General features: G+C 58.5%; 53 protein-coding genes and 1 pseudogene (1 of these 54 cut by a window edge). 21 read left to right on the top strand and 33 right to left on the bottom strand.

Annotated elements, in window-relative coordinates:
• From ACM6IR_RS15690 to ACM6IR_RS15680, 3 genes are all read right to left on the bottom strand, one after another.
• A protein-coding gene (locus tag ACM6IR_RS15690) for a diguanylate cyclase (RefSeq protein WP_414908577.1) crosses the window boundary here: on the bottom strand, window positions 1-184 show its beginning. Its footprint begins 1391 nt before the window's first position; 184 of the gene's 1575 nt are visible here — the first part of the coding sequence; the start codon lies at window positions 182-184; its stop codon lies off the left edge, out of view.
• Window positions 185-342: 158 nt separating this feature from the next.
• Window positions 343-1002 (bottom strand): ribonuclease T2 family protein, encoded by a 660-nt coding sequence (locus ACM6IR_RS15685; protein ID WP_414908576.1) that lies wholly within the window; start codon window positions 1000-1002, stop codon window positions 343-345.
• Between the two features lie 112 nt (window positions 1003-1114).
• On the bottom strand, window positions 1115-2866 hold the full coding sequence (locus tag ACM6IR_RS15680; RefSeq protein WP_414908575.1) for a L,D-transpeptidase family protein: 1752 nt from the start codon (window positions 2864-2866) through the stop codon (window positions 1115-1117).
• 77 nt (window positions 2867-2943) lie between these two features.
• Between ACM6IR_RS15680 and ACM6IR_RS15675 the strand changes: the two genes are divergently transcribed.
• From ACM6IR_RS15675 to codA, 4 genes are all read left to right on the top strand, one after another.
• Window positions 2944-3648 carry a murein L,D-transpeptidase catalytic domain family protein gene (locus tag ACM6IR_RS15675; RefSeq protein WP_414908574.1) on the top strand — a complete coding sequence of 235 codons (705 nt, stop codon included), beginning with the start codon at window positions 2944-2946 and terminating at the stop codon, window positions 3646-3648.
• Between the two features lie 245 nt (window positions 3649-3893).
• The gene (locus tag ACM6IR_RS15670) at window positions 3894-4031 is read left to right on the top strand and encodes a hypothetical protein (protein WP_414908582.1); all 138 of its coding nucleotides are present in this window, start codon (window positions 3894-3896) and stop codon (window positions 4029-4031) included.
• A gap of 94 nt (window positions 4032-4125) precedes the next feature.
• Window positions 4126-4482: a 6-carboxytetrahydropterin synthase QueD gene (gene queD / locus ACM6IR_RS15665; RefSeq protein WP_414908573.1), complete on the top strand. Its 357-nt coding sequence runs from the start codon at window positions 4126-4128 to the stop codon at window positions 4480-4482.
• A 207-nt stretch (window positions 4483-4689) separates the two neighbouring features.
• Complete coding sequence (gene codA, locus ACM6IR_RS15660) at window positions 4690-5937, top strand: cytosine deaminase (protein ID WP_414908572.1); 1248 nt, start codon at window positions 4690-4692, stop codon at window positions 5935-5937.
• A 111-nt stretch (window positions 5938-6048) separates the two neighbouring features.
• Here the strand turns inward: codA and ACM6IR_RS15655 are convergent, their stop codons facing one another.
• Entirely contained in the window at window positions 6049-7041 is a 993-nt protein-coding gene (locus tag ACM6IR_RS15655; RefSeq protein WP_414908571.1) for a diaminopimelate epimerase, read from the bottom strand.
• A 167-nt stretch (window positions 7042-7208) separates the two neighbouring features.
• Here ACM6IR_RS15655 and ACM6IR_RS15650 point away from each other — a divergent pair, with 167 nt between their 5' ends.
• A complete protein-coding gene (locus tag ACM6IR_RS15650) occupies window positions 7209-8360 on the top strand; it encodes an MFS transporter (protein WP_414908570.1) in 1152 nt (383 codons plus the stop codon).
• Between the two features lie 127 nt (window positions 8361-8487).
• Here ACM6IR_RS15650 and ACM6IR_RS15645 read toward each other — a convergent pair whose 3' ends face one another.
• The 3 genes from ACM6IR_RS15645 to ACM6IR_RS15635 form a co-directional block, all read right to left on the bottom strand.
• Window positions 8488-9351, bottom strand: coding sequence for a LysR family transcriptional regulator (locus tag ACM6IR_RS15645; protein WP_414908569.1), 864 nt, complete (start codon window positions 9349-9351; stop codon window positions 8488-8490).
• 100 nt (window positions 9352-9451) lie between these two features.
• Window positions 9452-9760, bottom strand: a complete 309-nt coding sequence (locus tag ACM6IR_RS15640; RefSeq protein WP_414908568.1) for a cupredoxin family copper-binding protein — start codon at window positions 9758-9760, stop codon at window positions 9452-9454.
• Between the two features lie 14 nt (window positions 9761-9774).
• A complete protein-coding gene (locus ACM6IR_RS15635; protein ID WP_414908567.1) occupies window positions 9775-10743 on the bottom strand; it encodes a metallophosphoesterase family protein in 969 nt (322 codons plus the stop codon).
• A 300-nt stretch (window positions 10744-11043) separates the two neighbouring features.
• Between ACM6IR_RS15635 and ACM6IR_RS15630 the strand changes: the two genes are divergently transcribed.
• Together ACM6IR_RS15630 and ACM6IR_RS15625 are read left to right on the top strand one after the other, a co-directional pair.
• Window positions 11044-11556: a sigma-70 family RNA polymerase sigma factor gene (locus ACM6IR_RS15630; RefSeq protein WP_414908566.1), complete on the top strand. Its 513-nt coding sequence runs from the start codon at window positions 11044-11046 to the stop codon at window positions 11554-11556.
• Complete coding sequence (locus tag ACM6IR_RS15625; RefSeq protein ID WP_414908565.1) at window positions 11549-12292, top strand: anti-sigma factor family protein; 744 nt, start codon at window positions 11549-11551, stop codon at window positions 12290-12292. Before ACM6IR_RS15630 ends, ACM6IR_RS15625 begins: the two co-directional genes overlap by 8 nt.
• A gap of 128 nt (window positions 12293-12420) precedes the next feature.
• Here ACM6IR_RS15625 and ACM6IR_RS15620 read toward each other — a convergent pair whose 3' ends face one another.
• Genes ACM6IR_RS15620 through ACM6IR_RS15610 form a run of 3 tightly spaced genes read right to left on the bottom strand, consistent with a single transcriptional unit; the run spans window position 12421 to window position 15878 of the window.
• Entirely contained in the window at window positions 12421-13329 is a 909-nt protein-coding gene (locus tag ACM6IR_RS15620; protein ID WP_414908564.1) for a LuxR C-terminal-related transcriptional regulator, read from the bottom strand.
• Window positions 13326-14744: an aminotransferase gene (locus tag ACM6IR_RS15615; protein ID WP_414908563.1), complete on the bottom strand. Its 1419-nt coding sequence runs from the start codon at window positions 14742-14744 to the stop codon at window positions 13326-13328. The genes ACM6IR_RS15620 and ACM6IR_RS15615 overlap by 4 nt, the downstream gene beginning before the upstream one ends.
• A 30-nt stretch (window positions 14745-14774) precedes the next feature.
• A complete protein-coding gene (locus ACM6IR_RS15610; protein ID WP_414908562.1) occupies window positions 14775-15878 on the bottom strand; it encodes a polyamine ABC transporter substrate-binding protein in 1104 nt (367 codons plus the stop codon).
• 227 nt (window positions 15879-16105) lie between these two features.
• Here ACM6IR_RS15610 and ACM6IR_RS15605 point away from each other — a divergent pair, with 227 nt between their 5' ends.
• Window positions 16106-16888 (top strand): enoyl-CoA hydratase, encoded by a 783-nt coding sequence (locus tag ACM6IR_RS15605; protein ID WP_414908561.1) that lies wholly within the window; start codon window positions 16106-16108, stop codon window positions 16886-16888.
• Window positions 16885-18066, top strand: a complete 1182-nt coding sequence (locus ACM6IR_RS15600) for an acetyl-CoA C-acyltransferase family protein (RefSeq protein WP_414908560.1) — start codon at window positions 16885-16887, stop codon at window positions 18064-18066. Before ACM6IR_RS15605 ends, ACM6IR_RS15600 begins: the two co-directional genes overlap by 4 nt.
• Before the next feature lie 189 nt (window positions 18067-18255).
• Here ACM6IR_RS15600 and ACM6IR_RS15595 read toward each other — a convergent pair whose 3' ends face one another.
• Together ACM6IR_RS15595 and ACM6IR_RS15590 are read right to left on the bottom strand one after the other, a co-directional pair.
• Window positions 18256-18510 carry a hypothetical protein gene (locus tag ACM6IR_RS15595; protein ID WP_414908559.1) on the bottom strand — a complete coding sequence of 85 codons (255 nt, stop codon included), beginning with the start codon at window positions 18508-18510 and terminating at the stop codon, window positions 18256-18258.
• A gap of 37 nt (window positions 18511-18547) precedes the next feature.
• Complete coding sequence (locus ACM6IR_RS15590; RefSeq protein ID WP_414908558.1) at window positions 18548-18901, bottom strand: DUF6124 family protein; 354 nt, start codon at window positions 18899-18901, stop codon at window positions 18548-18550.
• 456 nt (window positions 18902-19357) lie between these two features.
• Here ACM6IR_RS15590 and ACM6IR_RS15585 point away from each other — a divergent pair, with 456 nt between their 5' ends.
• Entirely contained in the window at window positions 19358-19954 is a 597-nt protein-coding gene (locus tag ACM6IR_RS15585; protein ID WP_414908557.1) for a helix-turn-helix transcriptional regulator, read from the top strand.
• The gene (locus ACM6IR_RS15580) at window positions 19947-20825 is read left to right on the top strand and encodes a queuosine precursor transporter (RefSeq protein WP_414908556.1); all 879 of its coding nucleotides are present in this window, start codon (window positions 19947-19949) and stop codon (window positions 20823-20825) included. The genes ACM6IR_RS15585 and ACM6IR_RS15580 overlap by 8 nt, the downstream gene beginning before the upstream one ends.
• 53 nt (window positions 20826-20878) lie before the next feature.
• Here ACM6IR_RS15580 and queC read toward each other — a convergent pair whose 3' ends face one another.
• On the bottom strand, window positions 20879-21568 hold the full coding sequence (gene queC, locus ACM6IR_RS15575) for a 7-cyano-7-deazaguanine synthase QueC (protein WP_414908555.1): 690 nt from the start codon (window positions 21566-21568) through the stop codon (window positions 20879-20881).
• A gap of 599 nt (window positions 21569-22167) precedes the next feature.
• Here queC and ACM6IR_RS15570 point away from each other — a divergent pair.
• Both ACM6IR_RS15570 and ACM6IR_RS15565 read left to right on the top strand, forming a co-directional pair.
• Window positions 22168-23289 carry an HlyD family secretion protein gene (locus ACM6IR_RS15570; RefSeq protein WP_414908554.1) on the top strand — a complete coding sequence of 374 codons (1122 nt, stop codon included), beginning with the start codon at window positions 22168-22170 and terminating at the stop codon, window positions 23287-23289.
• Window positions 23286-24878 (top strand): DHA2 family efflux MFS transporter permease subunit, encoded by a 1593-nt coding sequence (locus ACM6IR_RS15565; protein ID WP_414908553.1) that lies wholly within the window; start codon window positions 23286-23288, stop codon window positions 24876-24878. The genes ACM6IR_RS15570 and ACM6IR_RS15565 overlap by 4 nt, the downstream gene beginning before the upstream one ends.
• Here ACM6IR_RS15565 and ACM6IR_RS15560 read toward each other — a convergent pair.
• From ACM6IR_RS15560 to ACM6IR_RS15545, 4 genes are all read right to left on the bottom strand, one after another.
• Entirely contained in the window at window positions 24872-25318 is a 447-nt protein-coding gene (locus tag ACM6IR_RS15560; protein WP_414908552.1) for a carboxymuconolactone decarboxylase family protein, read from the bottom strand. The two genes, ACM6IR_RS15565 and ACM6IR_RS15560, sit on opposite strands and share 7 nt — an antisense overlap.
• 119 nt (window positions 25319-25437) lie before the next feature.
• Window positions 25438-26880, bottom strand: coding sequence for a mechanosensitive ion channel domain-containing protein (locus ACM6IR_RS15555; protein WP_414908551.1), 1443 nt, complete (start codon window positions 26878-26880; stop codon window positions 25438-25440).
• Between the two features lie 123 nt (window positions 26881-27003).
• Window positions 27004-27630: an isochorismate family cysteine hydrolase YcaC gene (gene ycaC / locus ACM6IR_RS15550; RefSeq protein ID WP_414908550.1), complete on the bottom strand. Its 627-nt coding sequence runs from the start codon at window positions 27628-27630 to the stop codon at window positions 27004-27006.
• Window positions 27631-27757: 127 nt separating this feature from the next.
• On the bottom strand, window positions 27758-28624 hold the full coding sequence (locus tag ACM6IR_RS15545) for a pirin family protein (RefSeq protein ID WP_414908549.1): 867 nt from the start codon (window positions 28622-28624) through the stop codon (window positions 27758-27760).
• A gap of 105 nt (window positions 28625-28729) precedes the next feature.
• Between ACM6IR_RS15545 and ACM6IR_RS15540 the strand changes: the two genes are divergently transcribed.
• A complete protein-coding gene (locus ACM6IR_RS15540) occupies window positions 28730-29638 on the top strand; it encodes a LysR substrate-binding domain-containing protein (protein WP_414908548.1) in 909 nt (302 codons plus the stop codon).
• 267 nt (window positions 29639-29905) lie between these two features.
• A complete protein-coding gene (dkgB, locus tag ACM6IR_RS15535; protein ID WP_414908547.1) occupies window positions 29906-30709 on the top strand; it encodes a 2,5-didehydrogluconate reductase DkgB in 804 nt (267 codons plus the stop codon).
• Between the two features lie 3 nt (window positions 30710-30712).
• Here the strand turns inward: dkgB and ACM6IR_RS15530 are convergent, their stop codons facing one another.
• From ACM6IR_RS15530 to ACM6IR_RS15520, 3 genes are all read right to left on the bottom strand, one after another.
• Window positions 30713-33937, bottom strand: a complete 3225-nt coding sequence (locus tag ACM6IR_RS15530; RefSeq protein ID WP_414908546.1) for a transporter substrate-binding domain-containing protein — start codon at window positions 33935-33937, stop codon at window positions 30713-30715.
• 12 nt (window positions 33938-33949) lie between these two features.
• The gene (locus ACM6IR_RS15525; protein ID WP_414908545.1) at window positions 33950-34576 is read right to left on the bottom strand and encodes a response regulator; all 627 of its coding nucleotides are present in this window, start codon (window positions 34574-34576) and stop codon (window positions 33950-33952) included.
• A 110-nt stretch (window positions 34577-34686) separates the two neighbouring features.
• Window positions 34687-35100: a response regulator gene (locus ACM6IR_RS15520; RefSeq protein WP_414908544.1), complete on the bottom strand. Its 414-nt coding sequence runs from the start codon at window positions 35098-35100 to the stop codon at window positions 34687-34689.
• A 299-nt stretch (window positions 35101-35399) separates the two neighbouring features.
• Between ACM6IR_RS15520 and ACM6IR_RS15515 the strand changes: the two genes are divergently transcribed.
• A complete protein-coding gene (locus tag ACM6IR_RS15515; RefSeq protein WP_414908543.1) occupies window positions 35400-37226 on the top strand; it encodes a glycoside hydrolase family 15 protein in 1827 nt (608 codons plus the stop codon).
• Between the two features lie 32 nt (window positions 37227-37258).
• Here ACM6IR_RS15515 and ACM6IR_RS15510 read toward each other — a convergent pair whose 3' ends face one another.
• On the bottom strand, window positions 37259-38242 hold the full coding sequence (locus ACM6IR_RS15510) for a GlxA family transcriptional regulator (protein WP_414908542.1): 984 nt from the start codon (window positions 38240-38242) through the stop codon (window positions 37259-37261).
• A 90-nt stretch (window positions 38243-38332) separates the two neighbouring features.
• Here ACM6IR_RS15510 and inhA point away from each other — a divergent pair, with 90 nt between their 5' ends.
• Window positions 38333-39016, top strand: a complete 684-nt coding sequence (gene inhA / locus ACM6IR_RS15505) for an isonitrile hydratase (RefSeq protein WP_414908541.1) — start codon at window positions 38333-38335, stop codon at window positions 39014-39016.
• 372 nt (window positions 39017-39388) lie between these two features.
• Here inhA and ACM6IR_RS15500 read toward each other — a convergent pair whose 3' ends face one another.
• Window positions 39389-39877 (bottom strand): SRPBCC family protein, encoded by a 489-nt coding sequence (locus ACM6IR_RS15500; RefSeq protein ID WP_414908540.1) that lies wholly within the window; start codon window positions 39875-39877, stop codon window positions 39389-39391.
• A 195-nt stretch (window positions 39878-40072) separates the two neighbouring features.
• Here ACM6IR_RS15500 and ACM6IR_RS15495 point away from each other — a divergent pair, with 195 nt between their 5' ends.
• Entirely contained in the window at window positions 40073-40474 is a 402-nt protein-coding gene (locus tag ACM6IR_RS15495; protein WP_414908539.1) for a lysozyme inhibitor LprI family protein, read from the top strand.
• 113 nt (window positions 40475-40587) lie between these two features.
• Here the strand turns inward: ACM6IR_RS15495 and peaD are convergent, their stop codons facing one another.
• From peaD to ACM6IR_RS15470, 5 genes are all read right to left on the bottom strand, one after another.
• Window positions 40588-41706, bottom strand: a complete 1119-nt coding sequence (peaD, locus tag ACM6IR_RS15490; protein ID WP_414908538.1) for a quinohemoprotein amine dehydrogenase subunit beta — start codon at window positions 41704-41706, stop codon at window positions 40588-40590.
• 38 nt (window positions 41707-41744) lie between these two features.
• A complete protein-coding gene (gene qhpC / locus ACM6IR_RS15485) occupies window positions 41745-42068 on the bottom strand; it encodes a quinohemoprotein amine dehydrogenase subunit gamma (protein WP_081352493.1) in 324 nt (107 codons plus the stop codon).
• Window position 42069: 1 nt separating this feature from the next.
• Entirely contained in the window at window positions 42070-43500 is a 1431-nt protein-coding gene (gene peaB, locus ACM6IR_RS15480; protein WP_414908537.1) for a quinohemoprotein amine dehydrogenase maturation protein, read from the bottom strand.
• 81 nt (window positions 43501-43581) lie between these two features.
• The gene (gene peaA, locus ACM6IR_RS15475; RefSeq protein ID WP_414908536.1) at window positions 43582-45162 is read right to left on the bottom strand and encodes a quinohemoprotein amine dehydrogenase subunit alpha; all 1581 of its coding nucleotides are present in this window, start codon (window positions 45160-45162) and stop codon (window positions 43582-43584) included.
• A complete protein-coding gene (locus ACM6IR_RS15470; protein ID WP_414908535.1) occupies window positions 45162-45482 on the bottom strand; it encodes a hypothetical protein in 321 nt (106 codons plus the stop codon). Before ACM6IR_RS15470 ends, peaA begins: the two co-directional genes overlap by 1 nt.
• A gap of 24 nt (window positions 45483-45506) precedes the next feature.
• On the opposite strand from ACM6IR_RS15470, the gene ACM6IR_RS15465 reads away from it, so the two are divergent.
• Window positions 45507-45863 (top strand): hypothetical protein, encoded by a 357-nt coding sequence (locus ACM6IR_RS15465; protein ID WP_414908534.1) that lies wholly within the window; start codon window positions 45507-45509, stop codon window positions 45861-45863.
• 48 nt (window positions 45864-45911) lie between these two features.
• Here ACM6IR_RS15465 and ACM6IR_RS15460 read toward each other — a convergent pair whose 3' ends face one another.
• The gene (locus tag ACM6IR_RS15460; protein WP_414908533.1) at window positions 45912-46166 is read right to left on the bottom strand and encodes a DUF1652 domain-containing protein; all 255 of its coding nucleotides are present in this window, start codon (window positions 46164-46166) and stop codon (window positions 45912-45914) included.
• Window positions 46167-46440: 274 nt separating this feature from the next.
• On the opposite strand from ACM6IR_RS15460, the gene ACM6IR_RS15455 reads away from it, so the two are divergent.
• Window positions 46441-47931 carry an aldehyde dehydrogenase family protein gene (locus ACM6IR_RS15455; RefSeq protein WP_414908532.1) on the top strand — a complete coding sequence of 497 codons (1491 nt, stop codon included), beginning with the start codon at window positions 46441-46443 and terminating at the stop codon, window positions 47929-47931.
• Between the two features lie 123 nt (window positions 47932-48054).
• Here ACM6IR_RS15455 and ACM6IR_RS15450 read toward each other — a convergent pair whose 3' ends face one another.
• Genes ACM6IR_RS15450 through ACM6IR_RS15435 form a run of 4 tightly spaced genes read right to left on the bottom strand, consistent with a single transcriptional unit; the run spans window position 48055 to window position 53630 of the window.
• Entirely contained in the window at window positions 48055-49344 is a 1290-nt protein-coding gene (locus tag ACM6IR_RS15450) for an NAD(P)/FAD-dependent oxidoreductase (protein WP_414908531.1), read from the bottom strand.
• The gene (locus ACM6IR_RS15445; protein WP_414908530.1) at window positions 49341-50018 is read right to left on the bottom strand and encodes a S8 family serine peptidase; all 678 of its coding nucleotides are present in this window, start codon (window positions 50016-50018) and stop codon (window positions 49341-49343) included. Before ACM6IR_RS15445 ends, ACM6IR_RS15450 begins: the two co-directional genes overlap by 4 nt.
• Window positions 50008-51726, bottom strand: coding sequence for an ABC transporter ATP-binding protein (locus ACM6IR_RS15440; protein WP_414908529.1), 1719 nt, complete (start codon window positions 51724-51726; stop codon window positions 50008-50010). The genes ACM6IR_RS15445 and ACM6IR_RS15440 overlap by 11 nt, the downstream gene beginning before the upstream one ends.
• Window positions 51726-53630, bottom strand: coding sequence for a sigma-54-dependent Fis family transcriptional regulator (locus ACM6IR_RS15435; RefSeq protein WP_414908528.1), 1905 nt, complete (start codon window positions 53628-53630; stop codon window positions 51726-51728). The genes ACM6IR_RS15440 and ACM6IR_RS15435 overlap by 1 nt, the downstream gene beginning before the upstream one ends.
• A gap of 319 nt (window positions 53631-53949) precedes the next feature.
• Between ACM6IR_RS15435 and ACM6IR_RS15430 the strand changes: the two are divergent.
• A pseudogene (locus ACM6IR_RS15430) lies at window positions 53950-54087 on the top strand (LysR family transcriptional regulator); the annotation flags it as partial.
• Window positions 54088-54099: 12 nt separating this feature from the next.
• On the opposite strand, the gene mrdA reads toward ACM6IR_RS15430, so the two are convergent.
• Window positions 54100-55992 carry a penicillin-binding protein 2 gene (gene mrdA / locus ACM6IR_RS15425; RefSeq protein WP_414908527.1) on the bottom strand — a complete coding sequence of 631 codons (1893 nt, stop codon included), beginning with the start codon at window positions 55990-55992 and terminating at the stop codon, window positions 54100-54102.
• Window positions 55993-56209: the final 217 nt, after the last annotated feature.

Below are 56209 nucleotides of genomic sequence, written 5' to 3'. Positions count from 1 at the left end.
GGTTTGAGGACGCCACTTGCGCCGCCTCCAGGTCCTGGCGGCGCGACTGTTCCAGCTGCAGGTACAACAAACCACAGAGGCACAGGCATACCGTCGCGATAAACAGTACCGACGCCTTGAGCAGGGGTAGCCGTTTCAACGTGCCGCCGGAGGCAGGGTGCGGGTCGTAATGGGGAATAGACAAAAGCTCGTCCTGAAAGGGTAAGGCATGGGCAAAAACCCAAAACCCTTATTTTTTGTGAGCTTAGTCTACGGGGGTGATGAGGGGCAAATGTCCGTTAGCCCACCATCAGGAAATGAGTTTCAGGTGTGCATTGACCCTCCCGTTTTTTGTACCAGGCGCTATCGCGAAGGCGGAACCCGAATATCCCCCTCCCGACACTGGCTCTTCACCCCTTTCCCGCACGCTGCAAACTCCAGGTCCTTACTCATGCACACCCGAACTTCCGACAGCGTCGGCCCATTGCAAACCACCGCAATGCCATCCGCAGGAAGCCCGGGGTTACTTTGGCGGAACATCTGCACGATGTCTCTGGCTTCGAAGTAATACGAATCGCTGAAGGGCTGCAATTGTTGCGGAATCCTGACCGCGCCGACGGCCGTGTCGGCGGCCTCCAGATAGCCCATGGCATTCAGTCCGCTGCAGGTGCCGTGTTTGGCCCATTCGTGTTCAAGCAGCTTGCGGGTCGGAAACAACGTCAGCCCCTTCGCTCGCTCCGCAGCAGACAAATTCACCCTGGGCAGGCACGATTGCGGCCAGCCACCCTTGATGTATTGCGGCCAGAGACCATGGAGCACGAAGCCATAACCTTTGCCGGAGCATTGGGCGTCACCCTCGTGGGTCAGGCAGTACGTGGGCGACCAGGACAGCGTCAACAGGTAGTAATCGAACACGCCTGCCACGGATTCGGGCCTGGCGTTTCTTGAATCTCGAGCGGTGCTCGAGTTAATGCTGCCGAGCGTGATCAAGATGAGCACGATCACGGCATAAAATTTCTTCATCTTCCCACTCCTTGGGATCGATTATCGGGTGAAGTCCCTGGCCGGTACTTTGGCATCGCCATGATTACTCTCACACCACAAAAATGAATCGAAATGATTAAGGCTGAGAGGGCTACAACGTGTTTTTTCCCGTGGCTGCGGCGGAGGTTTGCCCTCGCCGCCAATCCAGAACGGGCGATTTCGCAGGCAGATTCAATCCCCGCAGTACCTCGGAATCGTACCCATAGACGTCGGGTTTGAAGGTCACTCGACCATCACTACTGAGGTCGACGGTCCAGTACGCCAGCAGCACCGGCACCTTGACCGGGAGCCTGATATTTTCTGTCTTGCCATTGGCTAGCTGTTTTTGAATCCCGGCGCTGTTCCAACGAATCGGGTCATTGAACAACAGCTCAACCAACTGCAGCGGATTTTCTACCCGAATGCAGCCTGAACTGGTGGCGCGTACCGATTTGGCAAACAATTCGCGATGCGGCGTGTCGTGGAGGTAAATCGAATACTGGTTGGGAAACCGGATAGCCACCTGACCCAACGAGCTGTCGATCCCGGCGTCCTGGCGCAGGGTGATGCCACGCGGGTTACTCCAGTCGATGGTCGATGGATCAACCACAGTGCCATCCTTGCCAATCGCCCGAAGTCGGTTAGCTTCAAGGTAACCCGGATTTTTCTGGATCTTGGGCAGCACATCCTCTTTTAGAATCGTTGGGGGCACGGTCCAGGTCGGGTTAAACGTGATGTACGTAATCTCCGACTGAAATATCGGTGTATTGCGAACCGGTTTGCCGACCTGCACCCGAGAGCGCCAGATCGGCTTGCCATCGCGATACATCGCGACCTTGTACCCGGCGATATCCACGATGACGAACGTACCCTGGAGTTTATAAAGCAGCCAACGCGCCCGTTCCATGTTCACCCGCACCTGATCGATGCGCGCATCAACGGACACATTCAGCGCCGCCAGCGTCGTGGCCCCCGCCATACCGTCCGCCCCAAGGTATTGCTCGGTTTGATACTTTTTCACTGCCGCCGTGACGGCCGCGTCGTAGTTCGTCCCGCGGGCCAATCGCGGGTCCAGAAAACCACCTGCCACCAACCGCGCCCGCAACTGCGCGACAGCGGGTTCGTCCATACCCGGCTTGAGTGAATGGTCTTCCCCAATCTTTGGCCAGCCACCCGAGGTCCGAATCTTGCGCAATTGCGCCAGGCCCTGACGCAAACCGAGGTAGACCGACTGTTGTGGCGGTGCCTGAGCAAAAGCGCGGGCGACATCATGGGCGTCGAGGGCGGCGAAGAAGTGATTGAAGTCGTCCCGGGGATCAGCCTCCGACGGATCGAAGTTCCAGTGGATATCCAGCCGCGAAGGGTCGACCTTGCCCCGCCGCAACTGCAGCAGAGCGGTGACAAAGGTGTGGGTCGCCGCGATATCAAACGCTGCCCGTTGCTCGGGCGTTGGCGCCGTGGCCTGCATTGATGGTCGAGACCTTGCCAGCTCATCACCATGGAAGTCAGCAGGGTTCAATCCGTCGGCCTGTGTCGCGTTCAGGCTGATCAACAATTGGCTGACATCACGGTCATTTGTCCAGGCCGCGCGATAGCCACGATGACTATAAAAATCCATGACCACGCGGCTGACATCCACTCGCTTATGCCGCGGTGACGTGAGCAGCGGTGGAAAAGCGGTGCGAAGCGGCGCGAGCGTGGCCTCAATCGCTTGAGCGACGTTGTCGTCTGGTGCCGCAGTGATCACGCTACTCGGCGCAAATACCGGCTCGATCGGCGAAGTTTCTGCGACCGCTGCACCGCTGATCAGAAAGCCCATAAAAATCACGCGGCTTATGACAAATAACCTTGTTAATTGCACCATGGATAATCCTTAATCTGCGCATCAACGCCTGGCAAACGTACTGCTAAACTCGAAACTATCATGATGAGACATCTAATATGGCGCGAGATCGCTTGGGCTTTCTTTTAATGGCCTTGCTGCTGACAATATCGTCAGTACCGGCAGCCTACGCCGATTCGCTTGCCACCGCGCTCGCCAAAACGGCTCCCGACGCCGATGCCAAGGTGATTGCCCTGGCCGTACGCGCGACACAATGTACCCAGGTCCAGGGGGCAATCCCTGTCCAGCGACTGGCAGTGATTGATTATTCCCTGCCGTCCACCGAGCCGCGACTGTGGGTTTTCGACCTGAAAAAGCGCAAGTTGCTGTTCCACGAACTGGTGGCCCACGGTCGTAACAGCGGCGAAAACATGGCCGTCAATTTCTCCAATCAAAACGAAAGCTTTGCCACCAGCCTCGGTTTGTACCGCACCCAGTCGAGCTATGTCGGCCAGAACGGCTATTCATTGCGCATGGAAGGTCTTGAACCGGGTTTCAACGACAATGCCTTTGACCGGGCGATCGTCATTCATGGTGCGCCTTATGTCAGTCCGGTCCTGGCACGGGTGAATGGCCGGATTGGCAGAAGCCTCGGCTGCCCCGCAGTAAGGCCGGCCATTGCCCATCGACTGATTGACTCGATGAAGAATGGGCAGCTGTTGTTTTCCTACTACCCGGATCAGCGTTGGTTGAAATCGTCTGCCTATATCAATTGCAGCGGGGCCACCATGGCGACGTCCGCCAAGCCCAATGCTCGCCGTTAAATATCGCGTGAACCTGTCAAAACTATAATCCCGGCCAGGGTCTTCTGAAAGGCACTTGCGTGATGTGGACCCCATTGTAGGAGCGAGCTTGCTCGCGATAGTCGTAAACGATAACGCGTATTTACTGGCTAAACGCAGCGTTCTTAAGTCCATCGTCGGAACGCCACCCGGAACAAGCTCGCCCCTGCAACTAACAAGCCCACACACGGTTATAATCCGCCCGCTCGCCAGACTTCGAGACCGGTATGACCGCTATCCACATCAAGTGTCAATCATTGACCGTCAAAGCCTGCCTGCCAGAGGATGAAAGCCGTCGCCTGGGTGACGAGTTCCTGGAACTGGCCGCCAACGGTCGCCTTGGCGAGCGTATGCTGACCCTCTAGTCAGTCTTTTCCCGCAAGCCCAAACGCAAACTGTTAAACTCGCCGTCTGCCCCCATCGCTGCGGCGATCGCCACCTGACAGAGCTGAAACCACTGTGGAAATTTTCAAAGAATTTACCTTCGAATCCGCCCACCGCCTGCCCCACGTACCGGACGGCCACAAGTGCGGCCGCCTGCACGGTCACTCGTTCAAAGTGGCGATCCACCTCAGTGGCGACCTCGATCCGCACACCGGCTGGATCCGCGACTTCTCTGAAATCAAGGCGATTTTCAAACCGCTTTACGAGCGTCTGGACCACAACTACCTGAACGACATTCCCGGCCTGGAAAACCCGACCAGTGAAGTGCTGGCCAAATTCATCTGGAATGAAATGAAGCCCCTGCTCCCGGAACTCAGTGCGATCCGTATCCACGAAACCTGCACCAGCGGCTGTATCTACCACGGCGAGTAATCAGATCTAAAAGACAATACCAATCCCTGTAGGAGCGAGCTTGCTCGCGAAGGTGGTGTCGCAGTCAACATATTCGTTGAATGCCAGGCAGCTTTCGTCGGAACGCCGCCCGGAGCAAGCTCGCTCCTACAATTGAACTGGCACAGATCGCCGCAGCCGCGCTAACGTAAGGTGTTAACGACACGACTCTTTCAAAGGACTCGCCTCATGCACATCATCAATGCCCGCCTGCGCAACCTGGAAGGCCTGCATGAGTTGCACCTGGAAAACGGCCTGATCAGCAATATCGCCCGACAGACCGAAGCGCCCACCCTGGGGCCCGACGATCTGGACGCTGGCGGCAATTTGGTGGTGCCGCCCTTCGTCGAACCGCACATCCACCTCGATGCCACCCTCACCGCCGGCGAGCCACGCTGGAACATGAGCGGCACGCTGTTCGAAGGCATCGAGTGCTGGGGCGAGCGCAAGGCGACCATCACGCTGGAGGACACCAAGACCCGCGCCAAGAAAACCATCCAGGCCCTCGCTGCCCACGGCATCCAGCATGTGCGTACCCACGTCGATGTCACCGACCCGACATTGACCGCACTCAAGGCGATGCTCGAAGTACGCGAGGAAAGCCGTCACCTGATCGACCTGCAAATCGTCGCGTTCCCACAAGAAGGCATCGAGTCGTACCGCAACGGTCGAGAGCTGATGGAAGAAGCCATTCGCATGGGCGCAGATGTGGTCGGCGGCATTCCGCATTTCGAGAACACCCGAGACCAGGGCGTCAGTTCGGTAAAGTTCCTGATGGACCTGGCCGAGCGCACCGGCTGCCTGGTGGACGTGCATTGCGATGAAACCGACGACCCGCACTCACGCTTCCTTGAAGTGCTGGCCGAAGAAGCGCGCAGCCGTGACATGGGCTCGCGCGTGACGGCCAGCCACACCACGGCGATGGGTTCTTATGACAACGCCTACTGCGCCAAACTGTTTCGCCTGCTCGGGCAGTCGGGGATCAGTTTTGTCTCCTGCCCCACCGAAAGCATTCACCTGCAGGGGCGCTTCGACAACTTCCCGAAACGCCGTGGCGTAACGCGGGTCAACGAGTTGCTCGAAGCGGGGATGAATGTGTGTTTCGGCCAGGACTCCATTGTCGACCCGTGGTATCCGCTGGGTAACGGCAACATCCTGAGGGTACTCGAAGCGGGTCTGCACATTTGCCACATGCTCGGTTACCGCAACCTGCAAAGCGCGTTGGACCTGGTGACCGACAACAGCGCCAAGGCCATGGCCCTGGGGGATCGATATGGACTGGAACGCGGGCGACCGGCGAATTTGCTGATTCTGTCGGCGGAAAGTGATTATGAGGTAATCCGCAGCCAGGGCTTGCCGCTGTATTCGGTTCGCGATGGCAAGGTATTGATGAAGCGGGAGATGCCGGTGGTGGAGCTTTTCGGCGATCTGGGCTGAATGTTTGGTTGGCTGGACTGACGCCATCGCGAGCAAGCTCGCTCCCACAGGTGATCTGTGTCGTACACAAACCCTGTGGGAGCGAGCTTGCTCGCGATGGCGATCTAACTATCACCCCATCAATCGAGCAGTACCAAACAGACTGACCCGACTCAACCCACCGTCCGATTCCTCCAACAAAATCGGCGCAGTCCCACCGGGCATAACGACTTTCACCTCCCCTGCCTTGACCCACCCCACGCGCCACGCCGCGCAAGCCACCGCACTGGCGCTGGTGCCCGACGACGCCGTCGGCCCTTCGCCACGCTCGAATACCCGCGCCACGACTCGCCCCTCGGACTCAAGCATTGCCCATTGCAAATTAACCCCGGCAGGACACGGTTTCCCTGCCCCGGTGGGCATGGCATAGGCGATACGCGTCAGCCCTTCGGACAATCCCGTTTGGCGCATCTGTTCATTGCTCGGCAACGCACCGGCGTCATCCACCAGTGTCACGCAATGCGGATTGCCAACCCGCGTGAACTGGCTTCGCGACCACGCGGCATTGAGTGACGACAACGGTTGCACATGACTGAGCTCACGGCCGTTGAACGCCACGCTCTCAACCCCGTCAGCGCTGACCGCTTGCGGCCCGAACGAAGGTTTGCCCAAGTCCAGCCAGAACCCCTGCACACCTTCGACCTGTGCCGGTTTCACCGATGCCTCCCCCGGTGAAAGCACATCGACCTTGTCGTGATGAACCCTGAGCAGGCAAGCCCCGCTCTTCGGCAAAAGCCCCTGGTCGCCGAGGGCCTGGGAAAAAATCGTCAACCCGTTGCCGCTGCGTTCGGCCAGGGTGCCGTCGGTGTTCACAATCAACAAATCAAAAGGGGGTGACGACTGGAACGGTCCGACCAGCAAACCATCGCTGCAATGGTCCTTGCTGCCGGGGGGTTGTGAGCCGGGCGCCCAGCCACAGCAATTCTCGATGGCTGCCGCCGCCCATGCCTCGTGGGTTTGAGCGGCGTGACTGGCCTGATCCGGTATATCGATACCGTTACGGCGCAATTCGTCAGGCGCCACAACCATGTAGATATTGCCTCGTGCATCGTACATCCGCGCCATGGCGCCCTCCCTTCTGCAATGATGGTCGGGCTCAACATATCGCGAAACACGATATCGGTGTGCAAGGATGTCAGCCTGCCGGAGCACGAGACCTTACGGACACGGATGAACCCACGCGGGTCGGTCACTGTCCCTTTGGGACGCGACGTTTTTTGCCAAGGATTGATATGAGCAACCTCAACACTCCAACCACCTTCGTTCCCGGGCGTCTGGAACAGATGTCCACGCGCATCGCCTTTTTCATCGCCGGTCTGGGCATCGCCGCGTGGGCGCCGCTGGTGCCTTACGCCAAGGCCCGGGCCGGGCTGGATGAAGGGACCCTCGGGTTGCTGCTGTTGTGCCTGGGGGTGGGTTCGATCCTGGCCATGCCGTTGGCCGGGATTCTATCGACGCGTTTCGGTTGTCGACGGGTGACAACTGGCGGGACGCTTTTGATCTGTGCGGCCCTGCCCCTGCTGGCGACGGTGTCGTCAGTGCCGGCGTTGATCGCCACCTTGTTCATGTTCGGCGCCGGGCTCGGCACGGTGGATTCGACGGTGAACCTGCAAGCGGTGATCGTCGAGCGGGCCAGTGGCAAGCACATGATGTCAGGGTTTCATGGACTGTTCAGCCTCGGCGGAATCGTCGGCGCAGCGGGGGTCAGCGTCCTGCTCGGCTTCGGCTTTTCACCGCTGGGGGCGATGGTGATGGTCATCGTGTGCCTGATGGCGGCGCTGCTCAAGGCTGCGCCACACCTGTTGCCTTTTGGCAGTGACAGCTCCGGTCCGGCATTTGCCGTGCCCCACGGGATCGTGCTGTTTATCGGCGGAATGTGTTTCATCGTGTTCCTGGCCGAAGGCGCGGCGCTCGACTGGAGCGCGGTGTTCCTGGTGCAGGAGCGCGGGATCGACACGGCGTATGCAGGGCTGGGTTATGCCGCATTTGCGCTGACCATGACGGTCGGGCGGTTGACCGGTGACAAGATTGTCCGACGCCTGGGGTCTACGCGGGTCATTGTGTTCGGCGGGCTGACGGCCGCGGCCGGCCTGGCGCTGGCGACATTCGCACCGAGCTGGGAGGCCGCGTTGATTGGCTATGCCTTTCTGGGCGCGGGTTGCTCGAACATTGTGCCGGTGCTGTACACGGCCGTGGGCAAACAGACGGTCATGCCCGAGCACATTGCCGTGCCGGCAATTACTACCTTGGGGTATGCGGGGATTCTTGCCGGGCCTGCGGTGATCGGGTTTATCGCCCACGGCAGCAGTTTGAGCTTTGCCTTCGGGATGATGGCGCTGTTACTGGTGGCCGTGGCCATCGGCGGGAAGGTGTTGAAGGTTTAAACGGGCACCACGAAGACCCCTTGTGGGAGCGAGCCTGCTCGCGAAAGCTGTGTGTCAGGCAACATAGAATCTCCCACATTTGATCGGTGTTGCACACACATGTTGTGTGCACACCACGGTGCCGCCATCAAATCATCGGGTCCCAGCGCTGGGACCAATCACTGTCATCGGTGACAACCTTTTTCAATAATTCGATCGCCAATTGTAATTCCACAGATGATCGATTACGGGAATACACCAGATAAGTCGGGTAGTTGAATTCCGGGGCCGAACTGACTCTCTCCAGAGTCCCGCTTTCAATATAGGATTGCACGACCCGAGTCCGAAAATACCCTGCGCCGCCGTTATCCAATATGTATTGCAGCGCCACCGGCCCCAGATTAAATGAGAGCGCCGCTCGAGCATTCTCGGGGAGCGCCGCGTCGTGGGCCTGTCGAAACGCCTCTCCCCAGTCGATATAAACATACGGTGTCGGTTTGCTGACCAGTCGCACAAGCACTAGTTTTTCTTCAAGAATCTGCTCGACTTGAAACCCTGGCCAATAGACCGGCTGATAAACCAGTACGGCATCCAACAGCCCTAGTTCCAGTTGATGCAGCAATGCCGCCCCATCTCTTATCTCCGTCTTGATCGCATGCGACGGTATGTTTTTTTGTATTTCGCTCACCCAGTTCAGCATCAGAGGGTTGCATAAGCTGACCTCCCCGCCGATGTGAAGCATCTTATGAAAACCTTCCGGCAAGGGTAGATCTCTGACGGCCGCCTCCCAGGTGTGCACCAGCTGATTGGCATAGACGACAAACGCTTCTCCATCCGCTGTCAGTCTTGCCCCCGTTCTATTTCGAACGAACAACTTGCTATTTAAACTATGTTCCAGTTTTTTAACGCGAGCGGTAATAGCTGTTTGTGTCACATGTAATCTGTCCGCCGCGGCGATAAGACTGCCACACCTGACTATCTCCAAAAATGTTTTAGCCAGTTCAATATCCATCTGCTTTGCTTACCGTAAAAAGAGGCAGTGTAATAAGACATCTTTATGAATGGCAGTGCTTTCCCCCTGTAGGAGCGAGCTTGCTCCTACAGGGGGTCATTCATTGGGTGACCACAATCTTCCCGATCATCTGCGGATGCAGCGCACAAAAATACTCATACTCTCCCGGCGTGTTGAACACCCAGGAAAAACTGTCATTGGTATCCAGCGCGCCCGAGCGAAACACCTTGTGGGTTTCCGCCACCGTGTGCGGGATCTGGTCGTCGTTCACCCAGGTCACTTTGGTGCCCACGGCCACGGTCAACTCCTTGGGCCCGAACATGAACTCCTTGATATCGATTTTCACCTCTTGAGCCCACACGGGCATCGACAGCATCAGGCAGGCCATGGCCAACAGTCGCTTTTTCATCCGAGCACCCTCCCCTAGACCAATGTCGAATCAATCAATGCCAGCGGATGATCACCCTGCGTCGCTCGCACTTCGGTGATCCCCAAATAATTGCGCAGTTGATCCGCCGCCACAGCCATTGGCCCCGGTGCTGGCGCCGTACCGGGTGCAGGTTGTGGATAAGCCGTGCCGCGGGCGGTGTGAAAGGTGATATTGCCTTCGACCTTCTGGATGACCTGATGGATATGCCCGTTCAACACCGTCACCGAACCGTACTTGCGCAGCATGGCAATCGCCTGGTCGCCATCTTCGGTGCCCCAGCCCCACGGCTGATAAATCGTCCACAACGGAATATGCGTGTACACCACGATTGGCGTGCTGCTCGACACGGCGCGCAGGTCATCGGCCAGCCATGCCAGTTGGTCGGCGCCAAGGGTTGCTTCATGGCCCGCCTGGAAGTTGAAGACATTGACCAGCGCAATGAAATGTACGCCGTGGTCATTGAAGCTGTACCAGCCATTGCCTTTGGTGCCCTTGCCGTAACGTTCCAGGTAGAGCTTGCCGCCGCCCTCGTCGAGGGTGTCGTGCTCGCCCGGCACATAGTGAACGGTGGACGGCAGACCTTTGAGCAGTTGGGCGGCAGTGTCGAACTCCTCGGGTTTGGACAGGTGGGTGATATCGCCGGTATGCAGGATCAGCGATGGCCGTTTTGGCAGCGCGATGACCTTGTCGATGGCCACTTGCAAGGTCTTCAGCGGTTCCGGATTGGCCTCTTTGTTGAAGCCGATGTGCGAGTCGCTGATCTGCACGAAGTGAAACGTACTGGCCAGCGCTTTGGGGTCGGAGACGTTGCCCGTCTCATCCAGAGCGAAGGCGCGGGGAATACCGCCGCTCAGGGCCCAGATCACTCCCGCCCCGGCCCACGCCGAGCATTTCAGGAGCGTTCGGCGATCCGGATCTAGCGGGCCGTCGGTGCGTCGTTGATTGGTTGATTGAATGTCCATCGTTATGCCCTCGCTGGCGAACTACAGTGATGTAGCTGACACGAGATACAACCAGCCAGGACGGAGTTTTATTCCACGGCGACATTGAATCCCCGTAGCAGCTGCCGAGGCACGAGGTTGCGTTGGGCTGCGCAGCGGCCCCTAGGCGGTCCTCGGAGGGCGGTCCTGCGGACACGCAACGCAGCCTCGTGCCTCGGCAGCTGCTACGGGGATTTGGGCCGTGCTTTGGAAAAAAGCTTTTCACCGGGAATAAAATGCGGCACACCACGGTTATAGGGGTGAGACAGTGCGGGAACCACTATGAAGCGATTTGAGGAACTGTTTGCGCCCCACCTGGACGCGGCCTACAACCTCGCGCGCTGGCTCACTGGCAACGACAGCGCCGCGCGCGATGTCGTGCAGGAAAGCGCCCTGCGAGCCTTCAGGTTTTCGCATCGCTTTGTCGACGGCAACGCCAAGGCCTGGTTTCTGACCATCGTGCGTAACGAAAGCTACACCTGGCTCAAGGCTTCGTCCGGACACCATTGGGTTGCTATCGGCGATGAATTTTGCGAAAACGACGCGGCGCTGAGCCACAGCCAGACCCCGGAACTGCTGGCCATTCACATGGAAAATGCAGCGCTGATCCAGCAAGCCCTGTGCGCCCTGCCGCCGGCGTTTCGCGAGGTGATTGTTCTGAAAGAACTCGAAGACATGCCCTACAAAGACATCGCCCTGGTGGTCGACATTCCCATCGGCACCGTCATGTCGCGACTGGCCCGGGCTCGCGCCATGCTCAAGCTTGAATTACTGAAGTTGTACGATCATGAATGAACTCGACTGCACGGTTTGCCAAACGCTGATGCACGGCTATCTGGACAAGGAACTTGATCCTCAGACGGCTGCGACGGTGGCCGGGCATTTGGCCGAGTGCGCCAAGTGCGCGCGGCAGCATGATCAGGCGAGGCTGCTGATACTCAGCGTGAAGCGCCAGGCGCCGTATTACCCGGCGCCGGCGTCGTTGACTGCCAGTGTGCTCGCTCTTGATGCCCCACCTTCACGCACTGTCGAGCGTTGGCGAAAATGGTTCGCACCGGCTTTTTCAGCGGCGGCGCTGGGCTTGGCGGTGGTGCTTTATGTGGCAACGCCCGCCAGCGAGCAACCGTTGATGGACGAGGCGGTCTCCAGCCACGTCCGCTCATTGATGGGCGAGCATTTGAACGACGTGGTTTCGTCCGACCGCCACACCGTAAAGCCTTGGTTCACCGGCAAACTCGACTTCTCGCCGCCGGTATTCGATTACTCGGCACAAGGGTTTCCGCTGTTGGGCGGGCGCTTGGATTATCTGCAGCATCAGGCCACGGCGGCCCTCAGTTATGGGCGGGCCAAGCACATTATCAACGTGTTTATCTTGCCTGCGCCGGAGGCCGATAAACCGCGACAGAGTCAGACGATTCGTGGCTTTAACGTGGTGTCCTGGCAAGCGAACCACATGCGATTTGTGCTGGTGTCCGATCTGGAGAAAAGTGAACTGGAGGCGTTCAGTCAGTTGCTCAGGAACGGCACCTAAAAGGAAGCTTCACAGTGCCCCCCCTTGTAGGAGCGAGCTTGCTCGCGATGGTGTGTCAGCTATATTAATCTCGACTGACACACCTTCGCGAGCAAGCTCGCTCCTACAGGGTTCGTGGTCACCTTGGCTCAGTGCCTGCGCAACCATTCGATGAACAGCGCAAACAGCTCCGACTGTGAGCCGATGTCCAGCTTCAGATAAAGATTCTTGCGGTGCATGCGCACCGTTTCCGGCGAAATACTCAACTGGCTGGCCGTGGACTTCACGGAGTGCCCCCTGAGCACCATGTGCGCCACTTCCCGCTCACGTTCTGTGAGCAAGTCGCAGCCGAAGTTTTCGAATGCCGACTGCACTCTTTGCTTCAGATCGTCTCCCCCGCCCGCGTCGTTACCACCCTGGATCAGCGCACTGCGCTGCAAGCCGCGCTGGCCAAATTCGCTTATGAATTCGCGCACCAGCGGCTCAACTGCCCGCAACAGATTCAACTGCTCAGCCCGCAAGCTTTCCCCGCCAAAGCCTTGAAACAGACTCACTGAGACCTTGGTGTCATTGCCGGTTTCGACAATATAAAAACTGTCCTCGGAACTGCCGGCCTTCAAGTAGTAAGTCTTGTAATACTCGCTGTCGAAGAAGTTGTCCGGGGCAATTTCCTCCAGGTGATAAAACCCTTCGGCCAACCCTTGCTCCACCGCCAGGCAAAACGGGTCGAGCAAGTAACCTCCGGAAAAATAGCGGTCGATGATCGACTCCCGGTATTTTTCCGGTATGCCGCGCTGATACAGCAACTGCGGTGGACGGTCCTTGTGCTCCAGGCTGATCATCACTGACTCGATGGACACCAGGTGCGCGAAGCCCGCCGCCAGGTATTGAAGCGCATCCGGCTCATCGCTACGGGCGAATGCCTGGCGCATTGCCCCGTGCCATTTGTGCAGTGCCCCGAAGGGCAATGCGATCAACGTATCGTCGTTTGGTTTGCTCATGCCTCGCAGTCTAGCGGGTGAGCCGGCACCGGGTAAAAGCCTGGCTGGCGAACTCATTGCCCGAAGTACTGACCGTTCGCCTGAAGCTCGGCCGCCACTTCAAGAATGCACACCCGCAGGGTCTCGACAATTTCATCGACTTGGGCACAAGAGAGAATCAGCGGCGGCGACATGACATTGAGGTGCATGATCGGCCGCACCAGCAATCCTCGGGCTTGCGCACGCAGGTGAATCTTCTCGCCGATGTTGATCTCATCGGCAAACAACGCCTTGGTGCGCTTGTCGGCGACAAACTCCACACAGGCCATGAACTTCTGGCAGCGCACATTGCCCACCAGCGGCAAATCGCTGAGTGTCGCCAATCGCTCTTCCAGGTAAGCGCCGACAACGTCGACATGTTCCAGCAGGTTTTCCCGTTCGATGATTTCGATGTTTTTCAGCGCTGCCGTGCAGCACACCGGATGCCCGCTGTAAGTAAAGCCGTGGGTAAAGCAGCGACCCTTGCCCGGTTCGGCGATGACGTTCCAGATACGGTCGGAAAAGATGCAGGCGCCCAGCGGCAAATAAGCAGACGTCAGCCCTTTGGCCGTGGTGATGATATCGGGTTGCACCTCGAACACATCGTAAGACGCGAAGAACTTGCCCAGCCGCCCGAATGACGTGACCACCTCGTCCGCGACAAACAGAATGTCGTAGCGCTGGCAGACTTCCCACATGCGTTTCAGGTAACCCTTGGGCGGAATAATCACCCCGCCCGACCCCATGATCGGCTCGGCAAAAAAACCTGCGACCTTGTCCGCGCCGATGGACAGAATCTTGTCTTCGAACTCGCGGATCAAAAACTCGAGGAACTGCGCCTCGTCCATGCCGTCCGGTGCACGGTAGGGATTGGGATTGGAGACGTGGTGAATCTTGTCGTTGGCGTAATCGAATTCCGGGACACGGTCGGCGGCCTTGTTACCGATCGACATCGTCAGCGTCGTGGAGCCGTGATAGGCGTTAAAACGGGCGATGACGTGCTTCTTTTTCGGTTTGCCACGGCAGTTCTGGTAGTACTGAATCAATCGGTAAGCAGTGTCCACGGCGGTAGAACCGCCAGTGGTGAGGAACACATGGTCGAGATCCCCCGGCGCCAGGCTGGCGAGCTTTTCGCACAGCTCGATGGCGACGTTGTTGGACATGTCGGAAAACGGATTCGAATACGCCAGACGCCGCACCTGATCGGCAATCGCCAGGGCCATTTCTTCGCGGCCCAACCCGATGTTCGTGCACCACATGCCCCCGACTGCATCGAGATAACGGTTGCCCTGGGTGTCGTAAATATAGGCGCCATCACCGGCCACAATGTTCAGGGAGCCCTGCTCGGCATGTTCGTCGAACATGTGATAGCCGTGCATGTAGTGAGCTTTATCGGCGTTGACCAGTCGGGACTCATCAGCGGCGGACAATACTTGCTTCGTTGGAGTAGCCATACAAAAACCTCAAACCGAATAGTTGAACGATCAGATCCCGCTCTTCACCGTGCTCCAGACACGCGTCATGGCGCGCATGTCTTTCGCGTCCTGGGTTTTTTGTGGGAACAGGCGCCGCCGGGTTTCTTCATCGGGATAGATCGCCGGGTTATTTCGCACATCGGCATTCAGCAACGGCGTGGCCGCCGCGTTGCTGTTGGCGTAGTGAATGTAATCACTCACGTCCGCCATCACCTGGGGCTGCATCAGGTACTCAAGAAACTTATGGGCATTGGCGACGTGCGGGGCGTCGGCCGGAATGTACATATTGTCAAACCAGATCAACGAACCTTCCTTGGGAATGAAGTAGGACAGTTTGATCTTCAGCTTGGCTTCTTCGGCGCGGGCCATGGCGGTCGCATAGTCGCCGGACCAGGTCATGGCCATGCACACATCGCCGTTGGGCAGACTGGTCAGGTAGTTCACCGAATCGAATTTCCTGATGTACGGCCGCACGGATAACAGCAAATCCTGCGCGGCTTTCAGATCGGCCGGCGCGGCACTTCTTGGGTCACGCCCCAGGTACTTCAGCGCCAGGGGAATCACTTCCGTGGGGGCATCGACCAGGGTCACGCCACAGTCGGCGAAGCGCGAGACGATTTTCGGGTCGAAGATCATCGCCAGCGAACCGATCGGCGCGTCCGGCATGCGCTCCTTGATCTTGTCGACGTTGTAAGTAATGCCGTTACTGCCCCAGGTATACGGCGCGGAGTACTTCGTGCCGGCATCAAATCCCTGCAAGTCCTGCAGGATTTTCGGGTCAAGGTTGGTCCAGCTGGGCAATAATTTTTTATCCAGCGGTTGAAAGACCCTGGCCTGGATCAGCGGTGGTGCGAGGGACGCATTCAACACCACCAGGTCATAACCGGAGTGGCCGGTGAGCAATTTCGCCTGGACCGTTTCATAGGCATCGAAGGTGTCATACACCACGTTGATGCCAGTGGCCTTCTGAAAGTCCGAAATGGTTTTTTCGCCAATGTAATCGGCCCAGTTATACAACCGCAGCGTATTGGCATCGTTGACGTCGGCGCCATGGACGCTGACTGACAGAGGGACAAGGAACACACTGAAAATCAACTTGAATGCTTTGCGCATAGCAAATTCACCTACCAGGCAGGTTCCGTTCTGGATGACCGGATGAGTCCACTATTGAGGGATTCGGCAGACGGCACCATACCCCGAATGGGTGTGTGCGGCGGTTGCCGGCCCTCGACGCTGTGCAACATGGCAAAAAGAAGCAGATGCGTTGACCCGTTTTGTCATAGATCCGGCACAGGCCGGGCGCTTAGAGTGGCCGACGCACCGAATATCCAGGGCACGCTATGAACGATCTGATCAAACAAGCACACAGCGCAGGCGTACTGACGCTCACGTTTGACCGCCCCGACAAGCTCAACGCGCTGAATAACAGCATGTACACGCAGTTGGCTGACCTGTTGCTGGCCGCCGACGAAGACGACGAAACCGGTGTGATCATCCTCACCGGTGGCGCCTCGTGCTTTACCAGCGGCAACGACCTGGCCGACTTTCTCCAGCATCCGCCGACCCACCTGGACAGCCCGGCGTTTCGCCTGATGCGTGTGATCACCCACCTGCAAAAGCCGTTGATCGCAGCGGTTTGCGGGGCAGCCATCGGTATCGGCACCACGCTGCTGTTGCATTGCGATCAGGTGCTGGTCACGCGTAACGCCAAGCTGCGCATGCCGTTCGTGAACCTGGGCCTGTGCCCGGAATTCGGCGCAAGCCTGTTGCTGCCGCGCCTGCTCGGCCATGCCCGCGCCGCACGGCTGCTGCTGTGGGGTGACAGCCTCGACGGGGCCGCCGCCGTCGCGTGTGGATTGGCCAACGAACTGTTCGACGACGGGCAACAGTGCCTGGCGGCCGCGCAGCACATGGCCCGGCGACTGCTGGCAATGCCTCAGGATTCCCTGCGCCAGACCCGGCAATTGCTCAAGCAACCGTTAATGGCGGAACTGCAAGCCACCATTCGCCAGGAAAACCTGTTGTTCATCGACCGTTTGAACAGCCCTGAAGCACAGACGGCGTTGAACGCCATACTTAATCGCAGTACAGAAAAGAACCCATCCAAAGGAAAGCCGTCATGAACACCCCAGAAGTTTTTGTAGTCAGCGCCGCACGTACCGCCATTGGCACCTTCGGTGGTTCGCTCAAAGACGTTCCCCTGACCGATCTGGCGACCACGGCCGTCAAGGCTGCCTTGCAACGCTCCGGCGTGGACCCGGCGCAAATCGGTCACCTGGTGATGGGCAACGTGATCCCGACCGACACCCGCGACGCCTACATTTCCCGGGTTGCCGCGATGAATGCCGGCCTGCCGAAAGAGACTCCCGCGTACAACGTCAACCGCCTCTGCGGCTCTGGACTGCAAGCCATTATCAGCGCGGCCCAGACCTTGATGCTGGGCGACGCCGACATCGCGATCGGCGCCGGTGCCGAGTCCATGAGCCGCGGCCCGTACCTGATGCCTTCGGCCCGTTGGGGCGCGCGCATGGGCAACGTCCAGGCCATCGACTACATGCTGGGCATCCTGCATGACCCCTTCCATGGCATCCACATGGGCATCACCGCCGAGAACATCGCCGAGCGCAATGGCATCACCCGCGACATGCAGGACGCCCTCGCCCTCGAAGATCAGAAGCGTGCAGCGTTCGCAATTGCCAACGGTTACTTCAGCGAGCAAATCGCCGCTGTCGAAATCCGTGACCGCAAGGAAACCAAGCTGTTCTGCGTCGATGAACATCCTCGCGCCACCTCCCTGGAACAGCTGGCGCAGATGAAGCCGGCGTTCAAGAAGGACGGCTCGGTCACGGCCGGCAATGCTTCGGGTCTGAACGATGGCGCTGCTGCGCTGGTGATGGCGACCGGCAGCGCGGTTCAGGTCAACAACCTGCGGCCTCTCGCCCGCCTGGTCAGCTATGCCCATGCCGGCGTCGAACCGGAACTGATGGGCCTGGGTCCGATTCCCGCCACACGCCTGGCGCTGAAGCGCGCCGGCCTGACGGTGGCTGACCTGGACGTGATCGAAGCCAACATCGCCTTCGCCGCCCAGGCCTGTGCGGTTAGCCAGGAACTGGATCTGGACCCGGCCAAGGTCAACCCGAACGGTTCGGGTATTTCCCTGGGCCACCCGGTGGGCGCGACGGGGGCGATGATTGCTACCAAAGCCATCCACGAACTGCACCGCATCAACGGCCGTTATGCGCTGGTGACCATGTGCATTGGTGGTGGCCAGGGGATTGCTGCGATTTTTGAGCGGGTTTGAAGGGTTGGTATGAGGAGCGGCGTAATGCCGACCCGTTAAGGAAATTGTAGGAGCGAGCTTGCTCGCGATGGTCTTTAACAATAACGCGTGTTTACTGAATAAACGCGGCGCCCTTGAGACCATCGCGAGCAAGCTCGCTCCTACAGTGGCCACATTCGCCTGGCTGATCAGCCGAAAGGCGCCTTTTTTCTACGCTGAAACCTGCCCCTGTAATCGTCGTCCCACGACATCCAGCAAATCACAGCCATCGCGCAGTGAAGTCACCAATACCCGCGCCAACTCACTGTGCACACCCTCGCCAAACGCAAAACTCTCCAGCAGTTGCGTTGCGGTACGAATGCGGTAGGCCGCAATTTCATGCAACACGTCCAGTGGCGCCTCAGTGTCGATCAGCAACGATGGGACGCTGCAGTCGATGCCGGTGACAGGCATGTATCGATCCATGACGAAAAACCTCCATAGGGAAAAGGAACACAACTGTTCAGCGTTGGCATTTGGATGGCACTTCAGACGAACCCCGGGGTGGCTCCAGGTTGTCCAGCGCTCGATTGACCAGTAACTCGCCCAGCGCAGACAGTTGCTGAATGGCCAAGATTACATGGCGGCGCGGGCCTTCCAGTTCGCGGGAAAGGTCGGTGGCCATGACGCTGAGGGAGGCAAGGGTTTCACTGGCGTGACAGAGCAGGGATTCCGTGTCGACATCCGCAACGACGGCGAAGAAGTGGCTGACAGGTTCGGGATGAGTGTGATTGCGTAGGGGCACGCTGACGAGTTGTTCGGTGACTTTGGAAGAATGGTTTGATGATTCCGCGGAATTGAGGACGGACTTTTTCATAACAGAGCTCCTTGCAAGTTTAAAAAATGCAAGTCCCACGCTGTTAACCGGGACTAGGTTGGATACTGTACGCCTGTTACCGAAAAGGGAAAAACAATAAAACAAAAACAAATTTTATTAATCAAACTATTTAACATCTGTGCAAAATTATGACTATAAGTGGTTAATATTTGTGCAATCTCGCTCAATACAACTCCTAAAAAAAACAAACTATATTATCCGCTGCGAAATGCTCAGCACTAAAAATCATAAAAACTTCCTTGTTTCTGTAAGAAAATTCGTTAATTTGCCTTCATACTGTACTGCGAAACATTATCTAACGTTTGAGTGCAGTGCTTGCGACATTATTTTGTACATAATTCAGGCAATGCAGGATGTAGAATTCCCAAAAACAACACTATAGCTACTAAGCTGCGCAGAGAGTTTTTTATCACAACAAAAAAACGGTATCTTTTAATGCACAAAAAAGAAAAAACAGAAAACCTGAAAAACAATATTAAATATTTAATAAAAAGTCGCGGCGAAACACAACTATCACTGTGCAACTCTATCGGACTAACCAGAACCACGATATACAACATATTGGAGGGAAAGGTTGTAAACGTTCAACAGTCTACAATTCGAAAGATTTCTGATTTTTTTGGAGTATCCTATAAAGAAATAGAGAGCGTCAATTTTGAAAAAAAAGAGATAATAGAAAGTAGTATTTCACTTCGCGGAAATATGAATCCAGCCGCAGTACCCATAATCAAAGAAAGTTTACTTATTCACAACCTGGACAAAAGAATCGGTGAGTTAGCGACACTTCACCCTTTAACATACTATTTCGGTGCGGCGTGCAATTTAATCGGGGTACTCCTTGAGAGCGAAATCAGCGGCGCCAATGAACCTGGAGACCTGTTGATAATAAACAAAGGCCTATTGAACAGCGATAAAGACAAATTGATGTACGACAAAACCACCAAAAAATTATTTATAGTTAATGGCCAAATTACTGCTTCTGACGTTTTTTGTGTAGTGGGGGAAATCGTAGAGGAAAGGTTTAATGGGTAACAATGACGAAACCGAGAACAGCAAATATAAATTATTAGGGTTCGAGAACAACAAAAACCTCGCAATAATCATGGTCATTTCCACTGGAAAAGTAATAAAAATAACGCTGAGCGAGCTATTAAAAAACGAAATATTAGATAATTTAAATAAAGCAGAAATAAAAAGCATTTATAGAAAATTCTATTCTCGCGGAACTGCACTGACCGCATACGAAGTAAATGACCGCCACGAAGGGGCGTGGGTTATTTTTGTCACACTTAACCTAATACTTTTCTCGCTATACGTTTTTTCGAATTTCGCTACACCAAAGCTTTTTTATTTAGAGCAGTTTAACGTTGTTGTCACCCCGGGCCTCTTCCTGTACCCGCTGACATTTTTAATAGTCGATCTATTGAACGAATTCTATGGATTTAGACTTGCAAGAAAAGCCATTTTGTTTTCATTTGCAAGTAATGCTCTGATTTTTATTCTGTTAAACGCCACTAGCCATCTTCCAGGACTGCCTGGCTGGAAGCTTGACACTCCCTATGGCGAGCTAACCAGCCATATTTCATCTGTACTAGTAGCATCTTCTGTCTCTTTCCTTTTTTCCGAGCACGTAAACTCTTATTTACTATGTAAAATAAAAGAGCTTACAAACTCCAGATTTCTCTTTCTGCGGGTGTTTTTTAGTACGTTCTTCGCAGTGATAATAGACAGCTTCCTGTTTTGTTTTATTGCATTTTATGGAACCATGAAAAACAGCGACATACTCCATATCGTCTATATTCAAATAGCCATAAAAATGTGCTTCGCGATTTTCAACATTCTGCCTGCCTATGGGGCAAGATCATTATTCAAAAGATATATAGCAGCGGATCAAACTGCATAAAACCAAGGAGAGTTAGCTGTTAATAGCTAACTCTCCCAGCAACAAACTTACTTCTATAGTGCTAATTTAATTTTCAGACTACTTCTGACTTCCGATCTATTTTCCAAAAACTCATTCAATCCTTTTGCTCGAAGACTACAGGCATCGCAATCCGCGCATCCACTTCCCTTTATACCGTTGTAACAAGTCAATGTATGGTAGCGAATCAAATCCAACTGCTTGTGGTAATCGGCCAAGGCCCAGGTCTCAGCTTTATTCAGCCACATAAGCGGCGTTTCAATACGCAACTTATAATCCATTCCTAACTCAACAGCCTTGTTCATCGCCCTTACAAACTCATCCCGACAATCCGGATAGCCAGAAAAATCTGTTTCACAAACACCTGCAATAACAGCCTCAGCGCCCACTTGATAGGCATAAATAGACGACAATGTTAAAAACAGGATATTCCTGCCAGGCACGAACGTATCTGGAACGCCGTTGCCCTTGCTCTTTTCAATTGTGATGTTGTTTTGCGTCAAGCTGCTAATAGCCAGTTCGTTTATCAATGAAGCGTCCAGTACTTTGTGCACCGTCACGCCAAGCTGTTTTGAAAGCTGTTGCGCCACTTCAATTTCTGCACGATGGCGTTGGCCGTAATCAAACGTAATGCAGTGAATTTCATCGTATATCGGCAATGCGTGGATCAAGCAGGTGGTCGAGTCTTGTCCGCCACTGAAAACGATAACAGCCTTTTTAGTCATGGTTCGTTCTTCCTTGGAGTGCCCCGGCGGGGTGCGGGTGCTTGACCCTACCGGGAAGCTCAAATTCTGGCTGTGGGAAGCTTCCGAAATGATCGTCTCCGATTTCCGTTTGTGTCATCTCTTTGCTGGACTAGAAGGTTTTCCACGGTGCTGCGGATCTGGCGCAGTGCCGGAGAACGATCAACCGGGCAGTGTAGAGAGAGACCTTGTGCGCACTTGACGGGAAACGACATTGACTGCCGTTATCAGGCGGCCTGACCGCGATAGGCCCCCTCGTGGCAAAACCCAAAATTCTGTGCGGAGCCGGCGCTCTGTAGCAGCTGGCGAAGCCTGCGTTCGGCGGCGAAGCCGTCGTAAAACCTGTGCAAGAGGTGTTTCTGATGCACCGCGTCGGCTGATTTCACGACGGCTTCGCCGCCGAACGCAGGCTTCGCCAGCTGCTACAGATTTGCGGCGATTGTGCCGGCCTCTTCGCGAGCAAGCTCGCCCACAGGGGGAACCGCCACCTGACGATCGGCAACAAAAATCATTTGCCAGAAAATATTATCTTGGTCATATTACAGACGTAATAAACAGCCGTTTCCCACAGGTATTCGTCCATGACCAGCATGCCCAGCCTTGAACCCGACCTCGCCGTCCCGGTGAGCACGCCCAAGCCTCCCCTGCTCAAACGGTTGATCCTGATGATTGCGCTCATCGCTGCCTTGGTGCTCGCCGGGCTGTACGCAACCCACTGGTGGACCGCCGGCCGCTTCATTGAAGAAACCGACGACGCTTACATCGGTGGCGACGTGACGGTGATCGGGCCGAAGGTGGCGGGTTATATCGAAGACGTGCTGGTCACTGATAACCAGCCAGTGAAGGCCGGCGATGTGCTGATTCGTCTCGACTCTCGCGACTACCGCGCCAATCTGGCCAAGGCTGAAGGCGCAGTGGCCGCTGAAGAGGCCCTGCTCGCCAACCTCGATGCCACCGAACAATTGCAACAGGCCGTCATCGGCCAGGCTCGCGCCGGCATCGATGCCGCCGGTGCCGAAACCGCGCGCTCCCGGGATGACGATGCTCGCTACAAAAAACTGGTGGGCAGCAACGCCGTCTCGGTGGAAAGCGCCCAACGGGCCAACGCCACCTTCAAGACCGCCCAGGCCCAAAGCGCCCGCGCTCAGGCTGAGCTGCTGGCGTCGCAGCGGCAACTGAATGTGATCGCCACCCAGAAACAGCAAGCCCGCGCAGCTTTAATACAGGCAAAGGCCGAACGTGACCTGGCGCAATTGAACGTGAGCTATACCGAACTGAAAGCCCCCGTGGACGGCGTGATCGGCAATCGCCGGGCGCGGGTCGGCGCTTATGCGCAGGCCGGTTCGCAGTTGCTGTCGGTGGTGCCGTCCAGCGGTTTGTGGGTCGATGCCAACTTCAAAGAAGATCAACTGGCGCGCATGACGCCGGGCCAACGGGTGATCATTCATGCCGACGTGCTCTCGGGACAGCCATTCCACGGTCATCTGGACAGCCTGGCCCCGGCCAGTGGTTCGCAGTTCAGCGTATTGCCACCAGAAAACGCTACCGGCAACTTCACCAAAATCGTGCAGCGGGTGCCGGTGCGCATCCAGCTGGATCCGGCCGATGGCGTGCTCGGGCATTTGCGTCCGGGCCTGTCAGTGACCGCGCAAGTGGATACGCGCAAGGAGCCTGAAACGCCAGCCGTGGCCAGCGCGCCATGAACCGCGCCCTCGCCGTCCCCGCCCAGCCATTCAATGCCGCCGACCTGGCAACGGCGACCAAGGTGTTCGCCTTCGCCTCGATGTGTATCGGTATGTTCATTGCGCTGCTGGATATCCAGATCGTTTCCGCCTCGTTGCGCGACATTGGCGGCGGGCTCTCGGCGGGTACCGATGAAACGGCGTGGGTGCAGACCAGCTACCTGATTGCTGAAATCATCGTGATCCCATTGTCCGGCTGGCTGTCCCGCGTGTTCTCGACGCGCTGGTTGTTCTGCGCGTCGGCGGTGGGTTTCACCTTGGCCAGCCTCCTCTGCGGCGCGGCCTGGAACATCCAGAGCATGATCGCCTTTCGCGCCCTGCAAGGTTTTCTTGGCGGTTCGATGATCCCGCTGGTGTTCACCACGGCATTCTTTTTCTTCACTGGCAAACAACGGGTGATCGCTGCCGCAACCATTGGTGCGGTGGCTTCGCTGGCACCGACCCTCGGGCCGGTGATCGGCGGCTGGATCACCGATGTTTCCTCTTGGCACTGGCTGTTCTACATCAACCTGGTACCGGGGATTTTCGTCGCGGTGGCGGTGCCACTGCTGGTGAAAATCGACCAGCCGGAACTCTCGCTGCTCAAAGGCGCCGATTACTTGAGCATGCTGTTCATGGCGCTGTTTCTCGGCTGCCTGGAATACACCCTCGAGGAAGGCCCGCGCTGGAACTGGTTCAGCGATCACACGATTCTGACCACGGCATGGATCAGCGGCCTCGCCGGTCTGGCCTTCATCGGCCGAACCCTGCACGTGGCCAATCCGGTGGTCGATTTGCGCGCCTTGAAAGATCGCAATTTCGCCCTCGGCTGCTTCTTTTCATTTGTCACCGGGATCGGCCTGTTCGCCACGATTTACCTGACGCCGCTGTTTCTCGGTCGGGTGCGTGGCTATGGCGCGCTGGACATTGGTCTGGCGGTTTTTTCCACCGGGGTGTTCCAGATCATGGCCATTCCGCTGTACGCCTTTCTGGCCAACCGCGTCGACCTGCGCTGGATCATGATGACCGGCCTGGGGCTGTTCGCCTTATCGATGTGGGATTTCAGCCCGATCACCCATGACTGGGGGGCGAAAGAACTGCTGCTGCCGCAAGCCTTGCGCGGGATTGCCCAGCAACTGGCGGTGCCGCCAGCAGTGACGCTGACGCTCGGCGGGCTGGCGCCAGCGCGGCTCAAACATGCTTCGGGGTTGTTCAACCTGATGCGCAACCTGGGCGGCGCCATCGGCATTGCCACATGTGCGACCATTCTTAATGACCGGACCAACCTGCACTTCACGCGGTTGGCGGAGAACCTCAACAGCACCAACGAAGCCCTTAACCAGTGGCTGTCCCAGGTCACAACCAACTTCGCCGCTCTGGGCCAGAGCGGCGACGTCGGGGTCACCGCCAGCCTGCATCAGCTTTGGCTGCTGACCTACCGCGAAGCCCAGACGCAAACCTATGGCGACGCGTTCCTGATGATCATGGTCTGTTTCATCGTCGCCACGGCGATGGTGCCCCTGATGCGCAAGGTGCAACCACCGGCCGCGCCGTCAGCGGATGCTCACTGATCAGCTTGAGGCATTTTGCGGAAACCTATCGCCAGGCGGTTCCAGGCGTTGATGGTGGTGATGGCCACGGTCAGGTCGATCATTTCCTTGGGGCTGAACTGAGCGGTGGCCATTTCGTAGTCTTCGTCCGGCGCATGAGTCTGGCTCACCAGCGTCATCGATTCGGTCCAGGCCAGTGCGGCGCGTTCACGGTCGGTAAAGAACGGGGCTTCACGCCACGCCGTCACAGCGAACAGGCGACGCGGGGTTTCCCCGCCCTTGATCGCGTCGGCGGTATGCATGTCAATGCAGAAGGCGCAGCCGTTGATCTGCGACGCACGCAGTTTGACCAGTTCGATGAGGTTCTTTTCCAGCGGCAGCTTCGAGACAGCGGTTTCCAGGGCAATCATGGCTTTGAGAGCGTCTGGGGAAGCGGTGTAGAAATCGATACGAGGTTTCATGGTGTGTTCCAGGGCAAGTGGGTGTGCCGATACGGTAGCCCCACGGCTGACTGACACAAATAGCCAATTTTTCAGAAGTCGAGGAGGCCAATGGGAGAGCGGCCATCCACCGAAAACCGCTAAGCCCTGTTACGCAACCACTGCAAAAATCCCTTCCTTTCGACCACCTTCGGCACTTCCTGCGTCAACGTCTGCGCCTTGTTCAAACGAAAATCGAGCAACGCCTTCATCGCTTCGCCGATGTCATGCCGCGCGTCCAGACAAGGTTTGAGGTAGTCTTTTTCGATTCGGTACAGGCTGCAAGGTGTCTTGGCGCTGAAGTCCGCCGGCACTGCCGTCTCCGACAATATCCCGCCCTCGCCGATCACCTCACCCGGCCCCATGCGCGCGGTTTCGAACTTGACGCCGCCACGGCTCAGCGTGACCGACACCACACCCGATTCGATGATGAATAATTGATTGCTGACCTCCCCCGCCGGCAAGATCATTTCACCTGCGCGAAACTGTTGCAGGGTCATGTGCTGGCTGAAGGTTTCTTTCTCTTCCTGACGCAACGTCGAGAAGATGGCCGAGCTTTCCAGCAACGCCCGCGGCCGTGAAAGGCCGGCAGACACGTTGGGTTCGACGCTCGACAACAGGCTCACACCGGACGCCTGCAAATGCCGGAACGCCAGGTCGAATAGTTGATTGCGGACCATGCGTTTCTGTTCCATCGAGACCACGAAACCGCTGATTTCGTACTCCACACCGGTAGCACTGGAGCCTTTCAGCGCTACGCACGGCGCCGGTTTGGCCAACAGGTATCGGCAACCGTCCATTGCCCGCTCCAGCGCATCGATCACCGTTTGCGGGCGCGCGTGCGGACTCAATTGCAGGCTGATCGACACACCGAAAATATCGCTTGGCCGGCTGAAGTTGACGATCTTGGCCTTGGCCGCCAACGAGTTGGGAATCACCGCCATGCTGCCCTGGGAGGTTTGCAGGCGTGTAGCGCGCCAGTCGATGTCGGTGACCCGGCCTTCGGTGCCGTCGATGGAGATCCAGTCATCCAGTAGATAGGGTTTGGTGGTATTGAGGACGATCCCCGAGAACACGTCGCTGAGGGTACTTTGCAGCGCCAGGCCGACGATGATCGCCAGGGCGCCGGAGGTTGCCAGCACGCCTCTGACCGGCAGATCGAGCACATACGCCAGGGCCGCGATGATCGCGATCAGGAAAATCACCGCACCGAGCAAATCCTGCAACAATCGCCCGGTGTGCCCGACCCGCTGCATCATCGCCGCGCCGATCAGCACCGTCAGTGTTCGCGCGCCGAACAGCCACCAGGCAATCTGCAAACCGGTGGCGGCCAGGTGCAACGGCACATTGTCGGCCCACGGTGCGGTCTCCAGCGGGTTCAGGCCTTCGTTGAACAGCAGCATGCTGTACAACGAAAAAATCAACAGCCGTACGACCAGCTTCCAGTTGCTGCCATTGGCACTGATCAAGCGCCATAAACCAAGATCGATCAGGATCAGGAGCAACGCGCAGATCAACGGATGATCGGTGAGCAACGACAGCATCGAGCAACTCCAGCAAGGTACGGAAACGGAAATGTAGGAGCGAGCTTGCTCGCGAGGGTGGGTCAGTCGACATCAATGTAGCTGATCCACCCTCGCGAGCAAGCTCGCTCCTACAGGGGTTCCTTACTTGCTGCTGGTCAGGGCGTTGTAGCTGGTAAACAGGTTGCGGTAGTCCGGGATGTGGTTGGAGAACAGCGTGCCCAGGCCTTCCACGTCGTTGCGCCAGTCGCGATGCAGCTCACACGCCAGGCCGAACCAGGTCATCAATTGCGCGCCGGAGGCCGACATGCGATCCCAGGCCGATTGACGGGTCAGCTCGTTGAAAGTGCCGGAAGCGTCAGTCACCACGAACACGTCGAAGCCTTCGGCCAGTGCCGACAGCGCCGGGAATGCCACGCACACTTCGGTCACGACGCCAGCGATGATCAGTTGTTTTTTGCCAGTGGCCTTGATCGCCTTGACGAAGTCTTCGTTGTCCCAGGCGTTGATCTGGCCAGGACGGGCAATGTAAGGCGCCTCCGGAAACAGCGCCTTGAGCTCAGGCACCAGCGGGCCGTTGGGGCCGGTTTCGAAACTGGTGGTGAGGATGGTCGGCAGTTTGAAGTACTTGGCCAGGTCAGCCAGGGCCAGCACGTTATTCTTGAAACGATCCGGTTCGATATCGCGTACCAGCGACAGCAGGCCTGCTTGATGATCCACCAACAGAACGGCGGCGTTATCCTTGTCGAGACGTTTGTAGGAAGTAGTCATGGGAGTAATCCTCGCTTTTAATCGATGCCGAACTGGCCGGCGTGAGTAAACCTGACATTTCGTTAAACCGCGGCCAAGCAAGCGTAGTCACCCAAGCCCGACATGCCACAGCATTGCAACAATGAATTCAACCGCTCATCCGACCGAAGCGGCCGGATTGGAAGTCGACAAAAGCCTGGTGAATCTCTTGCTCGCTGTTCATCACGAACGGGCCGTGGCCGACGATCGGTTCGTCGATCGGCTCGCCGCTGAGCAGCAACACCACGGCGTCGCTATTGGCTTCAAGGCTGAGCTGATCGCCATCACGCTCGAACAACGCCAACTGCCCTTCACGCACCAGTTCCAGGCCGTTGACCTGCACCGTGCCACGCAAGACGACCAGTGCCGTGTTACGACCTTCATGCAGATCCAGGGTCAGCAACTTGCCGCCGTTGAGGCGCAGATCCCACACATCAATCGGGGTAAACGTGCGTGCCGGGCCGGTGTGGCCGTCAAACTCACCGGCGATCAATCGCAGGCTGCCGGCCTTGTCCTTGAGCGCGATGTTCGGGATATCGCCATCGACAATCGTCTGGTAACCGGCGTCGGCCATTTTGTCCTTGGCCGGAAGATTGACCCACAGCTGCACCATTTCCAGGGTGCCACCGCTTTTGGCGAAGCCTTGCGAGTGAAACTCTTCATGCACGATCCCCGAGGCAGCGGTCATCCACTGCACGTCACCCGGGCCGATCTTGCCGCCACTGCCGGTGGAGTCACGGTGTTCCAGTTCGCCCTTGTAAACGATGGTCACTGTTTCGAAACCGCGGTGCGGATGCTGACCCACGCCACGACGCTCGGTGGTCGGCGTGAACTCGGCAGGACCGGCGTGATCGAGCAGCAGAAACGGGCTGATGTGTTTGCCCAGGTTGTCGTAGGAAAACAGCGTGCGAACCGGAAAGCCGTCGCCGACCCAATGGGTCCGTGGACTGGTGTAAATGCCGATGATGTCTTTCATGCTTGCCTCCGAATCAGGTATTTGACGCGATGGACAAAGCTTAAAACCGAACCCTTTGGTGCGCTAGACTGCAAAAAACAGTCATAGCGTTCTATTTGGAGAACGATGATGGAAGACCTGAACACCCTCTACTACTTCACCCAAGTGGTGGAGCACAGTGGTTTTGCCGCCGCCGGGCGAGCGCTGGACATGCCCAAATCGAAGCTGAGCCGGCGCATCGCCGAGCTCGAAGAGCGTCTTGGCGTGCGCCTGCTGCACCGCACCAGCCGGCATTGTTCACTGACGGAAATCGGCCAGGCTTATTACCAGCGCTGCCTGGCCATGCGGGTGGAAGCGGAAAGCGCCGCCGAACTGATCGAACGCAACCGCTCCGAGCCCCAGGGGTTGGTCCGGATCAGTTGCCCGACGGCGCTGCTGAACTCTTGGGTCGGGCCGATGCTGACCCGTTACCTGCTCAAGTACCCGTTGGTGGAGATGTTCATTGAAAGCACCAACCGCCGGGTCGACCTGATTCACGAAGGTTTCGACATCGCCCTGCGGGTGCGTTTTCCGCCACTGGAAAACACCGACATGGTGATGAAGGTACTGGGCAACAGCACCCAGTGCCTGGTGGGCAGCCCGGCGTTTGTGCCACGGCTGTCATCACCGGCCTCCCCGGCCGACCTCAGCGGTTTGCCGAGCGTGCACTGGGGCGCGGCGCAGCGAGAGTATCAGTGGGAGTTGTTCGGCGCGGACGGTGCCAGCGCGGTGATTCGACACGCGCCGCGCATGGTCACCGATGACCTGTTGGCGTTGCGGCAGGCGGTGCTCGCCGGAATCGGCATCGCCCACCTGCCCAGCGTCGTGGTGCGCGATGACATCAGTGCCGGACGTCTGGTGGAACTGGTGCCAGGCTGGGCGCCGAAATGCGGGATCGTCCATGCGATCTTCCCCTCGCGCCGTGGGTTGCTGCCGTCAGTGCGAGCGTTGATCGACTTTTTGGGTGAAGAGTTCAGCCATGCTGACATTGCTTGAGGTTCGGGGTAAGGCTTTGAACCGAGTCGCGGCCTTCGCGGGCAAGCCTCGCTCCTACAGGTGCGGGTGTACGCGGTAATTTCACACGACATAAATCCGTAGGAGCGAGGCTTGCCCGCGAAGGCGCCAGACCAAACACCACACATCCTTCTGCCGACCCATGATTCATGACTTGCGGTAAACAGTGCTTTGCCGCCCCAGCGGTTTTTCCCAGGGATGCAGACGCGGATACTCCTGCCCATTCCCACTGCCCCTCTGGAGTCATCAATGTCTGTTCCCGCATTCGGTCTCGGTACTTTTCGCTTGCAAGGCCAGGTGGTCATCGATTCGGTGAGCACTGGCCTGAAGCTGGGCTACCGGGTGATCGATACCGCGCAAATCTATGAGAATGAAGCCGAGGTCGGCGAGGCCATTGCCGCCAGCGGTATTGCCCGCAAAGACCTGTTCATCACCAGCAAAATCTGGGTCGCCAACCTCGCCACGGATCGCCTGATCGACAGCCTCAAAGAGAGCCTGCGCAAACTGCAGACAGACTACCTGGACCTGACCCTGATCCACTGGCCGTCTCCGGAAGATCAGGTCCCGGTCGCGGACTTCATGGGCGTCCTGCTCGACGCCAAGCGACTGGGCCTGACCTGGCAGATCGGCGTGTCCAACTTCACCATTGACCTGATGAAACAGGCGATGGCCGTCGTCGGCGCCGAGAACATCGCCACCCACCAGATCGAACTGCATCCGTACCTGCAAAACCGCAAAGTTGTCGAGTTCGCGCAGCGCCACGGCATCCCGATCACCTCCTACATGACACTGGCTTACGGCGAAGTGCTGAAAGACCCGGTGATCCGGCAAATCGCCAATCGCCTGCAGGCGACGCCAGCACAAGTCACCCTGGCCTGGGCCATGCAACTGGGTTACGCCGTGATCCCTTCGTCGACCAAACGCGCCAACCTCGCCAGCAACCTGAACGCCTGCGCGTTGACGTTGAGCGACGCCGACATGGCGTTAATCGCAGGCCTTGATCGCGGTCAGCGGTTGACCAGCCCCAAAGGTATCGCCCCGAACTGGGACTGAATGTCAGCCCTGTTCAAGGCTTTGGTCCAGGCGCGTCATGGCGTGTTGCAACTGATCGACGGCTTCGTCGATCAACGCCGCGCGGCCCTCGCGGCAAGCACGTTCCAGTTGCTCGCAACACTCAATCAGATTGAGCGCCCGAACCATGCGCGCACCGCCCTTGATGCGGTGCGCCAGGTCTTGCAGGTCACGACGATTGGCACCGGCGTGTGCGACGAGCAGTTGCTGGCGATCCTCCCGGTTCGTCACGGCCAGGTCGCGCAACAACTCATTGATCAGCGTTCGGTCCGTGCCCACGTATTGCTCCAGACCGCTCAAATCGATCTCGGCGTTTGAGGGCACTGCAGCGCTTCCTGACGATTCACTCACAAACTTCGACGCCAACCAGCCACTCAGGTCCGCCAGCCGGATCGGTTTGAACAGGCAATCGTCCATCCCCGCCTCCAGGCAGCGGACCTTTTCCTCGGGCTGTGCATTGGCGGTAAACCCCAGGATCAATGTCGGCGGCGATCCATCGAAGTGCTCGGCATCGCGGATCGCACCCGCCAGTTCATAACCACTGACCACCGGCATGTTGCAGTCAGTGATGACCAAATCGCACACCTGATCACGCCACAGCGCCAAACCGCGCGCGCCATCCTCAGCCTCCAGCACACGATGCCCCAAATAACTCAACTGGCGTGAGAGCAACAATCGATTGGCCGGGTAATCGTCGACCACCAGAATCGTCAGCGACCGAGTGGGGCGTTGCTTTGCGCTGTCCATGCACACGGTGAAGGGCAACGGTTGCAACGCCACCAGATCAAGGCTGATGTGTACCTGGGTGCCCTGCCCCAAAACGCTGTCGAGCTGCAACCGGCCGCCCATCATTTCGCAGAGCGAGCGGCTGATCACCAGCCCCAGGCCGGAACCATTGCGGGCAGACTGCCGGCCGGCGTCGGCCTGCACGAACGGGCTGAACAGTCGCTGCTGATCGACCACACTGATACCGACGCCGCTGTCGGCAATGCACACGCTGACGACCAGATGCCCCGATAAATCGGGGGCTACTCGCAGTGACAGGCTCACCTCACCGTCACGGGTGAACTTGATCGCATTGCTCAACAGATTGGACAACACCTGCTTGAAGCGCGTGGGATCGATCAACACGTCGCAGTCGCTGAGTTCGTCCAGTTCGACCCGCCATTGCAGATGCTTCTCCCGAGCCAGACCTTCGAAAACCCGACTCACCGACTCGACCAACGCCCGCAAATTGGCGCGCTCGGGTGTCAGCGATAAATGCCCGGCTTCGATTCGCGCGATGTCCAGGATGTCGCCGATCAACGCCAGCAACTGCTGCCCGGCATTGGAGGCCACCTCGATGGCGGAACGGTCGGTGACGCCCTCCTCAGCGCGCTTGAGTGCCAATTCGAGCATGCCCAGCAGGGCGTTCATCGGCGTCCGGATCTCATGGCTCATGATCGCCAGAAACGCAGTCTTCGCGCGGTTGGCCTCGTCGGCGGCGTCCTTGGCGTCCTGCAATTGCCTGAGCCACTGCTGACGCTGGTGAATCTGCCGACGCTGCCAGGCGATCCAGCTCAACGCCAGCATCAGCAACGCAGCCGCAGCGGCGAATCCCTGGAGAATCCCCTGGCGATGCCGCAGCCAATAGCTGTCATCCACCACCACATCATTGCTCCAGCGAGCCACCAACTCATCCATCTCCTGGGGCGATATGCTCAGCAATGCCTTGTTCAGAATCGAGTGCAATTCCAGCGCTCCGGGGGCGGTGGCCAGGGTGATTCGCGCCGGTTCATCGCCCACGGTACTGGTGATTCGCAGGCGGTCGCGGTAATGCCGGGCGATCTGGTAATGCGTCATGAATAATGAGCTGAGCGCGGCGTCGGCCTGCCCCTTCATCACCCATTCCAGGCCCTGACCGAGGCTGTCCACGTCCACGATCCGCACATTCGGCGCCCGCGTCTGAATGAACTCGCGCATCGGGTGGCTGTGATAGATCGCCAAACGCTTACCGGCCAGATCGTCCAGGGTCTTCGGGCTGCCGGGGGTGTTGGCGCTCACCAGTACAAACGGATTGCTCAGGTAGGCGCGGGTGAAACGCATTTGCGCTTCGCCTTCGAGACTGGGGATGATCGCCGGCACGACATCGACCTCACCGACCTTGAGTCGCTGAATTTGCTGGTCCAGGGCGTTGCCCCGTAGCACCTCGAAGTTCAAACCGCTGCGCTGGCTGATCAGGGTCAGCAACTGTGCCGTCAGTCCGCTGAACCGGCCTTGGGCATCATAGAAACTCAGCGGCGCAAAGTTCTCGACGGCCCCGACGATCACACGCGGATGCCGATCCAGCCAGCGCTGTTCACTGGCGCTCAGACTCACTCGCTGCTGGCCTGCCATCGTCGCCCGGCCGGCACTCCAACGCTGCTCGATGGCCAGGCGCTGGTCCATGGGGATCGCCGCCAATGCTGTGTCGACCATGCGCTTGAGGCGCGTACTACCCGAGGCCAGGGCAAAGCCGAACGGGTTGGCGTCCAGGCCGGACGGCCCCACCAGATGAACGTTGTTGAGGTAATTATTGTTGATCAGGTAGTTGGCGCTGATCAGGTCCCCGAGGTACACGTCATCCTGCCCGAACGCCACGGCTCCGAGCGCTTCCAGCGTTGACGCGTAGCGCTGCAGGATGGCGTCGGGATAAAAGGCTTCGACGGTCGCCGCCGGCAGATAATCATCGACCATGGCAATGCGTTTACCCGCCAGATCGACGGGCATCTGCTCGTCCTGTCGAGTGACCAGCATCGGCTGATCTTCAGCATAAGCACTGGATCGACTCAGCTCGGGATCAGCCGCCTCGAAGTTGTTGGACGTGCCGAGCAGGTCGATCTCATTGCGCTTGAGCGCCGCCATGACCGCATCGCGCGTGCGGTAGCGCAGCACCTCGATCCTGACGTGCAGTAACTCTGCCACCAGCGCGGCATAGTCTGCGGTGATGCCTTCCAGCTCATCGCGGTTGCGTGTGATCTCGAACGGCGGATAGTCCGGCCCCGATACGCCGAGGCGCAAGACTTGCTTGTCCCGCAGCCATTGCCAGTCTTTTTCCTCCAGTTGCACCTGATAGCCCGCCACCGAGGAACGTCCCAGCAAGTGCAGTTGTAACTGCAACGGTTCGTCAGCGATCGCCACCGAGGGCCCCAGTATCCAAAACAGCCATAGAGCCCACAAACAATCACGCATGGTCAGGCTCGCTCAAATCAGATGATTGCGCTTGGCAAAATCGCGCAAGTGCACGGATGAATCCACGTTGAGCTTTTCTATCAATCGGGTCTTATAGGTACTGACGGTCTTGTGACTCAGGTGCATGACCTCGGCAATAGCCTTGTTATTGATACCCCGGGCCAAGTGCTGAAAAATCGTCAGCTCTCGGTCGGAGAGCGTGTCGATCATCTGCTTTTCGCTGCGTTGCAGGTTGTTCAGCGACACCGACGCCGAGGGCAACTGGGCGAAATAGCTATAACCGGCCATGACCGCATGCACGGCTTTGTGCAAATGCTCCAGATCGTTGGTCTTGGAAACGAATGCCGAGGCGCCGGCGCGCATGCACCGATCCTGATAAAACATCGGTTCCTGAGACGTGAACACCAGGACTCGGCACGCCACGCCACTGGCCTGAATCCGTGCCAGCACATCGAGCCCGTCGAGTGAGGGCATAACCAGGTCCAGCACCACCAGGTTCGGTTTTTGTTCACGAATCATCGGCAACACCTCGTTGCCGCTGGAAGCCTCGTGGATGCGTTTAAACCCCTCCTGTATAAGCAATATTTTGACAGCCGCGCGAACCACCGGATGATCGTCCGCTATCAACGCTGACTTCATGGCAACTCCCTGTGCAAAGGCACAACAATCGGGCAATGAAAGCCCATGGGCCAGGCCCGGTTTAGACGCAGCGGCTGCGCTGAGACTCTCGCATGGAAATCCGCCTGCAACTACCTGACAGAAGTGACAGTGCCGACGAACGGTAGCTGAGGATAGATCAACGTCATCCGCCGCTGGATGGACGCCAGATCAGGCAGCAGCGCATGGCTTATTTGAACCGTCTGTTGAACACAGGCGGGGATTGGCGACAACGTCGCCGACTGGCCGTTGTAGATCAACGCGTGGCGAACCTGGCGGTTATCGCGCAAGTAACCCGGCAGGTCCAACGCCCCTGCCGCCATCACGGCATTGATGACCACCAGATCGAACGGCTCGCTGCCGTATTCGATCAGGGTCAATAACTCTTCCAGACTGTGCACCGGCGCTATCCGGTAGTAGCCCAGTTGATTGAACAGGCGCTCAATCTTCATGCGGTAAAAATGCTGCTCGTCGGCGATCAGGATACGTAAGGTTTTGTTCGACAACGTGCCCCCCAGAAGGGTGTCAGATTCGTGAGGGCGCAAGGCTACGGAAGACCCGCGGGGCTTTATGTAGGACTTTTCCTAAATACCCTGACGCATCCTCCACCGACCGGACGAATTCATACGTCTTCTGTAGGAGCGAGCTTGCTCGCGAAGAGGCCGGCACACTCATCTGACCGCCGCACAAATGAACTCTCTGCTGCTCAAACCGGTCAGCTGATTAGGCCCTCGCCTCAAGGCGCTAACGTTTATGCAGACTTCCCTCGACGGCGGCACGAGCCTCTATCCGGAGTGTTGCGGTAATGGCTGATCATCATCCCGAACGACAAAGCGCCATCGACGCCCACGGCATCATCGGCGACATGCGCAGTGCGGCACTGGTCAATGACAAGGGCAGCGTGGATTTTTTCTGCTGGCCGGATTTCGACAGTCCATCGATTTTTTGCTCGTTGCTGGACACCCCCGAGGCCGGCATTTTCCAACTCGCTCCCGACTTGCCGGACGCCCGTCGCGAACAGATTTACCTGCCGGACACCAACGTCCTGCAAACCCGCTGGCTCAGTGACCGCGCGGTGGTCGAAGTCACGGACCTGCTGCCCATCGGCGACAGCGACGACGACTTGCCGATGCTGATGCGCCAAGTGCGGGTGGTCAGCGGAAAAGCGACGTTTCATCTGCGTTGTGCCGTGCGTCATGACTACGCTCGCGCCAAAACCCGCGCGCGGATGGATAAAAAAGACGTGGTTTTCGAGGCTGCTGATCAGCCTTCCATGCGCCTGTCTTCAGATCAGGTTTTACGGATCGACGGCCATGCAGTGGTCACCGAATTCACCCTCGAACAGGACCAGAGCGCCCAATTCCTGCTCGGAGGGCTCGACGAGCCGCGCTTTCAGGAAGGCGCCGCCGCGCTGTGCCTGGAACGCACGCTGAAGTTCTGGCGCGACTGGATCGGCCAGTCCAACTATCGCGGCCGCTGGCGCGAAATGGTCAACCGCTCGGCGCTCGCGATGAAGCTGCTGACTTCGCGCAAACACGGCGCGATCCTCGCCGCCGCGACCTTCGGCCTGCCGGAAACACCCGGCGGCGAGCGCAACTGGGACTATCGTTACACTTGGATCCGTGACGCCTCATTTACCGTCTACGCCTTCATGCGCCTGGGTTTCGTCCAGGAAGCCAACGACTACATGCGCTGGTTGCGCGGCCGGGTCAGCGATTGCCACGGCCACTCCATGAAACTCAACATCCTCTATGCCATCGACGGCCGCCAGAAACTGCCGGAAAACGAACTCTCACACCTGTCCGGTCATGGCGGCGCAACACCGGTGCGGATCGGCAATCAGGCTTACGATCAGGTCCAGCTCGACATCTTCGGCGAACTGATGGACGCGGTGTACCTGGTCAACAAGTACGGCGAAGCCATCTCCCATGAAGGCTGGAAACACACTGCTGAGGTGGTCGATCAGGTCTGCGAAACCTGGCAGCAAGAGGACGTAGGCATTTGGGAAATGCGCGGTGAGCAACATCACTTCCTGCATTCGCGACTGATGTGCTGGGTCGCCGTGGACCGGGCCATTCGCCTCGCGTCCAAACGCTCGCTGCCCGCCCCGTTCGCCCGCTGGGACCAGACCCGTCAGGCGATCTACGCCGACATCTGGGAGAACTTCTGGAGTGAAGAACGTGGGCATTTCGTTCAGTACAAGGGCGGCAATACCCTCGACGGTTCGATGCTGCTGATGCCGCTGGTGCGCTTTGTCAGCGCCAAGGACCCGCGCTGGCTCGCAACCCTCGAAGCCATCGAAAAAAACCTGGTGCGTGCCGGCATGGTTTACCGCTACCGCAACGACGATGTCCAGATCGATGGCCTCGAAGGCACCGAAGGGGCGTTTGCCGCGTGCTCATTCTGGTATGTCGAATGTCTGGCTCGGGCAGGCCGAGTGGAAAAGGCCCACCTGGAATTTGAACAGTTGCTGAAGTACGCCAACCCGCTGGGGTTGTACGCCGAAGAGTTCGACAGCCATGCGCGACATCTGGGCAATACCCCACAAGCGCTGACGCACCTGGCACTGATCAGCGCGGCGTGTTTTCTGGATCGAAGATTGAGTGGCGAGAAGAATTACTGGCAGCCTTGAGACCGCAGGTTTGTGTGATCAAAAGTCCCTGATTACCCCATGACTGGATCTGTTTGAGTGCTGACCGAAAACCGTTCGCGGTAGGCTTGTGGTGTCACGCCCATTGCGCGCAGAAAACTGCGCCGAAGGGTCTCTTCGCTGCCAAACCCGCATTGCACGGCAACGCGCTTGATCGGCACGCCCGTGTCGCTAAGCAACCGTCGGGCCGTCTCGACCCGAATCAGCTCAATGGCCCGGGCCGGCGTTTGCCCGGTGTCGGCGCGATAGTGACGAACGAAGCTGCGCTCGCTCATGCCCGCCTGTAATGCCAGGGTCGGAATGCCTAAATCCATGGTGAGATTTTCGCTGATCCAGGCGTGAAGTTCGTCAAAACGGTTGCCTTCGTTCTGCAAGGACAAGGTCACGCTGAATTGCGACTGCCCACCCGGACGCTTGAGAAATACCACCAGTTGTCGGGCAACGTCCAACGCCAGGGTGCGACCGAGATCTTCCTCGACCATCGCCAATGCCAGGTCTATGCCGGCCGTAACCCCGGCAGAGGTCCAGACCGGACCGTCATTGATAAAAATCGGATTGGGTTCGACCCGCAATCGCGGGTGCTTCTGCGCCAACTGCTCGCAACGGGTCCAGTGAGTGACCACCCGACGGCCATCGAGCCAGCCGCTGGCCGCCAGCAAAAACGCCCCGGTGCACACCGATGACACTCGCCTGCATCCCGTCGCGTGCTCACGCACCCAGGCCACCAGCGGGGCGTCATCCGCCGCTGCGTAAACGCCCCAGCCGCCGGCAATGATCAAGGTATCGCTTGCCTGGTCGGGCAACGGCTCGGCCAACAACGCCAACCCCGCCGAGGACATGACCGCCCCGCCACCGCAGGCAATCACCGACGGCGCATAGGGTGGTGGCAATCCTTGCTGGCGAGCAATGTCGTTAGCTGAAGCGAACACTTGCAACGGCCCGGTGACGTCGAGCAGTTGCGCGTTGGCAAAGGCGAGCACGCGGATGGTTTTAGGCATGTTGGCGTAATTCGTGGGGTGATTGGCGTATGCGCCAGATCCTACGAGCCTACAGTCAAGCCGTCCACCCACTTCATGAGAAAAGATGCCATGACGTTGCAGATCGGTTTTCTGTTGTTTCCACAGGTTCAGCAACTGGACCTGACTGGCCCCTACGACGTGCTGGCCTCGCTGCCGGACGTGAAGGTGCATTTGATCTGGAAGGATTTGGTGCCCGTCACTTCAAGCACGGGACTGATGCTGAAACCGACCATGACCTTCGACAATTGCCCGGCGCTGGATGTGATCTGCATTCCCGGAGGGAGTGGTGTCGGGCCGTTGATGGAGGATGACGAGACGCTGGCGTTCATCAAGGCTCAAGCCGCCAACGCACGTTATGTCACGTCGGTGTGTACCGGCGCCTTGGTGCTCGGCGCGGCAGGTTTACTCAAGGGTAAACGCGCCACCACTCACTGGGCGTATCACGCCTTGCTTAAGCCACTGGGGGCGATTGCGGTCAAGGATCGAGTGGTACGTGACGGCAATCTGTTGACCGGGGGCGGGATCACCGCCGGGATCGATTTTGCCCTGACGCTGGCCGCAGAACTGTTCGATCAGGACACGGCGCAACTCGTGCAATTGCAGCTGGAATACGCCCCGGCGCCACCGTTTGCTTCGGGCTGCCCGGAAACCGCGCCAGCGTCGGTGCTGGAAGAAGCCAATCGGCGTTCAGCGCAGTCGTTGCAGCAGCGGACGCTGATTACTGAACGGGTAGCAGCAACACTCGAGCGGTAGAAGATCAATGTGGGAGCGAGCCTGCTCGCGAAGGGGACAACACGGTGTATCAGTGAATACGTGTCATCGTTCTTCGCGAGCAGGCTCGCTCCCACAAGATCAGTGATCGATTTTTCAGCAGGCGAAAAAAAACCCGCCAGAGGCGGGTTTTTCCCAAGACCATGTCGACTCCCTGTCGGTAGCGAATCCTTGCTGATGGTCGATCGTCCGTGATCCTGAAGCGCTTCCTGTGCTTCAGTTGATGTGGCTAGATTACGCATCGGATCCAATCCGCAATAGGCGACATCGTTACCACGGCGTGTAAGACATTCGCCATAGCAGCCCTTCCGAAAACCCTTAGACGTGCACGGGCGAGGAAGGGCCATGCAGCCGTCACTCTCTCTGAAACTCGCGTGCCTTGGCCGTTTCCACAAGAAACTGTTCGATATTGCTCATCTGCTCATCCCAACCGCGGCTGTCCATGCGGAATGCCTTGAGTCGGCGCGCTTGGGGAATATGGTCGAAACCGGACTCGGTAACCTTCAGCAAGGTGCCGTTATCCATGTCTTCGAGCTCGAACAACACCAGGGTGGTGGATTCCTGTGAATAGTCAACATCGGGCTCAATCGCGTACGGGTGCCAGCGAAATGAAAATACCCGCTCAGGCTCGACCCGCTCCACCCGTACATTCCACAGCAAGTGCTCATAACCGGGGTACGTAATTTGCCCTTGAGTCCATTCTCCGGCGACAAAACGCTTGCCCTCCAGTGCTACGCCAAACCACTGCCCAAACGCTTCGGCATTGGCCAGCACCCGCCAGACCTGCGAACGCGGCGCTTTGAGCAGGATTTTCCTTTCGATGCGATCTGATGCTGGGTTCATATGTCACCTCCTGTAATGAACAGTAGGCCTGTAAGACTGCAGGACCCACCCTAAAGTTGTATCAATTGGGTGTCGCGATCAACCCCGTCTAAAATATTCGGCTGTATTTGCGAGTATAAGTTCTGGTTTGAAGGCGTGGGGCCGCTGTTCTTGGCTAACCTGCACGTCAACTTTTCCTGTCACAGCGAGAATCCCATGCCCCCACGCTTTCTTCTGGCGCTGACGCTTTTGCTGTTCACCGCCTGGGCCCATGCCGTGGAATGCGACAGCGCCACCGATCAGAGCTCGATGAATCAATGCGCAGCGCAGCAGAGCAAGGCGGCCGATAAGGAGTTGAATGCGCACTACCAGCAGATCACCGCGCGCTTGAAGGATAGCCCCGACAGCAAGAAGCTGATGGTCAGCGCGCAGCGAGCGTGGGTGGCGTTTCGGGATGCCGAGTGCACGTTCTCGGCGTCAGGGGTAGAGGGCGGGAGTGTCTATCCACTGATTTACAGTAATTGCATCACTGAATTGACCAAGGCGCGGGTGGAGACTTTCAAAAATTACTTGAAGTGTCAGGAAGGGGATTTGAGTTGTCCGGTGCCGGGGGTTTGATGCTTCGGTGTCTATGAGGGCCTCTTCGCGGGCAAGCCTCGCTCCTACAGGTTCGGGTCGTTTCCCTGTAGGAGCGAGGCTTGCCCGCGAAGGCGTTCTTTCAGGCGCCGAAATTACCGAACAAACACCTGCGCCGTAGTAATCGCCATATCCCCACCCGGCATTTTGATGCTGCCGATCTGTTTCAGGCTGTCGGCATCAAAGACCGCCACATCGTTAAACGTCCCGGCCAGGTAGATCTTGCTACCGTCCTTGTTAAACGAAATGCAGTAGTAGGAATGATCCAGCGTCGCCGCCTGCAGCATCTTCTTCTCTTTAATGTCGTACTTGGCCAGGCGATTGAGCACGCCGTACATCAAGTTCGGATCCTTGGGTGAACGCATGCCGCTGAAGTAGATTTCCGTCAGCGGGCCGAAGTCAGTGGTTTCGGTCTTGCCGGTTTTCAGGTCGATGCTGAACAGCCCATAGAGATACTCGGCGGTCAACGGGTCCTGCTTCTTGTCCTTGAATTTGGCCGCGGTGTAGAGCAGCGAGAAATCATGCCGATAGGTCTGCTGGTTCCACACGTAGAGCACGTCCGGCGCGCTGTAGTTCGGGCGTTTCCAGTGACGGCTGGGGATCAGCACGTCGAACTTGCCGGTTTTCACATTGACCTTGTAGACATCCGCCCCCGCCACATACAGCGTGCCGTCGTCACCGCTCTGCATGATGGTCAGTTGCCGGGGTGCCGGAAAACTGCGCACGGGCTTGGCATTCATGCCGGCGTCGGTGGCGTACACATCGAGCCGCGGTTGCTGCACTTCGTAGCGGTCATTGAGCAGCAACGTCGGGTTGGCGATGGCGAACAGTTCCTTGGCGTCATGACTGAGGGTGAAGGCGAACATCGACCGCGCTTTCTCCCCCGGTTTCTGCGTGATGCTGGCGTGGAACACCTGCTTGCAGCTGTCCAGCTCGACGCCGTAGATATCCGCGTAGTGATTGTTGAGCACGTAAGCGGTTTTACGATCCGGCGATAACTGGACGGTGCCGGGACCAAAAGCGTCCGGCATCTTGCAGGTCTTGAACACGGTGTCGGTGGCAAGGTCGATGACGTTCAGGTTGTTCGGGTAATTGGTGGTCAACATGTACTCGTGACCGTCTTGCAGTGCTGTATTTTCATCGGCCAGTACAGTGAGCGAAAACGTGCTCAGGACGGCGAATGCGGCCAGGCCGCAGGCTTTGATGCTAGGCATGCTGGAATCCTTTTATCTGTTCCACTTTTTTCTACGGGCTACTTGTCTTTTGGAAAGACAGTGCCGAGGTTGCGCCAGCTTTCGTTGGACGCCTGGGCATCCTTGTTCCAGTCCGGGTAGGTGCTCATCATGTCGGGCACCTGGGCTGGCCACCAGCAAGGGTCGGAGCACCCGTAAAGGTCCGCCTCCATCGGCTGGCAGAGCGACGACACACCGCCAAACGCATCGATCTCCCAACCCGGGTCAGTGGTTGAGGCGCAGCCCGCGACGGAGCTCATCGCCACCACTTCTTCAATACGGTTTTCGGCCGCGGCTTCATCGAGTTTCAACGCTTTGTTATTGATTGCCTTGAGATGTTTCATATCAGTGAGCCTTGCGCGGAGTGATGTAGCTGCTGATAAACGCAGGGTTGTGGGCCATGATCCGGGTGTAGACCTCGATGCCGAAATCGACCCAGTCACGCATCAGTTCGCAGTAGTGATAGGTCGGGTGGGTCGGGTCACCGTAACGGGCGTAGCTCTCGTGGTAGCAGCCGCCGGAGCAGAGGTTGCGGATTTGGCAGTCCTCGCAACCCGTGTTGGTACGGTCCAGGCGTTGGGACAGGAAGTCATTCAACTCCACCTGTTTCACACCGCTGTGAACGTTGCCGAAGGTCGGCAGCGACGAACCGGTGAAACGGTGGCACAGGTTCAATTCGCCCTTGTGGTCCACCGCCAGCATCTTCAGGCCCGCGCCGCACGGCAGGGCTTTTTTGTGGCCTTCGTGAATGTCGGTGATCAACTGGTGCAGGTTGGAGAAACCGATGTTGCGGTGTTCCAGCGCGGCTTCCAGGTAACGACGGCCGAGCTTCTTCATGTTGGCGAAGACTTCGATCAGCTCGTCGCTGGACAGGTTGAAGGTACTGATGTCACCGGAGGTCACTGGGGCAAATCCGACTTCGGCAAACCCCAGTTCGTTGAACAGGTGATCCCAGATGGTTTCGACGTCGGTGACGCCCGTGGTCAGGGTCACCCGCGCGCCCACCGGACGGCTGTTGTAGCGCGACAGCAGCATCTCGGCCTTGCGTCGCACCACGTCATAGGTACCCTGCCCGCCCACGGTGATGCGGTTGCGATCGTGCACGGTTTTCGGCCCGTCAATGCTGACGGAGAGCCCGAAGCGGTGGGCATTCAGGTAGTCCACGGTTTCTTCGGTGAGCAACGTGGCGTTGGTGGTCATGACGAACTCGACGAACTTGCCCGCCTCGCGAAAACGCTTCTCGCAATAGTCGACCATGTACTCGATCAGCTTGCGATTGCTCAGCGGTTCGCCACCGAAGAACACCACGGTGAAACGCTCTTCGTCCGGGGATTCGCGCAGCAGCATTTCCACCGAGGCGACGGCCGTTTCAACGTCCATTTTCTTGCCGGCCGATGGCTTGTCGAGGTCTTCCTTGTAGCAGTAGGTGCAGCTCAGATTGCAGCCGGTGTTGACGTTGAGCACCACGGTGTTGATCGCGGTGCGCTCGACCCGTTTGGTGCCGATGTCCGGGGTCAGCGGCGAGCCGTCGCTGACCAGTTCCAGGGCCATCAGCTCACGTAAGGTCTCGGTGATTTCTTCGCCGTTGAAGCGTGCGGCCAAGCGCTGGATCAGGTCGTCCGATGTGCAACCGGGACCGCGCAAGGTGTCGATGATGGTGCCGGTCAGCTCGTCGCTGGCGAACAGCGAACTGCTGGGAATGTGAAACAGCATGCGGTCGGCATCGACGTGCACTTCGTGCAGGTTCCGTTCGACCAGATTCAAAATAGCGCCCATTGCAACCTCCTGTGCAAACCCCGCCTGGCGGGGCCTGCGGTCATTCCGAAAAAGTGTCTGAAGACTCTGGTTTCAGCCAACTCACGGAATGGGTGGATTGTTCCAGCGTTGCACGGTGACGATCATGTGGCCTTCGCCGGTCAGGGATTTCCCTGCGTCGTCGACGGCGGCGATCACCTTCAGGTTGCCGGCATTGTTGGTGGACATTTTGCGTTGTGGGTTCGGCCCGGCATCGCCCGGGGTGAACACGCCGCTGTCAGCCTGCATGGTGCCGGCGAACTTGACGTCTTCGTCTTCCCTGGCGCGATCGTCGAAGGCCTCGACCTTCCATTGCGCGGGGAACACACCGATGCGATACGGTTTGCCATCAGCGCCCTTGCCCCAGGCTTCAGCGTCGAAACGACCCTGGACCTTCGGCGTCGAACCGCCACCCTCGCCGATCCGTGCCACCGAGAACTCAGGCACGACTTTGACTTGGGCGATGCTGTTGTAGACCGACAGGGTCGGGCCTTTCAACGAGCCGACGGTAACCGCGCGCAGACCCGGTTGGGCATTGTCCGCGGCCTTAAGCTTGACGCGCATACGTTCGGGGCTTTGCTCCAGCACTTCGACCACATCCACGCCGTTGCCGAAGTTCGGTTTGCCGGTGAGACCGCTGCCGATCAAGGTGACTTCAGTTTCGCCACCCGCCTTCAGGTAACCCGGTTGCACCGCCAGCAAACGACTGCTGCCCTGCTTGGACGCGACGAAATCCAGACCCCGCTCATCGTGGTCGACCTCGAACATCCGGCCTTGCATGGCGTTGCCTTGGGCCGCGAACACTTGACGCATCGTCACGCCGTCGATGGTCACGTTGCCGCGCCATTCGTAACCGGTGTAGAGAATGGCGCTGCCATCGCCGTTGAACGGGCTGCCATCGGCGTACTGACCTTTGACGTTGACCTTGAAGGTGTCGTTGCCATCGGCGCTGACGCTCATCACCCCGGCGACTTCACCTTTGCCCGGCAAGTGGCCGCTAAAGCTCCAGTTGCCCACCAGCGTCTCGGCTTTCGGTGCAGTGCTCAGCCATTTTTTCCAGGCCGGGTTGTCCAGTGGATAACGCTTGGCCAACAGCGGCACCATGTCCTTGCGGGCAATGTCGAACCAGTCGCGGTCGCGGGCCAGGGCCTGGTATTCCAGCGACGGCCATTGGCCGAGGTGGAAGTTCACCAGGCGCTCCCATTCCTGGGCCGGACGTCGTTGCAGGGCAACCCGCGCACCGGAGTGACAGCGGCCGCACATCTGGCTGGTCTGGTCGTCGAACTTCTCGACGGTATTGAGCCGGCGTTCCAGCGCATAACGCACGCCGTCGGTTTCGCTCGGCGCCAGGCCTTGGGTATCGGCCAGGTATTTGACCAACGTACGGCGGTCGTCATCGCTGATCTGCAAACCGTGCATGGTCTGCATCCGAGCGATGCTCATCAGCCAGCCTTCCGGGGTCTTGCGCTGGTGGCTGATACGGCTCAGGGCATTATCGGCCTCAGGGGTGTGACAGCCCTGACAGGTTTCCTTGAGGATAGTCTGGGCGTCACGGGCTGCCAGGCTGTAAGGCGAATGCAGCGCCACACACGCGGCCACGGCCAGCAGGCTGGCGCTCAGGCCTGATCGGAGTCTTCTCTTCATCAACGTCGAACCTCGCACGGTGCTTTCTTATTTTTGTGGCTTATCGTTTTTATGGTTTCTGCCGCCGGCGACAAACCGCTGACGGAGGCAAGAGAAACGTCTGTGATGAGCAATACACAGAGCGTGCCAGCTTGGCGATTACCTTTTTTATCAAACAGTTGCGTGAAGTTGACTGCTGTTGACCCTGCCTGATCAAGATTACCTGCGTCTAATATCGCGACAGATGTTGCAGTCTGAGACAAGGATAGATGCCCTGCCGGAAACAGTTCATCGCCCGAGAATTGACGGGGTTTGGTTGCAGGTGCGAAATGGGTGTTCACCGATTGCCAAACAGGGGACAGAAAATGGCAAACCTGACTGTTCTGGCGGGGGACTTTCTTCAGGGTGACGGAGAGTACAGAGACGGGGTTTTCACCCTCAGAACGTCACTTCATCCCTGGCCCGGCATTAACCTTGCGCTGTCTTCGATCAAGCGCATAGAAGTGGCGAATGAGGAATCGATCAACAATATCAAGGACGCCATTGGCTTCGGCGTGGCCGGCGCGATGCTGCTGGGCCCTATCGGCGCAATCGCTGGTTTCATGCTGGCCGGAAAGGAAACCGAAGTGACCTTTCTGGCAACGTTCAAGGATGGAAAAAGGCTCCTGGCTGCCGTTGATAGCAACGCGTTTGAGGAAATTTCCCGCAACTTTCACTCCTGAGACCCTGGCATATGCCGCACCGCCAGCGCGGTGTGGCGTGCCATTGATTCAGATGTAAAACGTCGGGTGAGTGCCTTTGTGCGCACTGATCTCTTGTCGCATCTCCGCCACAAGTGTCGCAATCGCATGGGGACTGTCCAGCGTCCACACGGGAACGTGAGTAGCGACCAGGTCCACTTTGCCGGTCATGCAATCACAGACCCGAATGGTCAGGGACTGATCGGCCTCCATGCTGCACGTGCACACGGCGGGCAAAAAACTGCGCTCAATGATGTTTTGAATTTCCAGGGTTGAAAGGAACATCGCTACCTCCCTCACGCCAGATGTGTTGCCGGGAAAATGCTCCTTCATTTCACCCACCGAGCTTGAAAATTCTAGTACTCAATGGCGTAGGCCTCAAGGTCGCAACCCGGTTGCTCGTCGTCTCAGCCACTGTCGCGAAATGCGACAACCCGAAGGCTGTCATTATCCCGCTGCGTCACGCAGAACCCCGTCGACAAGGGGCTTGCCAGCGCTTGCGGGACTTGGCACAGCCATTGCGAAAGCCCAGTTCTCACGAACAACAAGAGGCCTCGCCATGACGCTCCCTTATCTGCTCCCTGCCACCTCGGCGTTCATCCAACGCGCCCCACGCATGCTTATCGGCGGCGACTGGGTCGAGGCCGCCGACGGCCAGACCATGCCCTTGCACAACCCGGCCACCGGCGAAGTGCTCTGCGTGGTGCCACGGGCCACGCCCGACGACGTCGACCGTGCGGTACTCGCCGCCCGTCAGGCGTTCGATGATTCCACCTGGACCCGCACCCGCCCACGGGAGCGGCAGAACCTGCTATGGAAACTGGCAGACCTGATGGAGCGCGATGCCGAACTGCTCGCGCAGCTGGAATGCCTGAACAACGGTAAAAGCGCGGCGGTGGCCCAAGTCATGGACGTGCAGCTGTCCATCGACTTCCTGCGCTACATGGCCGGCTGGGCGACCAAGATCGAAGGTTCCAGCGTTGAGGTCTCGTTACCGCTGATGCCCAATGATCAGTTCCACAGCTTCATCCGTCGCGAGGCCGTCGGCGTGGTCGGCGCCATCGTCGCCTGGAACTTCCCGTTGCTGCTGGCCTGCTGGAAACTCGGTCCGGCGTTAGCCACCGGCTGCACCGTTGTATTGAAACCGGCGGACGAGACACCGCTGACAGCGCTGAAACTCGCCGAACTGGTGTTGGAAGCCGGTTACCCCGAGGGTGTTTTCAACGTCGTCACCGGCACCGGCATCACCGCCGGTTCGGCCCTGACGCACAACCCGCTGGTGGACAAGCTGACCTTCACCGGCTCCACCGCGGTGGGCAAACAGATCGGCAAGATCGCCATGGACTCCATGACCCGGGTCACCCTGGAACTGGGGGGCAAATCCCCGACCATCGTCATGGCCGATGCCGACCTGAAGACCGCCGCAGCCGGTGCCGCCAGCGCGATTTTCTTCAATCAGGGCCAGGTGTGCTGCGCCGGGTCGCGACTGTATGTGCAGCGCAAACATTTCGACAATGTGGTGGCGGACATCGCCGATATCGCCAATGCCATGAAGCTGGGTAACGGGATGGACCCGAGTGTCGAGATGGGACCGCTGATCTCCGCACGTCAACAGGAACGGGTGTATGGATACATCGAAAAGGGACGGGAAAGTGGCGCGACGATTGCCTGCGGCGGTGAGCAGTTCGGGCCGGGGTTTTTCGTCAAACCGACGGTGATTGTCGATGTCGACCAGAAGCACTCACTGGTGCAGGAGGAAATCTTCGGCCCGGTACTGGTGGCGATTCCGTTCGATGACGAAGCCGACGCGCTGCGCATGGCCAACGACAGTCCTTATGGCCTCGGGGCGAGTATCTGGTCGAATGATCTGGCGGCGGTGCACCGGATGATTCCGCGAATCAAGTCGGGCTCGGTGTGGGTCAACTGTCACAGTGCCCTGGACCCGGCACTGCCGTTTGGCGGGTACAAGATGTCCGGGGTTGGACGTGAAATGGGGTATGCGGCGATTGAGCATTACACCGAGTTGAAGTCGGTGTTGATCAAGTTGTAATTACCGGCGCCCTTTAGGGCCCCATCGCGAGCAAGCTCGCTCCCACAGGGGATTTGTGAACGAAACAAAACCACTGTGGGAGCGAGCTTGCTCGCGATGGCGCCGGCCCAGCCAATCCAACTATCAGGGCTTGAACCCCTGACTTAGCAACCAACTGCGAACCATCCGCCCCTGCTCCACCGTCAACCCCGCCAACACCTGATCCGCCGGCTCACGGCTTAACCGCCGCACCAACGGCGCCAGCTCAACCCCCTGAACATGCCAAATCCCCAAAGGCTGATCCGCCGTCACCACCACCTCGGCCTCATCCACAAAACCATCCTTCAACACCGGCGCCCGCTCAATCCTCAGAGCTTCAAAATCCGCCTCGGCATGGGCAACCTCCGCATCCGGCCACTGTCGCCGCGCGAGCCAGAACGGCTGCGCCAACCAACGCTGCTCGTCGGCATAAAAATCCCGTCCGATCCGCGCAAACCGTAAAAACAACTGCTCCACTCGCTGCTGATGAAACCGCTGCGCCAGCGCTGCTCGCTCGGGTTTTCGCAACAACGTGTTGATCACCGTCGGTGCCTGCAGCGCCGAGGACAGCGACTGAAATATCCCGTTGCCCGACAACGGGTCTACTGCCATCGCCGCATCGCCGACCCGAATCCAGTGATCGCCGCACACCTGCGGGCACAAAATCGCGGTGCTGCTGCGTGCGTGCAGCTGTAGATCCAACTCAGGCTCAACACCGAAAAAAGCCCGCGCCAACCCCGAGCCTTGGCGTCGCTGAGTACAGTAATCCAGCAAATGCGCCTTGCCCGGCAATTGCGCGCTGGCCACGTCCACCGTCCATTGCCAATAACACTGGCCGTCGGCCCGACGCGCCATCCACGCCCAACCGTCCTCCAGACTTTCTACAGCACTGGCCGTGTCGCCCGGTGCACCTTGCCAGCGATTCAACAGGCTCACCGTCTCTGGCCCACGCCGGCCTTTGCCGAGCGCAGGCGCCTGACGCCCGCGAGCCTCCACCAGAAAGTCCGCCAGCAGCGCTTCACGCCCTTCGATCTCGACCTGATGCCCCGCCGCTGAGGTCTGCACGCTCAGCACTCGACCTTCGATCAACTCAACGCCAGCCAGGCGCAAATCCTCGCGCAGGCCTCGGTCAAAGCTCGGACGATCCAGTAGAAATTCAATATTTTGCGCATGCTGTTGGCCGTTCCACGACACCTGCCGCTGAGACGGCAGTGCTGCGTCGGCCAACGCTTGGTGCAATCCCGCGCCGCGCAAGGCGTCCAGCACCCTGACAGAAACGCCCTCCAGCGCGGCAAACCGGCGCCACTCGCTGACCAGCGTCACGGGATAGCCAAGTCGCCGCAAACCCAGGGCAACCGCCGCGCCTGCAGGCCCTGCGCCCAGAATCAAGATCATCGCCCAACGCGCCGTTCAGGGCCGCGATAACGGGCGTTCTCGCGCAGCCAGTCGATGATTTGTTCATTACTTGCATTGGGCTGCTCAACCAGGAAGCTCGCAATATGCCCGCTCAACGCGGCACACCCCAGACTGGCGCCGGACTGCCCCGGATACGTGCCATGCACACACGCTGCGAAATCCGCCTGCGCGCTGTTGAGCCACGACCACTCGTGCTCGGCGCAACGGGCATCGCCGGTCACCCGCAGCACCTGTGGGTAATTCGCCGGGAACACGCCCTCGCCTTGCGCCGGGCTGGAGGCACAGAGCAAAACACCCCGCGCCACCGCCGCCGCGCAGGCCTCCCGCAATAAGCTGCGATCCTGACGCAAGCCGAGGCTCAGATTGATCAGCCGCACGTCCTGTGCCACCAGCCAGTCAATCGCCGTGGCGATCTGCAACGCGCTGGTGACGCCACGCTGATCGAACACCTGAGCCACGCAAAACACCGCTGAAGGCGCCCGCCGCCCGATCGCCTCGATCACCGCGCTGCCGTGGCCCAATGGATCATCGCGTAACTCGTTTTCGGCCAGTCCGTCTTCCAGCAACGAAAACCGCCGCCCGGCCACGACCTGCACCCGTTGCGCCGCCGAGTGACCGCTGTCCACCACGCCAATCCGCAGTTCAGGCTTCATGCAGCACCGTTTTCGATGTGAGCACGCCGTCAAGCAATTCAAAGCGCAGATCGGCATCGGCCAGGGTCGAGGGGCGATGGCTGATGAGAATTCGTGTGCGCCCGGCAAACAGACGGTCAATGGCCTCGATCACTTCGCGTTCGGTGGCTTCATCCACCGCCGAGGTCGCTTCGTCCAGGACCAGGATCAAGGGGTCCTGCAGCAGTGCCCGAGCGATGGCAATACGTTGTTTTTGCCCGCCGGACAATTGTTGACCGCGCTCACCCAACGGGCTGTCGAGGCCTTCAGGCAAGGACGCGATCAGACTGTCGAGTTGCGCCAGTCGCGCCACTTCGGCAATCGCTTCGCGGCTGGCGTCCGGCACCGCGTAGGCGAGGTTGTCGGCGAGGCTGCCGCGGAACAAAACGATGTCCTGACTGACCACGGCAATCCGTCGACGCAACTGGAACAGGTCCAGTTCACGCAAGTCGACCTCCCCCAACAGCACACGACCGGACTGCGGATCATGGTGCCGTTGCAGAAGGTCGATCAGGGTCGATTTACCGACCCCGGAGCCGCCGCTGAGGGCGACTTTAAAGCCGTAGGGAATTCGCGCTTCGATGCCGCGCAGCGTTGTCGGGCGACCGGGATGACTGAAGTGCACATCGTCAAAACGCAAGTCGCCGGAGGTCGGCATCGGCTGCGGTGTGACGGGCGTGAGAACGGTCGGCGCTTCGCCGCGCAATTCCATCACGCGCCCGAGGCTGACGGTCATCCGTTGAATCGCGACATAGAGGCCGAGCAGGCTCTGAACCGGCCCGATCGCCATGCCCAAATAGGTGGAAAACGCGATCAACGCACCCAGTTGCCAAGTCCCTTGCACCACCCAATAACCACCGATCAAGAAGGCGCAGGCCCGGGACAACGAGGTCAGCGTACCGGGCACAGCCTGGGTGAAAAACTCGGTGACTTGCAGGCGCAACAACTGGCTCATGTAGCCCTGCCCCAATGACTCCAGCCGCCGCGATTCACGTTGTTGCTGACCGGCGGACTGAATGAATTTCATCACCGGCAGCGTCTCGACCATGAACGAAGACATGTCTGCCGAACGCTCGCGCAACTGCCGCACATCGCGCTCGACCTTACGCCGCATCCAGCGCAGCCAGAGCACATCGAGGGGAATCAGCACCAGCGCCAGCAGCGAGAGCTTCCACGACAGGGTCAGTAACATGGCCACCGCGCAGACCAGCCCGATCACGCTTGATACTGCCGAGAACAGCGAATCCACGGCAAAGCGCTGGATCTCCGCAACGTCGCCATCGAGGCGCGACATCAGGTCACCGATCCGGCGCTGACCATAGAAGCTCGGCGACAACGTCTGCAAATGCCGGTAGAGGTCGTCGCGCAGGGCAAACAGAATTCGCCCGGAAAGCCGCGTATGCAGGTAACGAGTGATCCCCGACAACCCGGTACCGAGCAACCCGGCAATAATCATCAGCCCGGCCATCAGTACCAGCTTCGGAAAGTTGCGCGCCAGTAGCCCATCGTCGATCAACAACTTGGTCAACCACGGTTGCACCAGCACCAGCAACGACGCGCAGACCGACAACCCCAGCAACCCGGCAATCGCCAGGCGATGGGGCCGCACAAAGCTGTAGAGCCAACGCAACGCCGCCTGCAGGGCTTCGGGGTGCTGGCTATCGATCAGCCGAACGATCAAGCGCTGCATCACGAACGCAACTGTTTGAGCTTGCGATACAGGGTCGCGCGACTGATGCCCAAGGCGTCGGCGGCGGCGGAGACGTTGCCCTGATGGCTGTCCAGGGACTGGCGAATCAGCTCAAGCTCGTTTTCGCGAATGCTGCCCGACTGGGGACGTTCACTGGCGGTCAATTCGTCGAGCATGCTGTCAGGCAAGTGGTCGAGGGTGAGCACGGTTTCACCCGTCTCGCGCATCGCCAGTGCGGTCCGCAGCACCATTTCCAGTTGGCGGATGTTGCCCGGCCAGTGATAACCGGCGAGCAAGCGGTTCAAATCGTCTTGCAGGACCACCGTCGGCGCGTCGAGTTTGCTCAGCAGACGGCCGACCAGAGCACTGAAATCCTCGCGTTCTCGCAGGGCCGGGAGCATCACGCTGATGCCGTTGACCCGGTAAAACAGGTCCTCGCGGAAATGCTTTTCTTCCACCAGGCGCTTGAGGTCACGGTGAGTGGCGCAGATCAATGCGACGTCGATGTCTTGCTCCTCGCCAGCGCCCAGCGGCGCGACCTTACGATCCTGAAGCACCCGCAACAAACGGGCCTGCAAGGCCAGCGGCATGTCGCCGATTTCATCGAGGAACAAGGTGCCGCCGTGGGCCTGTTGCAGGCGCCCAATCATCCCGCCGCGACGGGAGCCGGTGAAGGCGCCTTCGCGATAGCCAAACAGTTCGGACTCGATCAGACCTTCAGGGATCGCCGCGCAATTCACTGCAACGAAGGGTTTGTCGCAGCGGGTGCCGGCCATGTGCAGGGCGCGGGCGATGACTTCCTTACCCGTGCCGGTCTCACCGAGCAGCAACACCGGCAGCTCATTGGCCAGCCCCTGCCGGGCCATGCGCAAGGCACGGGCATAACGGACATTGCTGCCCGCGAGGGTTTCCAGATCGGGGTGTGGTTTAGCGGTTTTGGCCGTGCTGCGCGCAGGGCTGCTGACGTTGATCGATCGTTGCGGTGCACGCAGGGTTTTGTAGAAAAATTCCCCTTTGGCGGTTTGCAGGCTGCCGACACCGTCCTGATGCAGACGCGCCAACAATTGCAGGCCATCGACCCCGAGAAACTCTTCGCAGCGTCGACCGATCAACGCCGAACGCTCGGCGTGAAGCAACTGGCAGGCCTGGGCGCTGACCGCGAGGATCTGCCCGCCCAGGCTCACGGCCAACAGGCCTTGCCATGGCGATTCGAGGTATTGGCGACGGCTGTGGAACGCCAGGACGATCTGGTCCGGAAAACTGGCGTTGAACACTCGGCTTTCAATCTGGCTGACGGCCATCGCCAGCAATGCGGTGCTGTCGTGGACACGGCCCAGTGGACCTTCGCGAGTCAGGTCGAGCACGCCGAGGATGTCGCCCTGCGGGCAATGAATGGGCACCGAGGTGCAGGAAAAATCAGTCAGGCGATCGAGATAATGTTCACCACAATCGATCATCGTTGGCCGCGCTTCGACCAGCGCGGTGCCGAGGGCATTGGTGCCGCGAGCCGCTTCGCTCCAGCAGGCGCCGAGGGTGATGTCTTGCAGGCCGCTGCCCTTGAGGCGATCGGCACGGCCTTCGACGGCGAGGATGGTCGCGTCGGAGTTGGCCAGGATGATCAGCCCTTCCTTGCCTTGGCGCGTGGCCAGATAATCGATGGCCGGCATCGCGGCGTCGATCAGCAGTCGATTGCTCGCCAGCAGCACATCGAGGCTGGCACTTGATTCCAGCGCCAGCTCGAACTTGCCGTTGAAATGCACGCCATGGCTGAGGCTGCGCCGCCACGACGCATCGATTTCCGCCCGCAATACGCCATCAGGGACTTCGCCCTCGAGATGGAGTTTTTCTCGAGCCAGCCGGGCTTCACGGTGCTGTTGGGGTGGAGTTGTTTTTATTAGTGTCATCAAGCGCTCCGCATCGGTCCGCCCTGCGCTTTTTTAAGTTCAGCGCCCTGCCGCAATCTTTACGTTAACGTAAGGGCAATGGCAAGTGCCTTACGGCGTTTGTGTTCATCCGTTGCACCGCGTTATCGTTCTTCGCGAGCAGGCTCACTCTCACAGTGGCTGGTGTCGAGCTCACTCGATCAACTGTACAAGCGAGCCTGCTCGCGAATGCGGTATGTCAAACAACATTTGCGTCGGCTGACACTCCGCCTTCCGAGCGTCGACTGGCTGCTCCTACAGGGCGCGGGACAACACGGCATTGAGCAAAACATCGGTGCCCTGGCGCACGTCTGAGGATGGGGTCGTGGATTTCGATATCCACCTGATGTGGAATCGCGAGCAGAAAATGGGCAAGGCCGAAACCGTGTTCCTCGAAAGCTTCCAGCACCTGCTCAGTATTCGTGAGCCTGTGCTGTGAAGCCTTGATCACTTAAACGTGAGGATCGCCAGGCGGTTTACTCGGCGTGGCGTATTGGGGCTTCAGGTGACCGTCCTGATCAAGTAACCAGGCGTCCATGATTTGCCGCACCACGGGACCGGCAACGCGACCGCCGGCCTCGCCGTTTTCAATCATCACCGAGATGACGATCTTCGGGTGCTCAGCCGGGGCAAACCCGACGAACAAAGCGTTATCACGGTTACGTTCCAGGGTTTTCGCCCGGTTGTAGCGCTCACCCTGCTTGATTGCCACCACTTGCGCGGTACCACTCTTGCCGGCGATACGGTATTGAGCCCCAATCGCCGCCGCCCGGGCGATCCCGCGAGCGTCATGCATCACCATCTGCATACCGTGGTTGACCTGATCCCAGTCATGCGGATTCTTGAGCAGGATGTTCGGCATCGGGTGCTCATCCACGGGCGCAACGCCGTCCACGGTTTTGGCCAGGTGCGGTCGGTTCCACACCCCCTTGTTGGCGATCAGCGCCGTGGCCTGGGCCAGTTGCAGCGGTGTGACCTGCATATAACCCTGGCCGATGCCAAGGATCACCGTCTCGCCGGGGAACCATGCCTGACGGTGGGTGGCGCGCTTCCAGGCCTGGGAAGGCATCAAACCGGCAGCCTCTTCAAACATGTCCAGCGAGACCTTCTCGCCGAGGCCGAACATCGCCATGTAATCGTGCAAGCGATCAATACCCAACTTGTGGGCGAGGTCGTAGAAGTAGGTGTCATTGGAACGCATGATCGCCGCGTCCATATCTACCCAACCGTCGCCGCTGTGGTTCCAGTTTCGATATTTGTGATCGTAGTCCGGGAGTTGGAAATAACCTGGATCGAAGACGCGGGTCTGCGGGGTGACCACGCCAGCGTCCAGGCCAGCAATGGCCACCTCCGGCTTGATGGTCGAACCCGGTGCATAGAGGCCACGCAGCACGCGGTTGAACAGCGGCCGGTCGATGGAGTCGTGCAGCGCTGCGTACTCCTTGAAGCTGATGCCGGTGACGAACAGGTTCGGGTCGAAGCTGGGTTTACTGACCATGGCCAGTACTTCGCCGGTCGACGGGTCGAGGGCGACCACAGAACCACGTCGATCACCCAGAGCATCTTCGGCGGCCTCTTGAAGCTTGACGTCGAGGCTAAGCACGATGTTTTTGCCGGGAATAGGATCGGTGTGCTTGAGCACTCGCAGCACACGTCCCTGGGCATTGGTCTCTACTTCTTCGTACCCAACCTGGCCATGCAACTGAGCCTCGTAAAATTTTTCGATACCAGTCTTGCCAATGGATTGGGTGCCACGGTATTCCACCGTATCGAGGGCTTTGGATTCTTTCTCGTTGATACGTCCGACGTAGCCGATCGAATGCGCGAAATGCGCACCCAACGGGTAATGGCGGACAAATTGTGGTTCAACATCGATTCCCGGTAGACGGAACTCATTGACTGCCAGTACCGCGATTTGCTCTTCGGTGAGCTCATAGAACAAGGTGACCGGTACGAACGGATGCCGCGCCTGCTTCATCGCCTTGTCGAACAGGGTGCGGTCGTCAGCCGGCAAGTGCAGGAGATTGACTACCTCATCCAGCTCTTCTTTGACATTGGTCGCGCGTTCGCGGGTGATGGTCAGGTTGAAGCTGGGGCGGTTATCCGCCAGAACCACGCCGTTGCGGTCATAGATCAGCCCTCGGGTGGGGGTGATCGGCAGGACATGGACGCGATTGTTTTCGGAGATTGTGGAGTGGTAGTCAAACTCCATCACTTGCAGCACATACATGCGCACCACCAGCGCGCAGGAAATCGCAACGACGAACAAGGCGCAGGCTATTAGTCGCTTGTTGACCAGGCGCTTCTCATTCTCGTGGTCCTTGATCGGTATTGGTTCAGGCATTTCTGCAGCAGCTCTATGACTAAAAAAGGGGGCGCCGATCCGTCAGCCTGAAATCAGTCCATAAAAAAACGAGCTGCACCATACCAAAAACTACAGGATCGCTTTAGTGCGATTTCCTATAAGGGGTGTCTTGGAAGGCCAAAACGACGGTCGGTTTTCAGGCCCTGTGCGTTGTACTCAAGAGTTATTTCCAATTCATGCATTTTCATGCAGGTTA

Origin of the sequence: Pseudomonas sp. IT-P253, assembly GCF_949768125.1 — a bacterium.
Taxonomy (GTDB): Bacteria; Pseudomonadota; Gammaproteobacteria; order Pseudomonadales; family Pseudomonadaceae; genus Aquipseudomonas.
The sequence above is the reverse complement of the archived record's forward strand: the minus strand, read 5'-3'. Positions and strand labels throughout refer to the sequence as shown.

Excerpts from the sequence above, each read along its gene's own strand:
- ACM6IR_RS15680 (WP_414908575.1), bottom strand. The coding sequence starts at position 2,866 with ATGGTGCAATTAACAAGGTTATTTGTCATAAGCCGCGTGATTTTTATG.
- ACM6IR_RS15540 (WP_414908548.1), top strand. The coding sequence starts at position 28,730 with ATGATGGAAGACCTGAACACCCTCTACTACTTCACCCAAGTGGTGGAG.
- ACM6IR_RS15530 (WP_414908546.1), bottom strand. The coding sequence starts at position 33,937 with ATGCGTGATTGTTTGTGGGCTCTATGGCTGTTTTGGATACTGGGGCCC.
- peaB (WP_414908537.1), bottom strand. The coding sequence starts at position 43,500 with ATGGGCGCTATTTTGAATCTGGTCGAACGGAACCTGCACGAAGTGCAC.
- ACM6IR_RS15560 (WP_414908552.1), bottom strand. The coding sequence starts at position 25,318 with ATGAAACCTCGTATCGATTTCTACACCGCTTCCCCAGACGCTCTCAAA.
- ACM6IR_RS15580 (WP_414908556.1), top strand. The coding sequence starts at position 19,947 with ATGGGTAACAATGACGAAACCGAGAACAGCAAATATAAATTATTAGGG.
- ACM6IR_RS15585 (WP_414908557.1), top strand. The coding sequence starts at position 19,358 with ATGCACAAAAAAGAAAAAACAGAAAACCTGAAAAACAATATTAAATAT.
- ACM6IR_RS15615 (WP_414908563.1), bottom strand. The coding sequence starts at position 14,744 with ATGGCTACTCCAACGAAGCAAGTATTGTCCGCCGCTGATGAGTCCCGA.
- ACM6IR_RS15670 (WP_414908582.1), top strand. The coding sequence starts at position 3,894 with ATGACCGCTATCCACATCAAGTGTCAATCATTGACCGTCAAAGCCTGC.
- ACM6IR_RS15620 (WP_414908564.1), bottom strand. The coding sequence starts at position 13,329 with ATGAGTTCGCCAGCCAGGCTTTTACCCGGTGCCGGCTCACCCGCTAGA.
- ACM6IR_RS15460 (WP_414908533.1), bottom strand. The coding sequence starts at position 46,166 with ATGTTCCTTTCAACCCTGGAAATTCAAAACATCATTGAGCGCAGTTTT.
- peaD (WP_414908538.1), bottom strand. The coding sequence starts at position 41,706 with ATGCCTAGCATCAAAGCCTGCGGCCTGGCCGCATTCGCCGTCCTGAGC.
- ACM6IR_RS15610 (WP_414908562.1), bottom strand. The coding sequence starts at position 15,878 with ATGCGCAAAGCATTCAAGTTGATTTTCAGTGTGTTCCTTGTCCCTCTG.
- dkgB (WP_414908547.1), top strand. The coding sequence starts at position 29,906 with ATGTCTGTTCCCGCATTCGGTCTCGGTACTTTTCGCTTGCAAGGCCAG.
- ACM6IR_RS15510 (WP_414908542.1), bottom strand. The coding sequence starts at position 38,242 with ATGCCTAAAACCATCCGCGTGCTCGCCTTTGCCAACGCGCAACTGCTC.
- codA (WP_414908572.1), top strand. The coding sequence starts at position 4,690 with ATGCACATCATCAATGCCCGCCTGCGCAACCTGGAAGGCCTGCATGAG.
- ACM6IR_RS15450 (WP_414908531.1), bottom strand. The coding sequence starts at position 49,344 with ATGATCTTGATTCTGGGCGCAGGGCCTGCAGGCGCGGCGGTTGCCCTG.
- ACM6IR_RS15590 (WP_414908558.1), bottom strand. The coding sequence starts at position 18,901 with ATGAAAAAGTCCGTCCTCAATTCCGCGGAATCATCAAACCATTCTTCC.
- inhA (WP_414908541.1), top strand. The coding sequence starts at position 38,333 with ATGACGTTGCAGATCGGTTTTCTGTTGTTTCCACAGGTTCAGCAACTG.
- ACM6IR_RS15445 (WP_414908530.1), bottom strand. The coding sequence starts at position 50,018 with ATGAAGCCTGAACTGCGGATTGGCGTGGTGGACAGCGGTCACTCGGCG.
- ACM6IR_RS15655 (WP_414908571.1), bottom strand. The coding sequence starts at position 7,041 with ATGGCGCGGATGTACGATGCACGAGGCAATATCTACATGGTTGTGGCG.
- ACM6IR_RS15545 (WP_414908549.1), bottom strand. The coding sequence starts at position 28,624 with ATGAAAGACATCATCGGCATTTACACCAGTCCACGGACCCATTGGGTC.
- peaA (WP_414908536.1), bottom strand. The coding sequence starts at position 45,162 with ATGAAGAGAAGACTCCGATCAGGCCTGAGCGCCAGCCTGCTGGCCGTG.
- ACM6IR_RS15605 (WP_414908561.1), top strand. The coding sequence starts at position 16,106 with ATGAACGATCTGATCAAACAAGCACACAGCGCAGGCGTACTGACGCTC.
- ACM6IR_RS15525 (WP_414908545.1), bottom strand. The coding sequence starts at position 34,576 with ATGAAGTCAGCGTTGATAGCGGACGATCATCCGGTGGTTCGCGCGGCT.
- ycaC (WP_414908550.1), bottom strand. The coding sequence starts at position 27,630 with ATGACTACTTCCTACAAACGTCTCGACAAGGATAACGCCGCCGTTCTG.
- qhpC (WP_081352493.1), bottom strand. The coding sequence starts at position 42,068 with ATGAAACATCTCAAGGCAATCAATAACAAAGCGTTGAAACTCGATGAA.
- ACM6IR_RS15500 (WP_414908540.1), bottom strand. The coding sequence starts at position 39,877 with ATGAACCCAGCATCAGATCGCATCGAAAGGAAAATCCTGCTCAAAGCG.
- ACM6IR_RS15600 (WP_414908560.1), top strand. The coding sequence starts at position 16,885 with ATGAACACCCCAGAAGTTTTTGTAGTCAGCGCCGCACGTACCGCCATT.
- queC (WP_414908555.1), bottom strand. The coding sequence starts at position 21,568 with ATGACTAAAAAGGCTGTTATCGTTTTCAGTGGCGGACAAGACTCGACC.
- ACM6IR_RS15625 (WP_414908565.1), top strand. The coding sequence starts at position 11,549 with ATGAATGAACTCGACTGCACGGTTTGCCAAACGCTGATGCACGGCTAT.
- ACM6IR_RS15435 (WP_414908528.1), bottom strand. The coding sequence starts at position 53,630 with ATGACACTAATAAAAACAACTCCACCCCAACAGCACCGTGAAGCCCGG.
- ACM6IR_RS15565 (WP_414908553.1), top strand. The coding sequence starts at position 23,286 with ATGAACCGCGCCCTCGCCGTCCCCGCCCAGCCATTCAATGCCGCCGAC.
- ACM6IR_RS15465 (WP_414908534.1), top strand. The coding sequence starts at position 45,507 with ATGGCAAACCTGACTGTTCTGGCGGGGGACTTTCTTCAGGGTGACGGA.
- ACM6IR_RS15555 (WP_414908551.1), bottom strand. The coding sequence starts at position 26,880 with ATGCTGTCGTTGCTCACCGATCATCCGTTGATCTGCGCGTTGCTCCTG.
- ACM6IR_RS15645 (WP_414908569.1), bottom strand. The coding sequence starts at position 9,351 with ATGGATATTGAACTGGCTAAAACATTTTTGGAGATAGTCAGGTGTGGC.
- ACM6IR_RS15675 (WP_414908574.1), top strand. The coding sequence starts at position 2,944 with ATGGCGCGAGATCGCTTGGGCTTTCTTTTAATGGCCTTGCTGCTGACA.
- ACM6IR_RS15595 (WP_414908559.1), bottom strand. The coding sequence starts at position 18,510 with ATGGATCGATACATGCCTGTCACCGGCATCGACTGCAGCGTCCCATCG.
- ACM6IR_RS15630 (WP_414908566.1), top strand. The coding sequence starts at position 11,044 with ATGAAGCGATTTGAGGAACTGTTTGCGCCCCACCTGGACGCGGCCTAC.
- mrdA (WP_414908527.1), bottom strand. The coding sequence starts at position 55,992 with ATGCCTGAACCAATACCGATCAAGGACCACGAGAATGAGAAGCGCCTG.
- ACM6IR_RS15685 (WP_414908576.1), bottom strand. The coding sequence starts at position 1,002 with ATGAAGAAATTTTATGCCGTGATCGTGCTCATCTTGATCACGCTCGGC.
- ACM6IR_RS15515 (WP_414908543.1), top strand. The coding sequence starts at position 35,400 with ATGGCTGATCATCATCCCGAACGACAAAGCGCCATCGACGCCCACGGC.
- ACM6IR_RS15570 (WP_414908554.1), top strand. The coding sequence starts at position 22,168 with ATGACCAGCATGCCCAGCCTTGAACCCGACCTCGCCGTCCCGGTGAGC.
- ACM6IR_RS15440 (WP_414908529.1), bottom strand. The coding sequence starts at position 51,726 with ATGCAGCGCTTGATCGTTCGGCTGATCGATAGCCAGCACCCCGAAGCC.
- ACM6IR_RS15650 (WP_414908570.1), top strand. The coding sequence starts at position 7,209 with ATGAGCAACCTCAACACTCCAACCACCTTCGTTCCCGGGCGTCTGGAA.
- ACM6IR_RS15495 (WP_414908539.1), top strand. The coding sequence starts at position 40,073 with ATGCCCCCACGCTTTCTTCTGGCGCTGACGCTTTTGCTGTTCACCGCC.
- ACM6IR_RS15640 (WP_414908568.1), bottom strand. The coding sequence starts at position 9,760 with ATGAAAAAGCGACTGTTGGCCATGGCCTGCCTGATGCTGTCGATGCCC.
- ACM6IR_RS15635 (WP_414908567.1), bottom strand. The coding sequence starts at position 10,743 with ATGGACATTCAATCAACCAATCAACGACGCACCGACGGCCCGCTAGAT.
- ACM6IR_RS15455 (WP_414908532.1), top strand. The coding sequence starts at position 46,441 with ATGACGCTCCCTTATCTGCTCCCTGCCACCTCGGCGTTCATCCAACGC.